Raw genomic sequence first — 44,345 nt, forward strand, 5'->3', positions numbered from 1 at the left:
GGAATTAAAAAATTAACTATACAGTCTTCGAAAATAAAAACATTGCTTTGGGAACCAAACATACTGATGTCTTAGGAGTTATATCGAATGAAATACAATAGAAAAAGTATTATCCTCATACTTATGGTTACTCTTTCAGCAGTAGGCATGAGTATTATAGACGGATATATTCAGCTGCCCTATCTCTACAAATCTATTTTTAAACTCGTTCTGTTTTCTCTTATTCCTATGGGTTATTTCTTTCGGTACAAAGAGGAACACAATCAGCTGAAAAAACTATTTGTTTTCAAGAAGTCAGATTTAAAAAGTGCTTTACTGTTGGGTATAGGCGTTTATATCGTAATCATGCTTGCCTATTTCGTTTTACAGAACTTTATTGATTTATCTTCCATCCGTGATTCGTTGACTACAGGGATAGGAGTCACTGCAGACAATTTCTTGCTGGTTGCTATTTACATCACGTTAGTCAATTCTTTACTGGAAGAATTTTTCTTTCGAGGCTTTGCATTTCTGATTTTGAAAGAAAACACTGGACGTCTCTTTGCTTATGTATTCAGCGCATGCCTCTTTGCTTTATATCATGTCGGGATGACTAGCGGCTGGTTTCATTGGGGTATTTTTTTGTTAGCTATGATCGGGTTGTTTGTAGGCGGGTGCATCTTTAATTATTTAAACGAAAAGTCTGAAAGCATATACCCTTCCTGGCTGGTACATATCTTTGCCAACCTCGCTATTAATACCGTGGGATTTATTTTGTTTGGCTTGATTTAAATAGTTTTTGAAGAAATATTTTTAAGAAGATACGCAAAAATGATCCTCTCGACGAGTTTTTAATGTACTCACCGACAGGATCATTTTTAATTTCATTAAAACTGAGACTAAATTATTTTGTGGCTAGTTCTTTGCTGCAAAATTAATTAACTGACCTTAATAATGCTTTTGAAACTATTCCGGGATATAGTAGTAATGAACATGTTGCTAAATCGTTTTTGAAACTACTTCTGTGCTAAAAAGTAAATAAATTCGTCGCAAAACCATTTTTGAGACCACTTCCGAACTTTTTTGAAAAGGAAATAGTCTCAAAACGTACTTAAACGATGCCCATGAAGTACTCAACAGCGATCGCAACAATAACGACCAGAGCCGATATTATAAACCCGTGTAACATTGGGGCGAAACCAGATTTTTTCATTTCGTTGAAGTTTGTATTGAGCCCGATCGAAGCGAGCGCTGCAATCATTAAAAATTTACTTAGTTCTTTTATGACACTTGTGATATTACTAGGAATAATTCCCAAACTGTTTATAATAGCCATTGCTACGAAACCTAAAATGAACCAGGGGAAAACAGAAGAGATATTAAATTTTTTCTCGACTTGTCCTTCAACTTCGGATAGAGAAGCTTCTTTTTGCTTAAGACGTGCGTTGATGACTCCAAAGCCTAAGACTACAGGAATAATCGCTAACGTACGTGTTAGCTTAACCATCGTAGCAAAATCTCCTGCCGATTCGCTGAAAGCATAACCGGCAGCGACGACGCTTGATGTGTCATTAACGGCAGTACCTGCCCAGAGTCCATATGCCATATCTGATAAACCCAACCAGTTCCCCATGATAGGGAACAAAACGATCATAACGATATCAAATAAAAAGGTGGCCGACATCGCGTAGGCAATATCCCTGTCTTTGGCTTCGATAACCGGCGCAACTGCGGCTATGGCTGATCCGCCACAAATCCCTGTCCCTGCTGAAATAAGATTGGATAGTTTCCAGTTCAAACCAAGAAGCTTACCAATGAAGTAACCCCCGCCAAAACAAGTCAGAAGTGTAAACAGCATCACAACTAGTGAGAGCTTGCCTACATTTAGAATCGTCCCTATACTCAGCGATGAACCGAGCAATATGATAGCTAGTTTCAATATTTTTTTTGAAGTAAATTTCAATCCAGGTGCAAGTGATGCGTTCGGTTTATAAAAACTGTTGATAATGATACCGATGAAAAGGGCAATGACGGATGCACCGATCAGGTGGATGGGAAGTGACTCTTCTATACCTTTTGCTACTGTGGCTATAATTAAAGCAAGCAAAATACCAGGCGCTAATATTTTTGTATCTTTTATTACACTCTTTTTCAACATAAAATCCTCCTATGAATTTCTACTATTGATTCTAGCAATGAAAGTTGATAAAATCTAATAATCAATACTTATTTATCGATAAGCATAACTTATCATAAGGAGACTCGCATGTTAGATTATAGAATATACACATTTTTGAAACTCTGTGATACGATGAATTATCATAGAACAGCAGAACAGCTCCATATGTCTCAACCTGCAGTCACACAACACATTCATTTTCTGGAAGATAAATACAAGACAAAACTTTTTATTTATGATGGTAAGAAGCTTAAGAAAACTACGGAAGCATTGAAACTGGAAACATACGCGCGAGCAGCAATGTACAATGAAGAGGTTTTTAGAAAGGAAATGAAAAATAATGAGCAGATAGAACTACGCATCGGTGCAACGAAAACAATTGGGGAGTACGTCATCACTGAACAAATCAAACAGTATCTAAACAAAGAGAATCATACATTATCCTTGATCATAGATAATACCGAACATCTCCTGCATTTGCTTGAACAGAACAAAATTAATTTTGCTTTAATAGAAGGATTTTTCAACAAAGAAAAATACAATTACAGTTTCTATAAAGAAGAAGACTTTGTGGGTGTATGCAGCAAGGATCACCCTTTTGCAAATAGAAAGATATCACTCGAAGAACTCTTTAAAGAAACACTCATCGTTAGAGAGAAAGGTTCAGGAACAAGAGAAATTTTTCTGCAAATACTCAATCAAAAAAATCATACACTGGAAAGTTTTGAAAAAACAATCAGCATCAGCAGCTTTAAAGTAATCAAGGAACTTATAGCTGCTCAGGGTTATGTAAGCTTTGCATATGAATCGATCGTTAAAAATGATAAAAATTTAGCATCATTTCATATTTCAGCTGAATCGTATAAACGAGAGTTTAATTATGTGTATTTAAAAAATACAAAAGCTATGAATTATATTTCTATGTTTCAAAACGACTTTCATCCATAATTGTCTCAGGGAATGCTCGTTGACCCTAAAAAATATAGTATAATTTTCGACCGAAGCATCTTATGACTGTGTTATACTGAGGCTAAACTGAACGAATCTTTTTTCAAAATCTATTGATGCTTCAGTTTTAGAAAGAAGGTTGAACAAAATGACTGGACACATACTTTTTTGGATGAGCGTTGCCACCTGGTTATTAATGGAAGCATACGTATTTTTTAAATTAAATCGGAATACATATAAGGAGAATACTGAGAAAAACAGCAAGTTACTTATTTTTATGTTTATACTTATGGGTATATTTGGTCCTGTTTTAATAGATCCCTCGATAATCACCTCTTTCTTGCAACCTTTTAATGGATTCAGATATGTCAGCATTCCATTGATCGTATTAGGTATTATTGTCAGGTACAGCGCTATTAGACAGTTGGGCACATCTTTCTCTGTTAATGTCGGTGTCCCAAAAGGTGCAGAACTTAAAAAAGATGGGCTTTATAAATATGTGAGACACCCATCTTACACGGGAGAATTCATCATGTTCCTTGGCGTTGCTGTTGCTATTTTTCATCCAGTGGGTTCGTTTTTTGCCTTCGTTTTTCCCTTGTCTGCTTTTTTATATCGGATTCATATGGAAGAACAAGTTCTGATTGACTCGTTCGGAAAAGACTATATAGATTATCAAAAGCAGACCAAAAAAATAATTCCTTATATTTATTGATTGTAATTGCAATTAAAATAATCGTTCATTAATAATAACAATGTTATGATAGGGTAGTATGTACCAATAAGATTATAAAGGGGACTCTTAGATTGAAATTAATTTCATGGAATATAGATTCATTAAATGCAACTTTGACGAGCGATTCGAATCGGGCAGTGATGTCCAGAGAAGTGATGCATAAGATCATCGCTCATGAGCCAGATGTTATAGCAATCCAGGAAACGAAACTGCCTCGGACCGGTCCAACTAAGAAGCATCAGCAAATCTTGAATGACTTGTTTTTGGATTATGATTACGCCTGGCGTGTTTCAGAAGAACCTGCCAGAAAGAGTTATGCGGGGACGATGTTTATATACAAAAAAAGTTTGGATCCTGCTGTCAGTTATCCAAAAATCGATGCGCCAGATACAATGGATAGTGAAGGACGCATAATGACACTTGAGTTTGACGATTTTATTGTTACTCAAGTCTATACGCCTAACTCTGGTTCAAAACTGGTCAGACTGAACGAACGGCAAGTATGGGATGAAAAATACGCTGCGTATTTAAAAGAATTGGATGCTAGAAAACCAGTACTCGCTACGGGGGATTTTAATGTGGCACACAAAGAAATCGACATTGCTCATCCAGACAGAAATCGCCGCTCTGCCGGATTCACAGATGAAGAACGTCTAGGATTCACAAAACTTTTAGGAAAAGGTTTCGTTGACACGTTCAGACATCTGCACGGCGATGTTACTGGACGCTATTCATGGTGGAATCAGCGCGCTAAAACGAGTAAAGTAAATAATTCAGGCTGGCGCATCGATTACTGGCTGGTTAGCAAAAGTCTCGCTGATAAAGTACAGCAGTCGGATATGCTGGATTCTGGAGCAAGACAGGATCACACACCTTTATTGCTAGAAATTGATTTGGGTGAGGAGTAAAAACTATAGAGAAAACGGTTATAGTAAACCGAAAAGAGCGAAATCACGAACATCAAAAAAATCATGACTTCGCTCTTTCTAATTAACACTTTACCAGTAGAGACCGATCATACCAGCTATTATTCCAATCAAAGCGCCGGCAATAACGTCTCTCGTGAAATGAACACCGCCGACTACTCGCAGAAAAGCCAGTATCAAGCCGGCTATAAATAAAAACAGTCCAAAAGGCTTAGTAATAAAGTAAACGGACGTCGCAATGACAAAGGCAGAAAAGACATGACGACTGGGAAATGACTTTCCTTTCGTCGTTTTTTTTATAATAGGAGGCTTGCCTGTCACTTCATAAGGACGCGGTGCATTGAAATGATTCCGAAACAAACTGACCATAATAAACGACAGAGCGGGTACGAACAGTACTCTCCAGAACCTTGTATCATCCTCGGTCAATAGGACAATAAGAACGATAGGGTAAACGGCATAGATGAGATAAGTAACGACTTTATTTAATTGATTGATTGTTTTTTCATTCATATAGACGTCATCCTAAAAAGATATTTTAATTATAAACAACATTTGTAATGACAGCTTTATGCAAGTTGCTATATTGTGCGGATCATACGACAGAGTTAAATATCCGTAACCGTTATGATGCAACTTAATTCAGGAAAATATTGATATATATCTATGGATATTATATAATTATGAGAACAAGAGCATTAGTTATGCAAGAGACCTTTACGGTATCAAATGAAAATTCCAATTCTGCCAAGTCTATACAAAAAAATACATATTTATACAAATTGTGTACAGCAACATATTCTTATAAAAAATCAGTAAGTTTTTCAAATTCATCCAAGGGATCATGGCTTTCAGAATATATTTTCAGGAACTCAGGTTTAGCGGCCTCGATTGCATCTTTTAAATTAGGGTCGAACTGTGTCCCCATACCTTTTTCTAGACGCCTAAATGCTTCTTTTACAGACAGTTCATTCCGATAAGCTCTTGTTGATGTCATGGCATCGAATGCATCTGCTACAGCCAGTATACGTGCTTCCAGCGGGATTGTCTCTTTTTTTGAACCTGTTGGATAACCACTTCCATCCCATCTTTCATGGTGATAAAGCACGCCATTTTTCAAACCTTTTAATCCCTCAACCTTTTCGACCATTTGTGCACCAAGAGATGTATGTGTTTTTATGATTTCATATTCTTTATTTGTCAATGATGACGACTTTGTCAAAAGGTCTTCAGGCATATTGATTTTTCCTATATCATGTAAAAGGCCGCTTAGTCTTAAATGCTTCAGCTTCCGTTCATGTTGATACTGGGGAAGTTGCCTAGCTAAAGCGACAGCGTATTGGCTGACCCGTTCACTGTGGCCAAATGTATATAAATCTTTTGCTTCCATCGCTACGATAAAGCTTTGTACGACTTGCTCCAAGGTGGTTTCCATGGAATGAATGACAGTGTTGACTTGCTTATTATAAAGCATATTCAATTTTGATAACAGAAGATAACTGAATGTTGCTACAACTATATATAAAAGAATGCGATTGGATATATCTATTGTATCGATAATATAAGATGAATTATCCGGGAAGCCTGTTCGTACAAAGACCATACTCAAAAGACCTAAGCCGGAATAAAATATAGATAAAAAAGGTTTGCCGTAAAGACTGGTAATTATCGGTATCAATAAAAAATAGCTCCAAGCCTCTGAGTAACCTGATCCAAAATACAAACTGATGATAACAAAAACAACAGAAAGTAAAACGATGTGCGTGTTTAATTTTGTTGAAGTGCGATTAAAACGGAATATCAGATAGATGATGGACAGCACTATGAAAATAAGTATCAATACACTGATGTCAGCCCGTGAGAAAGGAAGGTTAAACCAGCGGAAAATAAAGTTCCAGCCGATACTTAAAATGATATAGATCGATGAAATACTTATTATTTGATTATTTAAATTTTTATCATAGTCTTCAATTAATTGCTCCATGAGTTGTTCTTTTTCTTTCAGAGGCTCATTCATAGAATCTATCACCCTAACTTCATATTTGATATTCAATCAAACTATCCTATATGATTTTATCATTATTTTGTATAAATAACCATAATACTCTAATATTAATATGTTACCGCTTTAATGTTTATGAATAATTTTTAAAAGAGGATCAAGGAGCGTGTTATAATGGAAAATGAAAAAGATTACCAATTTAAAAAGGTATCTGGAATTGAAAGTACTCGCGCAGTTGCTTTACATCATGAGCGTTATCAAGAAGTAGGATTTTTGAAAAAGGATGATAAAGATCCATACATAGACCATTCGACATATTTCGTTGTAGAAACTGTTGAGAAAAAAGAAGTAGTTGGAGTCACACGGCTTATTTTTATGCCGTTAGACGAACTTCCTACTATGAAGCATTTTAATATTTTCGAAATTGAAAAATTAAAGTTGGCAGGATTGAAAAAAAATAAGTATGCTGAGATAAGTGCTTTTACTAAGATGCCTAAACATGATGTAGGGCTGGGTCTAATTCGGACTGTTTTAAATTACTCCTTACATAAAGGACTGACTCATTGGGTTTGCTGCATTGATGAGCGTGTTTACCGCTATATGCATCGTATTTTCAAATTCCCTTTTGAAATCATAGGCGAACCAAATGTTTATCTTGGTTCTAAAACAATCCCTTGTGTGTTGAATCTCTCAGAATGTCTGTCTATTTTAAAAGAAAAACGTCGGACATTGTATGATTATTTGATTCAAGATGAAGAAAAAATAATGGAGGTAATTCAATCATGATAAAAGAACAATTCAAACGAAATCTTGGGATCATGTCAGAAAAGGAAATAGAAAAACTTCATGAAACAACGGTCGCTATTGCGGGTTGTGGATGTATTGGAGGATTTTCAGCAGAACTTCTCGCACGTATAGGAGTAGGGAAATTGATTTTAGCTGATCCAGATACGTTTGATTATTCCAATATCAATAGGCAATGTGCAGCAACCCATCTGACTGTCGGTCAGCGAAAAGCGCAAGCGCTTAAAAATCATTTGCTGACGATCAATCCTGATATGGATATCGAATGCTACAATGAAGGGGTAACAGAAGCAAATGTCGAGACCTTTTTAGATGGTGCAGACTATGTCATTGATGCCATCGATTACTTTGCTTTTCCCGATTCCGTTGTTCTTCATAGAGAAGCGCGTAAGAAAAATTTATATATCGCTACTGCAGTTGCTTTAGGATTTGGCACGTCTGTCTTAACCTTCGATCCTAATGGAATGACGCTGGAGAAATATACAGGTATAACAGAAGACATAGCAATCAGTGAACTTAAAGGAAAAACATTTCCACCATCTGCCTATAGCCAAACGCTGCCAGATTATGTCACAGAGGAAAAAATAGCTGGATGGATAGAAAGTCGCTCGATTCCCACAATAAGTGTTGGACAAGCATTAGGACCGGGAGTTTTAGTTTCTAAATTGATTCTTCATTTGTTAGAGAGAAAGACACCGAAAATGGTTCCTGAATATTTCCAGCTTCAATTTGAATAACGGCTTATTTTAAATAAATTCCGCCCCCATACAAACACTGACTGAATGTGTTTGCAGGGGGCTTTTGATTAATTATTTCTAACTAGGCAAGAAATAAAAACTAAATCTAAGCGTAACCAATTTCCGTTTCAAACGTATATAGAGTGAAGGAGGGTAATGATGAAGCCTGATGCCACGGAAGAAGCGTATGAAAGATATCATAAAGAAATATATTTATATGCCTTGAGTCTTTGCCGCGATGAAACCTTGGCAGAGGACTTGGTCAGTGAAACGTTCTATAAGGGATTTATTGCATCGAATCGTTCAGAAGAAAACTTCAAATACTGGCTTTTCAGGGTGTTGAAAAATCATTTTATCGATTTGAAACGCAAGAACCATGAATCTCTGACACTCGACACGCACGATAAATTCATTCCGGATAAGTCTATGAAAGAACCGGCGAAAAACTATATACATAAAGACCGTAATCAACGTCTGTACAAACATTTGATGACATTGGAACCTGAAGTATACAGGGAGATATTGTATCTCTTTTATTATGGAAATCTAAACATCAGAGCTATTTCAAAGACGATCGGGCGGTCAGAAAGTCATACAAAAACCACTCTATATCGGGCACGAAAAAAACTGGGGAAAGCATTAAAGGAGGATCCTTATGAATTTTAAAGACGTGATGAAACGTTATAAAGAAGGAACAGCATCTAAAGAAGAAAAAGAGCTAGTCGAAAAGGAACTTGAGAAATACGCAACGATAGAGGAGTATTATGCGGAAGAACTTCCAGATGAGTTTATGAACAGTAGCGAAACAGATGAAGAAGAAAAGCTGAACACTGGCTCTGAAACGAAGAACATAAACAAGGTGGTTAATCGACGACTGAGAAAAGTGATACTCATTTCTGTATTGACTGTTATTTTACTTTATGTAGGAATATTTTACGGTTTATCAAGTATCGTTGATCAGTTCTACTTTGACCCGACCGAAGTTACACAGTCAGATGAAGAAGATTTCACTGAGACAGATTTCAATTTTGATATGGATGCGCTGATCAGCTTGAATATGCCCGGCTACGTTAATGGCTCATTCACAATCGAAGAATCCAAGGGCTTTGGAGTATATGAGACCGGCTATTTTCTGAAAAATTTATTTACACAAGATGATAAGCTGCATTTAGTAGATATCAAAAGAGGACAGCCTCAGAATTTTTACGGCAATGTCTTTGACAGCATCCCGCGTTTTAGCATTAATAACGGATTCAGCGATGTCTACAGTCCATATCCTGAAGAGGCAAGTGACCACTCAGTTGAAATCAAAGAAAAGTTCAAGCAGCGTTTTAACAACAAGACAGTAGAATATATGGAAGAATTGAATGATTTATCCTACGTTTCCATGACGATCGCTTTTAAAGAAGACTTAACGATGAAGGAATTGTATCAGTTGACGGAAGAACATCCAGAGCTAGACTTCAAATGGGCCGGTGTCCGGACAACAGAGCCAGGCACACGCTGGAGAGACGACCAACCCATGCATTTAATTGGCTTTGTTCCTGATATTAACGCTGAACCAAGTTCAGACATGGAGCCAGATCCCGAGAAGTATCCTCTCTTTAGTTTAAACGATGTTTGGATCGATGCATCAGGAGCCTCTGAAGACTTTTTCCCAGAAGCCTATAAAACGCACTTCACTTCACGGTTAAAGTGGTTAAAAGACCGGGAAGAATTTGTTGAAATATTTGATCACAATGCAGAAAAAACAGAATTTTATACAGATGCACTTAATTATGTTGAAGATAACGGAGTGGAGACATACGGCGTACTCGTATACGGTACTGCTGAGGCCTTTTCTGAAAGTATCGAAGAGATCCCCTATGACAGGCTAGTGATCGATGAAGTGGATTCATCCAAACCGAGTACGGGGATTTATTACGATTAAACATATTACAAGTAAAATTAATAGTGAAAGGTTGGAAAAATAATCCAACCTTTTACTATTTTCATTATCTTTTTAATCATTTCAGCTTAAAAACACACAAAGGATAATTTTAGGACACAGTTTCTTTCAATTCTGTTTTCTTTTCTAAGAAGATTATCAGTAAAGAGAAAACTGTATTAAAATAGATGTACTGAGAAAGAGAAGCTGGAGGAGATATAGATGGATAGTTTTGGATGGGCTTACATCGGATGCGGATCGATTGCACAGACCACTGCCAAAGAATTAATGCAGACAGATGACCAGAAGATTGTCGCAGTCTGGAACAGGACACGGTCAAAAGCTGAAGACTTTGTCGACAAATATGGTGGAGTCGTATACGATTCCGCTGAAGAAGCAATCAATGGCGCGGGTGTTGAAGGGGTCTATGTCAAAGTCAATGGAGACAAGCATGCAGAGTATACAAACTTGGCCATAAAAAATGGCAAGGCTGTATTATGTGAGAAGCCTTTTGCTATGAATAAAATAGTAACAAAAGAAGTCTTTGATTATGCAGAAGCTCAGGATGTATATGTATCTGAAGCGATGTGGACTTGGCACAATGATACCGCGCTGAAAGTCAAGGAATGGGTAAAATCAGGCGTGATCGGTAAACCCATTGCCGTGAATTGCACTTTCGCTGTCCCCTTGCTTGAAGAGTCAAGCAATCCCAGGTTGACAACGGCATCGATGCTTGGCGGTGCCTTGCTGGATTTAGGGGTATATACAGTCAGGTATTGCTACGAATTGTTTGGGTTGCCAGAAACCATTCACTGTGAAGGCGTCGTCAAAAAAGTTGACTACTCGGAAACTATTACCTTCCAATATTCTGATTACAAAGCACACTTGTTTATATCCATGACTGAAGACGCAGGGCACTATTTTGAAATAAAGGGGACACAAGGAACCATTTACGCACCTAATTTTCATGCTGCAAAACATGCCAACTTAAAAGTGGATGGTCGACAGGAAGTTTTTGAAACCAATGATTTACTGTACGCTAAACAATTTATTAATGTGGCTAAAGATATTCGTTTAGGCAGAAAAGAAAGCGAAAAAGTCACAGCTCAAAGCACGATCGACGTTATGGGTCTCCTTGATGAATGCAGAAGACAGATGGAATTAGTGTACCCGGAAGAAAAGAGATCAGATAAAAGGAAATGATATAATGTCATATGTTCTGTGTAACTATAGAAAAACAGACTGCCAATCTGATTAAAGTACTCTTCTGAACAAGAAGAAAGAAGGAGGATATTTTATGTGTACAACAATTGGATTTTCATATAATAATGGATATGTTTTTGGACGAACACTGGAAGTCGGAGCCACTCTTGATAACAAACTATTATTTATTCCCAAAAATATTGATGTAACCAAAACACCTGATAAAACTTACCAGTCCAAATACAGCATATTGGGCTCAGGATTTTTTAATATTCCTTCGTTTGGTGAGGGAATCAATGAAAAAGGGCTGATGGGGTCGAACAATTTATTCCCAGGGTATGCCAGTTTTAGTGATGAACCTATAAAAGGAATGATAAATACCACTACCTCTCAGGCTTTTGATTATCTCTTAACGCGTTGTGCAAATGTAAATGAAGTCAAGAAAGAAGCAGAGAACATCAACCTAGTAAAACAATTAAATGGTGATGAATCGGCCTCCAATCATTTCTTTTTCATGGATGAAAGTGGTGATAAAGTCGTTCTTGAACCAAAATCAGGTAAATTGATTGCATACACTAATCCTTTCGGCGTACTGACTAACGCCCCTGAATTTCACTGGCATCAAACTAATCTGAAAAATTATTTGAACTTGAAATCTGAAAACACGAAGGAAAGTCAATTCAATCAGCAAAAAGTAACTCAAACGGGTGTAGGCACAGGAATGCTTGGTCTTCCTGGGGACTTCACACCGCCGTCTCGTTTTATTCGTGCAGCTTATTACGTTTCAAATACGCCCAAAACTATGGAAAGAAACTCAGCATTGTTACAGGGTTTTCGCATTCTAGCCCATTTTGATATCCCTGAAGGTGCGATCATTTATAATGATAAAAAACAATCGCATCAAACACTATATACTTCTATGATGGATACACACAAACGCTCATTTCATATCAAAAACCGTTCAAATACATATATACACAATTTTTACCTTGAAGACTTCGTCAATGAAAATGAGATTACATTTATTGAACTTAAAAAAACAATGAAACTATGATTTCACTTTTTATCATCAGCTGCTTGTCTGTTTTTGAGAAATATAACAGTGATCTCACACAGCATATCGTTTGAGTCAGTTGATGTAAGCCTCATCGGTAAACTCAAAGCAAGTATCAATTGAATCAGTTGACGTAGTCCTCATATCGGTAAACTCAAGGCAAAAATCAATTGAGTCAGTTGACGTAGCCCTTACATTGGTAAACTCAAAGCAAATATCATTTGAGTCAGCTGAAGTAGCTATCACATCGGTAAACCCAAATCAAAAATCATTTGAGTTAGTTGAAGTAGTCGACACATCAGCAAGGTCACAGCAAGTAACGTCAGAGTTAACTGAAGTAGCTGTCATATCAGCTAACTCACAGGAAATAACCTCTGAGACAGCTGATGTAGTCCTCACATCGGTAAACTCAAAGCATAAATCGACTGAGTCAACAAATATAGATGATAAAAAGGCTTTAAATAAGTAAAATGGTCGATTCCTTCACAACAAGAGTTGACAAATCGATGATTAAAGTTAAAATAGTAAAAGCTAATACCTTAAATACGAATTATAATGAATACTGTTGATTTAATCAGAATATTGTCTTGATAGTGAAAGGATTTAATAAGTTATGAAAGAAAATTTTTGGAAAAGTTTACCGAAACCATTTTTCATTCTGGCGCCAATGGAAGACGTGACGAATGTCGTGTTCAGGCATGTAGTCGCAGAAGCCGGGAGACCTGATGTTTTTTTTACTGAATTTACAAACACGGTAAGTTATTGTCATCCTGAGGGACGAAATAGTGTACGCGGACGTTTGACTTTTACAGAAGACGAACAGCCTCTAGTCGCACATATTTGGGGCGACCAACCTGAGTACTTCCGCGAAATGAGTATCGGCATGGCGGAAGCAGGATTTAAAGGCATTGACATCAATATGGGCTGTCCTGTTCCCAATGTAGCTGGTAAAGGAAAAGGTTCCGGTCTTATTAACCGCCCTGAAGTGGCAGCTGAATTAATCGAAGCAGCGAAAGCCGGTGGACTCCCTGTCAGTGTGAAAACAAGACTAGGTTATACCAAGCTTGACGAATGGCGAGACTGGATCACACATCTATTGAAGCAGGATATTGTAAACCTGTCGATCCACCTGCGTACACGAAAAGAAATGAGCAAATATGATGCCCACTGGGAAATGATTCCAGATATTGTTAAAGTCAGAGACGAGATTGCTCCCGACACATTGATCACTATTAATGGCGATATTCCAGATCGACAAACAGGACTGGAACTTTATGAAAAATATGGGGTAGACGGTATTATGATTGGGCGCGGTGTGTTTACGAATCCATTTGCTTTTGAAGTGGAAGCCAAAGAACACAGCGCCGAAGAAATGCTTGATCTATTAAGACTACACTTGGATCTTTTTGACGAGTATGAATTTTCATCTGAAGTGCAGCAATCGTTTAAACCCCTGCGTCGATTCTTTAAAATTTATGTTCGTGGAATCCGTGGAGCGAGTGGTCTGAGAAGTGCCTTGATGGAAACCAAAACAACGGATGAGGTTCGAGAGTTACTGGATGCATTTGAAAAAGATCTTGAAATAGATACAGATGAAATCATAAGTGTTCCTGTGGATAAATAAATTAGTCGAAAAAGATGTCACTTACATTTAAGTGATGTCTTTTTTGGTTTTAAGTTTAAATTTTGTGAAGGATTTCAATCGATACATTTGTATTTTGTGATAAGCTTGTAAAGTGTATAGAATGACAAATCTAATGGACATTAAAAAGCGGAACTTGTGGTAGAGCATAGATCTTAACTGAAACACATTTAAAAGCAGAGAAGGAGGAGTCTTCATGGGTATTTTCATCGGTGTAGTATTCATACTCGTCGTAATGGTGACAGCTTATGAACGGATGACAGCTGGCAAAGAAGTCGCTAAGCCTGAAAGAAAAGTAAACAAGACTGTTTGGATTTTTATTATTGCACTCATTATAGGATTAATAGGCTGGTATGTATTCGGCTGGGGATTTTGATTTGATATGAGCGGTTATATTTATAACTGAGACCACTTACTAAAATAACCGATAAAGACCTAGCATCAAAAGGCGTATTGAGACTACTTTTTAAAGTAATTGACTAGAAACGAGTACTATATAGATAACTCAGATTAAAATATTTAGATTTTGTGACATTTTCGAGCTTATTAAAAAAATTCAAAAAGGAGAAGATTGTTACATGGTTGATGATCGTTTTTCTATCCGCTTTGCGGAACCTAATGATGTGACACTTATATTGGAATTAATCAAAGAACTTGCGGTATATGAAAAAATGCTGGACGAAGTTGTTGCGACAGAAGATGATATAAGGGAAAATGTGTTTGAGAAAAAAAGGGTCGAAGTGATTATTGGCGAGTATGACAGTGAAGCTGTTGCCTTTGCTCTGTTTTTTTCTAACTTCTCTACCTTCCTTGGTAAACCAGGTCTTTATTTAGAAGATTTATACATAAAACCGGAGATGAGAGGCAAAGGATTAGGCAAAAAACTATTCACGTTCTTAGCTAAGTTGACTCAAGAAAGAGATTTTAAACGCCTTGAATGGATGTGTCTGGACTGGAATGAATCGTCAATTGGCTTCTATAAAAAAATGGGAGCTGTGCCAATGAATGAGTGGACAACATATAGAATGCAGGATGAAGCACTTGAAGAACTGGCTAACCATTATTAAAATTTTAGTGAATCAATACAAGATATTAGGGGTGGAGGGTCTATGAAAGACATATTTCAAACATTAAAACATCATTACGGTTATGATTCCTTCAGACCTGGACAAAAAGAGCTGATCGAAGCCATTTTGAATGGTAAAGATGCACTAGGAGTTATGCCAACGGGTGGTGGAAAATCTGTATGCTACCAGATTCCTGCAATCATTATGGATGGATTGACCTTAGTTGTATCTCCCTTGATTTCGTTGATGAAAGATCAAGTGGATGCTCTACAGACGATGGGCATCAAAGCTGCTTATTTAAATAGTCAGCTCTCTTATACTGACCAGCGCGTAATTATGGAAGAAGCTAAAAGAGGAGAACTGGACTTACTATACGTCTCACCAGAGAGGCTTGGAAATCATCAATTCATGTCTTACGCCAGCAGCTGGAAACTTGACTTGATTGCTGTGGATGAAGCCCATTGTGTGTCTCAGTGGGGGCACGACTTTAGACCGAGTTATCAGCGCATTCCCGAATTAATGGAGGTGCTGCCTACACGACCAGTCTTTGCAGCTTTTACAGCGACCGCAACTAAAACGGTACAGAACGATATGATTGACCAGTTGCATATGAATAATCCTTTCAAGCACATCGCAAGTTTTGATCGGCCGAATTTATATTTTTCAGTCGTCAAGCCTAAAAAGAAAGCCAATCACTTGCTTTCTACCTTAGATAAGAAAGAATCGAGTATTATCTACTGCAATACAAGAAAAACTGTGGACAAAGTATATAAGTTACTGATAAAAAAAGGGTATCCGGCAACTTCTTACCATGCGGGCATTAGTACAGAAGAGAGAAGTCAAAATCAGGAAGCCTTTCTCTATGATAAGAAGCCAATAATGGTTGCAACCAATGCTTTTGGGATGGGTATAGACAAATCGAATGTCAGAAAAGTCATTCATTACAATATGCCACTGGACATGGAAAGTTACTATCAGGAAGCAGGTCGTGCTGGACGAGATGGGGCGCCTTCAGAAGCGATCCTTTTCTACTCAGCTCAAGATATCATTACTAACACGATGCTGATCGAACAAGGGAATTCACCCCATGCACGAAAGAACTTGAACACGATGATCAGTTACTGTAAAACAGGAAACTGTTTAAGAAAAACTATTTTAAAGTATTTTGATCAAGAAGTAGAGTGGAAAAAGTGTGAATACTGCTCAAACTGTGATGGTGAAACGGTTGTTACTGATATCACTGTAGAAAGCCAAAAGATATTATCGTGTATTTATAGGATGCGGCAATCATATGGAGCAGGATTAATAACAGATGTCCTTCGAGGAAAAGACAATAAGCGGATAAAGCAATTAGGATTCGATGAATTAAGTACTTACGGCTTGATGTCTGAATATACAGATGGCGATATCAAGGATATGATAGCGATCATGTTGAGTGAAGGGTACCTGAAGTTGAGTGGTGACAGTTATCCGATCATAAAATTTACACCGCAAACAAACGACTTACTTCAAGCTGAAGCGACATTGTCAATACGAAAAAAATTAAAACAAGAACCAGTCGCAAAACATAAAACCATAGAAAACATTGAAAACATTGAAAACTACGATGAGAAACTGTACGAGGAACTAAGAGTATTACGTAAAGAACTGGCTCAAGAAGATGGGAAACCGCCATTCATGGTCTTTACTGATCGGAGTCTTATCGATATGGCTGCCAAATATCCTTTGACGGAAGAAGGTTTTCTAGATATAAATGGCGTGGGTGACGTTAAACTGCAGGCATATGGAAAAGATTTTCTCACATTGATCAACGAATTTGTCAGTCATCGAGCGCTCGATGTGGAGACGCTGAAGAAAGAAAACATCACTACTGAAGAAGTAGTTAAGCCCGTAAAAAAAACTAAAGCGAGAAATTTCAACAACACAGTAGAAGAAACGGTCACTTATTATAAAGAAGGACAGACGATCGATGAAATAGCTGATTTGAGAAGCTTGTCTCCAGTAACCATAGTGAATCACTTATGTAAGTGGATCGAGCAAGGAGAAGAATTGGATGTATCCAGACTAGTCACTAATGAAGCCGATCAAAAAATCAGAAAAGCGATAGCCAAAGTAGGGACGGATTTTCTGAAGCCAATCAAAGAAGTTCTCGATGATTCAGTAACTTATGATGAAATCAAAATCGTTATCGCAAAAATAAAAGTTGAAGAATCTGAAAGGGCAAGGTTATAAATAAATACAAGGAACACTTTTTAGATGAAAGTTCAAATAATCGACTTTCAATACCTTCGCATGAAAAATCAAAGAACAAATTATTTAATCTGATCAATTATTTTCGCTATACTAAAAATGTAAAGATAAACTGATAAACAAATAAGGAGGAATTGAAATAATGAATCTAACAGACACTTATACGTTACCGAATGGAATCAAAATCCCTGTAATGGGTTATGGTACCTGGCAGGTAACAGATCCAAAAGAAGCTGTAGATGGCGTAGTCAATGCGGTAAAAGAAGGTTACCGTCATATCGATACAGCGCAAATGTACGGTAACGAAGAGTACATTGGTAAAGGAATCAAAGAGTGTGGCGTTCCGCGAGAAGAGTTATTTGTAACGAGCAAGCTGAATAACAGTAATCACGGCTATGAAAAAGCGAAAAAAACAATTCAAGAATCTTTAGATAGATTAGGTTTAGACTATCTAGACCTGTTTTTGATCCACTGGCCGGTCGTCAAAGACAACGGCGGAGACTGGCAGCAGGACAACATCGACACATGGCGAGCGCTTGAGGATATGTATGAAGAAGGAAAGCTTAAAGCCATTGGTGTAAGTAACTTTGGTATCCCTCATTTAGAAAATATAGTGGAAAATTCTCGTATCAAACCAATGGTCAATCAAATAAGACTGCATCCGGGCGTTCTGCAGGAGGATACAGTGGAAATGAGCCGTGATCAAAATATGGTCATTGAAGCATGGTCGCCTCTATCTCCTATGAAATATATGGAAGAAGATACAAAAGTGCAGGCAATGACGAGTGAGTACGGAAAATCGATTGCTCAAATTCTATTGAGATGGAGTCTGCAGCAGGGGTTTGTGGTGTTGACTAAATCCGTACATACGGATCGTATTAAAGAAAACGCTGATATATTCGATTTTGAACTCTCTGACGGAGACATGGCTTATTTAAACAGCCTGAAATTTGAGGACTTAAGCAAGCCGGAAGATCTAAAAGCACGCTGAATTTAAATAGTAATAAAGAACTTGGATTCTAATAAAGGCCTTTAATTGTTCCAATAAGTTAAAAGTGTTTACAAGATCAACAATAATGAAGCAAAACAAGTGGAGTTAAGTAATTTAAAATTAAAACTAAAATAAGGTTGCATTTAAGTACTCATGTGTTATACTGGTTTTAACATATTGTAAGAGACAACAAACGAACTGTGTAATGCATTCCGAATTGGCCTTTACGCAATAATGTAAATAATTTGTGCTGAATGGCACGAGGAGGAATTTTTAAAATGGAAACAGGTACAGTAAAATGGTTTAACGCAGAAAAAGGTTTTGGATTTATCGAACGTGAAGGCGGAGAAGACGTATTCGTACATTTCTCAGCAATCCAGGAAGATGGATTCAAATCTTTAGACGAAGGTCAAACAGTTAACTTCGACATCGAAGAAGGTAACCGTGGACTACAAGCAGCAAACGTTACTAAAGCTTAATTAACTTAAACTTTGTAAGAAAGGCAAGAATGTGATTAATTCATGTTCTTGTCTTTTTAATTTCATTAGATGTTATCTGACGCTTACATACCAATCAACTGTTAAACTTTAAAAAATAGGGTAGTTTTTCAAGAAATTGAATCGACGACCATAAAATTAAGCCCTAATACTTGAAATAATTTGAATAACTATTAAAATATAAATGTTAGACCTAATAGCACCAAAGATTTTTTGATCATGTGAAATAAATACAAAACGACTAAGGAGATATACAATATGAGTGAAAAAAAACAGACCGTTGTCATAGGTGCGGGCCCGGGCGGGTATACTGCGGCTATTCGAGCGGCACAGTTAGGTAAAAAAGTAACGATCATTGAGAAACAATACTTTGGAGGGACATGCTTGAATATTGGATGCATTCCTTCAAAGGCTCTTATAACAGCAGCACACCGTTTTCATGACGCAACTCATTCTGATACGTTCGGGATCACTGTAGATGATGTGAAAGTTGACTTGGACAAAACGCAGGACTGGAAAAACAATAAAGTCGTAAAAACACTGACTAATGGGGTTAAAGGTTTACTTAAAAAGAACAAAGTAGAGATTATAATGGGAACAGCTGCTTTTAAAGATGAAAAATCACTGACTGTTGAAACAGATAAAGGATCGATGGAGATTGAATTTGATGAAGTGATACTTGCGACAGGGACCAACCGTCTAGAACTGGAAGAAGTACCATTTGGTGACCGTGTTCTTGATACCACCGGAGGACTTAATATCAAAAAAGCGCCTCAGTCAATTATCATTATTGGAGGCGGCTATGTCGGCTCTCAACTTGCGGCAGCCTATAGTAATTTTGGTGTGCATGTAACGATCATTGAAAAAGAATCACATATGATGCCGTTTTTCGATAAAGATATGTCTAAGATCGTTGAGCAGAACTATCGTCATAAAGGCATGGATATTATTACCGATGCGGATATCAAGAGTTCCAAAACTACTGATAAAGATATTACGGTGACCTATGTAAAAGATGGAGAAGAAAAGACAGTCACAGCAGAAGTCGCGCTTGTATCGATCGGCAGAAAACCAAATACAGATAAGCTTAATCTGGAAGCTGCCGGAGTCGAATTGACAAGTGAAGGGTTTGTTGCAGTGTCAGACAACAAACAGACCACAGCTGAAGGCATTTATGCTATTGGTGATATTGTACCTGGAGTGACCTTAGCGAATAAAGCTTCTCACGAAGGAAAGCTAGTGGCGGGTATCATCGCCGGAGAAAATGTGGATACAAGTTATAAGCAGATCCCTATTTCTGTCTACACTGAACCCGCACTGTCAACAGCAGGGGTTTCGCTTGCTGAAGCAAAGGCTTCAAATGGTAAATATAAAGTAAGTAAGTTTTCTCTGGCAGGTAACGGTAGAGCTTTGTCACTCAATGAGACACAAGGTTTCGTTCGAATGATTACTGAACCTGAAAACCATAATACAATCGTTGGCGCTCAAATCGTTGGCGCGGGTGCAGCGGACATTATTCATGAATTGAGTTTGGCTATAGAACAGGAGATGAATGCGGAGGATATTTCACTGACTATTCACAGCCATCCTTCACTGGCGGAAACAATTATGGATACCGCTGAACTCGCATTAGATATGCCGATTCATATTTAAAAATATAAATAAGTAGCAGCCTGCAAGAATGTTCTTAGAAGAGCGTATCCTGCAGGCTGTTTTTGTATGAGCTAAAAGAATTTGAACGGGGACAAGAATTGTTAAAAAGATTAATTATTCATTTAAATCATGTTATAAGAATTATTATACATTTAAAAAGCTTTTTATGTATTAAATGATAATAAAATTGAATTTATTTTATCTGTGTGTTATTCTTTAACTCGAATACATTGGAGGTCAACACATGATAAATAAATTGAAGTTTGTGCTTTTGTCACTTTTTGGGTTTGTGTTTTTTCTAGTTCCTTTTACTATTGGAGGAGAAAGTAAAATCATGCTTTCTCATATTACCGATTTTGTCAAAAATAATATACTAGAAGAATTTCTTACCTTTACTGCAGCAAGTGCGTGGATCGTATTGATCGGCACTGTCGTCTTTATATTTTATACATCAAAAAGTAAAACACTGAATAATATGTTCAAAGCCTCAGTATTGAACGTCATATTTAGAATTACTGGTTCATTCCTTTACTTGATGGTGCTTAATGGATGGTTCAAACGTTTTGACTTTTCAAGCGTCATACTTGATCCAAATACTGGAGGACTCATGGCAGGTGCGGAAGGTTTATTGACTACGCTTTACATAACCTTTTTTGTTGGAATCCTGGCACTTCCTTTACTTACTCACTTTGGGATCGTTGAGTTTATAGGTGTCTTGCTTGGACCCGTAGTCGAAAAATTATTCAGGGTTCCCGGTTATTCGATGATCGATGCGATTGCTTCTTTTGTAGGAGATGGGACGATAGGGATCGTAGTTACGGATAGTCAGTATCAAAGAGGCTATTATAACAGGAGAGAAGCTTATATCATTGCAACAAGTTTTTCGGTTGTGGGCATTGCATTTGCAGCAGCAGTAGCTGAAGAATTGGGATTTGGAAGTATTTTTCCTATATTTTACGGTACAATATTATTTGCAACTCTGATTATTGCCTTTATAACCGCTCGTCTGCCGCTCAAGAAATTCAAGCCGACCTATTATGAAGGGAAAAAGCCTAAGACAGTAGATGTACCTGAAGATGAAACAGTAGTAGAATATGCGTATGATTCAGCTGTTGAACAAGCTAAGGACACAAAAGTATCACGTGCGTTTATTGAAGCACTGAAAAATATTATTCATATCTATATCGGTTTTTTGCCTATTATTATGGCAGTAGGAACGATTTCACTCATCATTGCAGAGTACACACCGTTTTTTGATATCATAAGCGCACCTCTCGTCCCTTTGTATGAACTCTTAGGGTATAGTAGTGATATTGCGGCACAGATGGCACCAGCATCGGTTGCCGGCTTTGCAGACATGTATTTGCCCGCTTTATTTATAAAAGGCGCTGCCAGTGAAGCTGCTCGTTTCTTTATCGGCGTACTAGCCTTTACACAACTAGTCTTTATGTCAGAAACCGGCATGATTCTGGTAGAAACAAAAATGGGACTAAATTTTTGGGATGTCATCAAAGTGTTTTTGTTTAGAACGATTATTTCTATCCCAATCCTATACGTCATTACAAATCTTTTAGCCACGCTAAATGTTTTGTCATTTTAATTGACTGTAAATAGAACCATATTAAATAAAAGGCGGACGGTTTTTTAAACCACCCGCCTTTTATTTAATTATAAATCGTAAGAAGATAAATAAGTCTTGTACTCAGCAATCAGTTTTTTGAAGTTACTTATACCACTGATCAGTTTTTCGATTTCTTCAGAATAACTGGAGATATTCGAACTGACTTCTTCTGTTGAAGCCGAATTTTCTACAGCAATAGCTGATAAGGACTCAATCGTTAAAAAGAGACCGCCGATTTTTTCTGATTGATCCTGTAATGTTTCGACGGAATCAAGCATTTTTTCTGCAATGTTTTCTATCTTTGTATAGGAGTGTTCTGTTTGGTTGATTGCTTGTTTGATCGAATGACTTTCCTGGTTGATTACATCATATTGATTAGTGAGGTTATCGACCATTGTATCTACATCAGTTAAAAAACTGAAAATATTATCTTTGATTTTATTCGCCGCTGTTTCAGACTGATTGGCCAATTTACCTACTTCCGCAGCTATAACAGAAAAACCTTTACCTTTTTCTCCAGCTTGAGCAGCTTCAATTGATGCATTTAAGGCCAGCAAGTTTGTCTGGTAAGCAATGTTTGTAACGAAGGTAGCAATTTCTTCTATTTCAGACCCTTTGCTTTTAAGCTCAATACTTTCGTTTTTAACATTCTCAAATTGTATCAAGAGTGATGAAAGACTATCGACTGTTCCGTTAAGAGCCTTAAAAGACGACTGTATCGTTTTTAAGGCTCCTTCAAGTTCATCTTTCCAGTGTCTAATTCTTTAGTAATAATAATTTTTTTCTGTTAACGCTTTTAATTCCTGGTCGATATCTTTTATCGGAGCGTTTAGAATCTTGAAACCCCCATAAAATGAGATTACTGTGAGTGGCGTCGAGGTAGACTTAATCAGCTTGCATTCACGTTCGTTAGAATTTATTTAAAAATCTTATAGCTAAAGGGAACAGATAGCTTGCTGGCGGGATGAATTTATTGACAAATGAACTTGGTATGATAGACTTATTTTAAACTGAAATGCTTTACATACGGAGGAATGACGTTGATAATAGCAATTATAACTCTTATTGTTTTGATTCTTTTAAATGGCTTTTTTGCCGCTTCTGAACTTGCTTTTGTCAACTTGAACGATAACAAAGTGAAACGCAGAGCAGATAACGGAGACAAAAAGGCTCAAAAATTATATAAACTTATTTCTAAACCCAGTCTATTTTTGAGTACGATCCAAATTGGGATCACTCTTGCCGGTTTTCTGTCGAGTGCTTTTGCTGCTGATTTTTTTGCCGGACCTATGGCAAACTTTCTATTTGATTTAGGTGTGCCGATTTCTTTGGGTGCATTGAACTCTATATCTGTCGTTGTTATTACAATCGTGTTATCCTACTTCACTTTAGTATTCGGCGAACTTGTTCCTAAACAGCTTGCCATGCAAAAGGCTGAAATGATTGCGAATGTTGCTGTTGGACCTGTTTCTTTACTGGCAAAAGTCAGTGCGCCGATCGTAAAATTTTTAAGTTTTTCCATCCGAGTGATATTTAAGTTGTTCAAAGCTGATCCAAATGCGGAAAACGAGGATGCAACAGAAGAAGACATCAGAATGCTTGTCGATCTGGGAAGAGAGCGGGGAACGATTCATCCTGTTGAGAGGATCATGATCGAAAATATCTTTGAGTTCAATGATACGATGGCTTCTAATATTTTAACGCATCGTACGGATATGATTGCATTGTCCACTGAGATGGACTTGGCCACTGTGCTCGATTATGTAAACAAATACCAGTTCACGCGCTTTCCTGTTTACGAAAATAACATCGATAATATCGTAGGTGTCTTACATGTCAAAGATCTCTTTCAGTACATGAAAAAAGCTGACAGTGAACCATTCTTAATGAAGGATGCGATGAGAGCACCGCATTTCGTACAGGACTCTCAGACAATAGATAAGTTGTTTGCTAAAATGCGTCAGGAAAAAACACATCTGGTCATTGTACTAGATGAATTTGGCGGGACCCAGGGAATGATTACAATCGAAGATGTCATTGAAGAAATTGTTGGAGAAATTACCAGTGAAAGTATAGAGCCTGATGTATCTGATGATGAAATCACTCAAATATCTGATAATCAGTACAAAGTTATCGGGACTTATCGTTTACGTGATCTGGAGCACATTTTAGATGTCAGCTTCCCTACAGATGATTTTGATACGGTAAGAGGTTTTTTGATTAATGAACTGGGACACGTACCAACTGAAAACCAGCCTGAAAAGGTGGAATACAAAAACTTGACCTTCCTTGTTGAAGGGCTTAATGATAAACCTGTTGAAACGGTTCTTATTACTATAAATAACGAAGCAAGGGAGAAAGAGACTAAGGAAAAGAAGTGAGTCTTTGCCGGCATCTTTTTTAAAGGAAAAATGAAATGGAGGACAGTGAAATATGGATGGAACCAAGCGATCAGATATTGAACCAGGTAAAAAAGTAACAGTTGTACAAAAGCAGGACCAGCGTTCAGGTAAACTGACTGAAGGAGTAGTCAAAGACATTTTAACAAATTCAAAGTCTCACCCTCATGGTATAAAAGTAAGATTAGAAAGCGGTATTGTTGGGCGGGTCAAAAAAGTTATTAATTAAACATTATGAAAAAGTATCTGTTGTCAGGAAACAGATGCTTTTTTTAGTATATAATTAGTGTCTACTGTCAAAAATAAATTAAATCAGGAGAAATATATGACCATACATTATGAAGTAACAGAAGAGGATTACATGAATTTTAATTTGCATTATATAGAAGATTCATCCTCCCAAAAAAAGAAATACTGGACTTTACGTATTTTGATTCCACTGATGTTTGCCAGTTTAATGTTTTTTATGGGGACGCTGCTTTTTAAACAGCCGATAATATACTGGCTTATAGCCTCTTTAGGTGTTTTAGGATTATGGATACTTTATTTTCCGCAGCAGTATAGGAATGTCATAAAAAAACAAAGAGGAAAACGTCAAACAAAAGAGGCTGACAATGGCATGCTCGGTGAAAAAAGTTTGACGATCGGTGAAAACACACTAACTGTGACAGCAAAAAGCTATCAAACAATAGTAAATTTAGAAGATATCAATTCAATTGAGCAGTACAGCGATATGATCATCATTTATTATAGCCGTCATTTCGTCATAATCATTCCTACCAGATATTTAACATGGGAAGAAAAAATAATCATTTCATCTTTAAATTGACGGTTCAAGACTCTGAAGGTAACTTTATGGCTTATTATTTCACTATTTGTAGATATGAGGCGTATACTAAAATATAGGATCAGAGATCAAATAAAACACTACTCAAATGGGTTTATTTAAAAAACAAATAGTCTCTATGGATTTGATTATTTATTTAAACAGGAGTATTATTTTTGTAGTCTTAAAATACACAGATGAGAGGGAGGATACAATGGTGAATTCTGTCATCGATCAGCTTTTTAAAATCGAACAAGCAGCAAAAGATATGCAAAGCAGTATTGATAAAAAAAAAGATAACTTAAGAAAAAAGTATCAAGAAAAAGAAAAAGCGTTTGATAGAGAAATCGATCAGGAAACGCAGCAACAGCTTAAAGAAATCCAGGAAAACCTGAATCAAAAAAATGCTGAAAATAGAAAAGAACAAAACAGACTTTATGAAGCGGAAATCGAACATCTTGAAAAAGATTATCGTCAGAAAAAAGAAGATATTGTAAAAGAAATCGTGGGACATATTCTAAAAGAGCGTGGTGACTGACTTGCTGAATGAATACACAGCTATAACAACAAAAATACGAGGTATGCATGGGAAATTACTGAAAAAGAAAGATTATATAGAGATTTCTCATCTCGACTCGATCAGAGCTTTTGTTTCATACTTAAAGCAAAGACCAGGATACAGTGATATTCTAAAAGATGTAGATGCGAATAAAGTTTATCGCAGTTATTTAGAAGGACTTTTAAACTCTTCAATTTATGAAGATTTTAACAAATTATATCACTTTGCAAACTTCAAACAACGCGATTTCTTGAAAATTTACGGCATCACTTATGAAGTGAATGTTCTGAAAAAGTTTTTAAGAAAAGCTTTTGATATTTCCGAAATTTATGAAGAAGTAAGTACTGAATATTTAGACTACCTTGATCGACATTCTCATTTAAACTTAAAAGCTCTTGAAAATGTGACGACTTTGACAGACTTTAGGGAAGCATTGAGAGGCAGCATGTATCATCAACCCATAAGGCAGTTGGATTCGTTGAAAAACCCATCCTTGTTCGATTATGAAACCGTCTTGGATACCTTTGCGTTCACAACTATTTGGCATGAAAAGAATAAAATACTAAAAAAAGATGAACAAAAAATATTTGAACAAATCTATGGTACTAAATTCGATTTACTGAATATTATCTTTATTTATAGATACAAACGTTATTACGACCTACCACCTGAGCAAATCAGTACGTTGCTGGTACCTGTCAACTACCGATTGAGCAATAATAAAATCCAGCAATTACTTTCGGCTGAAGATTTAGAAGCGTTCTGGCGTGTACTCAGAGAAACAAAATATGCTAAATATGTTGAAAATTTGGATAATGGTTTGGAACTGGAGAGTTTATACAAAGAACTTTTAGATAAGATCATCCAAAGTAATGCAAAAAAAGATCCTTATTCGATTGCTTCTATTTACAACTATCTGCATGAGAAGGAAGACGAAGTTGATCTTTTAACAACGATATTGGAGGCCATCCATTATGATAGAGGACCTCTTGAGATTCAGAAAATTATAGGCATGAAAGAATAATAACAAAATCAATGACGAAGGAGGATAAGAGTTTTGATAACCAAAATGAAATTCTTGACGATTTCAGGACCGAAAGATGACATCGATCGTATGGTAGATCGCTATCTTTCTAAATATGAAATTCATTTGGAGAATGCTTTGACAGAACTTTATGGAGCAAAAACTTTGCGGCCATATACTAGCTCCAGTCCTTATAATGACTACCTCGAACGTATCGATATGCTGCTGGAATATTTAAATGAAAAAGAAAGTGAGTTGCCGGAACAAAAAAGTAAAACTCCATTTGAAACGGTTCGTCACCTAATAAAACAGTTGGAAAATGATACAGGACCTTACCATGAAAAGATACAGCAATATACAAAACTGAAAAATAACAAACAAGAATCACTAGATTTGATAGAACCTTTTATCAACCTGGATTATCCTATTGAAAAAATCATTCACATGGAAAATATACGTTTTCGATTTGGGCGGTTTACTAACTCTAATTACTATAAGTTTAAGAAATATGTTTATGACATCACTCCATCCATATTTGCCGAAGGTGTGCAAGATGAAGAGTATACTTATGGTGTTTATTTCACCCCGCAAAAGAGTCTAGCTCGAGTCGATGCGATGTTCACGTCAATGAATTGGGAACGGATATTCATACCTGATGAATTTGAGGGTAAACCGAAAGACATTGCAAAACAGCTGAAAAAAGAATTAAAAGTACTTGAAAAACATATTGCTGATAATGAACGTATTATTAAAAAGCTGCTTTCTCCATACAAAAACGCTCTACTGAAAGCAAAACTTAGACTAAAGAATTTAAATCATAATTTTAACATTCGCAAGTATGCTGCTTTGACACATGATGAATTTGTTCAAAAGGAGACACGTTATCTTCTAAGAGGATGGCTCTCAGAAGAAGCAGCTGATCAGTTTGAGAGTGAAACAGAAGACGATCCTAACGTCATAGTTATTGTAGAGGATGAAGAAGACACAAAGGAACTAACACCACCAACAAAAATCCATAATTTCAGCATTTTCAGACCCTATGAGTTGTTTGTTAAAATGTATGGAATGCCAAACTACAGAGAATTTGATCCCACATTTTTAGTAGCGATCACATATTCGCTTCTGTTCGGAGCAATGTTTGGTGATATAGGCCAGGGAAGTGTGCTGGCTGTTGCTGGATTTTTACTATATAAGTTAAAAGGTATTGACTTAGGCGGTATAGTAGCGTTGGCTGGTGTATTCTCCACTATTTTCGGGTTTTTATATGGAAGCTTTTTTGGTTTTGAAGATATTATAGAACCACTCTGGCTTGAACCCATGTCCGCCATGACAGAATTACCTTTTATCGGGACGATCAATACTGTATTTGTAGCAGCGATTGCATTCGGAATGTTTATGATAATAACGACATTGATACTAAGTATTGTCATCAAATGGAAAAATAATAAGAGCGGTTTGGCCTTATTTGATCGTAATGGAGTAGCCGGTTTAGTCTTTTACCTCTCACTTGTTACAGTTATACTCATTTTCATGAGCGGTAATCCGCTCCCGGCAGTAATCATCATGATCGTGATGTTTGGCCTGCCATTACTACTAATAGCTTTTGAAGAACCTATTATCGATAAATTGGAGCACCATCAATCAGAAACTGAAAGCAGTGCAGGTATGTTTATCGTTCAAGCTTTCTTTGAACTTTTTGAAGTGCTATTGAGTTATTTTTCCAATACGATATCCTTCGTCCGCGTCGGAGCTTTTGCAGTCAGTCACGCTGCAATGATGCAAGTCGTACTTATGCTTGCTGGAGCTGCTGAAGGCGGCAATATAAACTGGATCGTCATCATACTTGGGAATCTTTTCGTTGCTGGCCTAGAGGGACTCGTAGTCGGCATCCAAGTATTGCGATTAGAATTTTACGAAATATTCAGTCACTTTTATAAAGGTGACGGCAAACCATTTATCAGCATACTTCAATAATTTTATAAGGATGAAAATTATAACAAAACGTATAAAAATTTGAAAGCGAGGAATTAACACATGAGCACTATCATTAAAATTACATTGATCACAACTTTCGTATTAGGATTTGTTTTACCTTATGCCTACTACTTTTCTGGAAAGAAATCGCGGAGCCGTTTTAAAAAATCACTTGCAGTGAATGTGTTTTCAGTTTTCAGCGGTATAATCATCGCTACGATTCTGGCTTATAATCCGGATTTTTTAGTGTTTGGTTCTGAATTAACTGAAACACCTGCAGCTGCTGAAGCGGCAAGCAGTGGATTAGCAACAGGATTAGGATATATTGCTGCTGCCTTGGTTACAGGTTTATCATGTATCGGTGGCGGTGTCGCTGTGGCCAGTACAGCCTCTGCTGCTCTAGGCGCTATCAGTGAAGATAATTCGATCTTCGGTCGTTCTCTTATCTTCGTTGGCTTAGCTGAAGGGGTAGCCCTTTACGGATTGATTATTTCATTCATGATTTTAGGTCAGTTGTAATATGAAAATGTTTTGTATCAGTGATAACATCAATACCACTACTGGAATGAGACTGGCCGGCGTAGAAGGTATTGTGGTTCACGAAAAAGAAGAGGTAAAAAATGCCTTGGAAAAAGCGGTAGAGGACAAAGAAAATGCGATCATTTTACTGACAGAAAAATTAGCAGAGGATTTTCCTGAAATCGTATCTGATATAAGACTTAACAATCAGGAGACATTATTGGTGGAAATACCAGACCGGCATGGTACCGGCAGACGATCAGACTTTATTACGTCTTATATTAACGAAGCAATCGGAGTGAAAATATAATGAGTGAGGTGATTAGATGGATATAGAAGAAAAAGTCGATATTTTTCGTGAAATGACTCTGGAAACTACTGATAAAAAAGTAACAGAAGAGCTGACATCTTTTGAAAACTCATTAAAGGAAACATTTGAAGAACATAAAAAAGAAAAACGAAATAAAGCTAAAATAGAATTGGAAGCTGAAGCAGATAATCTGAGAAAAGAAAATAACAAGCATTTAGCTCAGCTTCAATTGAAACAGCAAAGAGACGTGCATAAAAAACAGCAGCAATTAAAAGAGGAAGTATTTACTCAAGCAAGGAAACAGATCGAGGAATACATGTTGACCGAAGACTATATAGGGCTGTTAAGAAAACAAATGCAACATGCTTTAGACTTTGCTAAAGGAGAAGAGATAACTTTATATATTGATCCGATCGATGAGAATAAAAAAGACCTATTGGAAGAACAAATAAATCATCCGGTTACTGTCTCTGAACGTCCATTTATTGGCGGGAGCAGAGGAGTTATCCACTCAAGAAAGTTATTGATCGATAATTCTTTTCTAAAAAGATTTGAAGAAGTAGAGTCGAACTTCTCTTTTATCAAAGCAGAGGAGGAGAATGATAAGTGAAACAGTTAGGAACGATCTATGGAATCAATGGCCCTATTGTATATGTCAAAGGTAGAACACTTTTTCAAATGTCAGAGAAAGTATTTGTAGGAAAAGAAAAACTAATTGGAGAAGTAATTTCTTTAGATAATGACCGTACAACGATTCAAGTTTATGAAGAGACATCCGGAATGAAACCGGGAGAACCGGTGTATTCTACAGGTAGTCCAGTCAGTGTGATGTTGGGGCCAGGTATTCTTAATAATATTTTTGATGGCATCGAAAGGCCTTTAAAGAAAATAGCCGAAATCTCTGGTGAATACATACACAGAGGCGCTGATGTCAAGCTCTTAGACACTGAAAAAAAATGGCCCGTTCATGTTATGGTTGAGGTGGGTCAGGAAGTGATCGGAGGAACGATCATTGCTGAAGTACCTGAAACAAAAACGATCCTGCATAAATCTATGATTCCACCAAATATTGAAGGTCGTGTGGTGGAAGTTGTCGAAGATGGCGAATACAACATCACTGAACCTATTGTAAAAGTTAAGCAGCTTGATGAATCAATTGTTGAAATAAAACTGGCACAGGAATGGCCGATCAGAAACCCACGACCAACCAGAAGCCGTTTTGAAAGCTCGATCCCCCTCGTCACGGGGCAGCGCGTCGTGGATTCGCTTTTCCCTATTGCAAAAGGCGGAACCGCAGCTATTCCAGGTGGATTTGGTACAGGAAAAACAATGATGCAACACCAGATCGCTAAATATTCTGATGCAGATATCATTATTTATATTGGCTGCGGCGAACGAGGTAATGAAATGACTGAGGTTCTGGAAGACTTTTCTGAGTTGATCGATCCAAAATCAGGCAACTCGTTAATGGAACGCACTTCACTGATAGCTAATACGTCTAATATGCCGGTTGCTGCCCGCGAAGCGTCGATTTATACGGGAACCACCCTTGCAGAATACTATCGGGATATGGGTTACGACGTAGCAATAATGGCTGATTCAACTTCCCGCTGGGCAGAAGCCTTACGAGAATTGTCGGGTCGACTGGAAGAAATGCCTGCTGAGGAAGGCTTCCCAGCTTATCTGGCAAGTCGGATTGCAACCTTTTACGAACGAGCGGGATTGATGCAGAACTTCAATGATACTGAAGGTTCCGTATCTATTATTGGTGCTGTATCTCCTCAAGGCGGAGACTTCTCAGAACCTGTTACACAAAATACGAAGCGTTTCGTACGATGTTTTTGGGGACTGGATAAAGCTTTAGCACACGAACGTCATTATCCTGCGGTAAACTGGTTAGATAGTTACAGTGAATATGTCGGGGATTTAGCTGCCTGGTATAGAGACAACGTTTCACCGGATTTCGTGGATAACAGACGTCAAATAGTCGAAATACTTCATCAGGAGAGTTCGTTGATGGATGTTGTAAAATTGATTGGTAGTGATGTGTTGCCGGATGATCAGAAATTGACGATCGAAATCGGTCGAGTCATTCGACTCGGTTTCCTGCAGCAAAATGCCTTTCACCCTGAAGATACGTCGGTTCCACTTTTGAAACAGGAAAAAATGATGGAAATCATTTTGTACTTGCGTAAACGCTGTAAATCCCTGATTTCACATGGCATGCCGATGTCATTACTCAAACGTGAGGATATTTTCACTAAAATCATTGCGATAAAATACGATGTTCCTAATGATAAACTGGAAATGTTTGATCAATACAAAAAAGATATCGATAAATTTTACACTAAAATCATGGACAAAAATGCCTAAGGAGGGATTATATGTCAATTGAATACTTAGGACTCGACTCAATTAACGGCCCTCTTGTTGTACTTGAAGGTGTGCAGGATGCTGCCTATGATGAAATCGTAGAGTTCTCCGTTCAAAGAACAGAACAAAAGCTCGGCAGGATAATAGAGGTTTACGAAGATAAAGCCATTATACAAGTTTTCGAAGATACGACAAATATGTCCCTTGAAAACACACACACGAAATTAACGGGTCATTCAATGGAATTACCTCTCGCTCCAGAAATGCTCGGTCGAACCTTTGACGGTATTGGCCGACCCATAGATGGATTAGGGGAATTAAACTATATCAGTAAAAGAGATATCAATGGGGATCCACTAAACCCGGTTAGACGGGAATTTCCGAGAAACTTTATTCAAACCGGACTTTCAGCAATCGATGCATTGACTACCCTGATACGTGGACAGAAACTCCCTATATTTTCAGGAAATGGTTTACCGCATGACAAATTGGCTGCGCAGATCGTCCGTCAGGCAAATCTGGGTAAGGAAAATAATGAGGATTTCGGGATCGTTTTTGCAGCTATGGGTGTCAAACATGACGTCGCTGATTTCTTCCGTCGTACTTTTGAAGAAAGTGGCGTCATCGATCACGTTACTATGTTTCTGAATTTAGCAGATGATCCAGTGGTAGAACGTCTGATCACTCCTAAAGTAGCGTTGACCGCCGCTGAATTCCTGGCTTATGATTTAGGGAAACATATTTTAGTTATATTAACTGACATGACCTCTTATTGTGAAGCCTTACGTGAAGTGTCTTCGTCCAAACAAGAAATCCCTTCACGAAAAGGGTATCCAGGCTACTTGTACAGTGATTTGGCGTCTATGTACGAACGTGCCGGAATCGTTGACGGCAAGCCTGGATCAGTGACTCAAATACCGATTTTGACCATGCCTAATGATGACATCACTCATCCTATTCCAGATTTGACCGGTTATATTACTGAAGGGCAAATCGTTCTTGATAGAACGCTGGCAGGAAAATCTGTTTATCCTCCAATCAATATCCTGCCTTCTCTTTCTCGATTGATGAAAGGCGGAATTGGTGAAAAATATACGCGAGAAGACCATCAAGCCGTAGCGGATCAATTATTTGCTTCCTATTCAAAAGTAAATGATGCACGCTCTCTAGCTTCTGTTATTGGTGAAGATGAACTTTCAGATACAGACAAAAGGTATTTATCATTTGGTGAAAAAATGGAGAATACCTTTATTGGACAGGAAATCGATGAAAATCGAACAATAATTGAAACATTAGATCTTGCCTGGGATATGCTTCATATTCTCCCTCGCGAAGAGTTGAACCGTATTGATACTAAACTTCTGGATAAGTACTTTGATGAGGATAGGTGAGTTAGATGGCTGACGATACTACCCCTACAAAAGGAAATTTAATGCAGATAACGAAATCCCTTGAATTATCTAAACAAGGCTATAGTTTAATGGATCGTAAAAGAGTCATATTGGTAAACGAAATAATGTCTCTTGTTGACAAAGCGAACGACATACAGAAAAAAATTGATGAGACCTTTCGTGAGGCTTATGCAGCATTAGAAAAAGCAAATATAGAATCAGGCATTCACTATGTTCAGGAAATCTCTGCTACAGTACCAATAGAAGAGTCCATTAATGTAAAAGTACGCAGTATAATGGGAACTGAAATACCTAAAGTGGAGTTCGATAAAAATAAAACAAAACCGGCCTATGCTTTTTATAGTACAAGCACTTCTTTAGATGAAGCGCGTTTAGCCTTTGAGAAGGTAAAAGAACTCACTATAAAACTATCGGAAATCGAAAATTCAGCTTATAGATTGGCCAATAATATCAAAAAAACACAGAAACGGGCAAATGCATTAGAGAATATTTCAATACCACGATTGAAAGCTGCTAAAAAAGAAATCGAGAATGCCTTGGAAGAAAAAGAAAGAGAAGAGTTTACTCGATTGAAAGTAGTGAAAGAAAATATCAAAGATAAAAAGTTTTAATAGTATCTGACAGTAAATCACTGGGTTAATTAAAGCAAACTTATACAAGAATCTTATACTAATGAACAAAATAAGATTAAAAGTGTATTAAAAGATATATTGGAGGAATTAAAAAATCAAATAACTGAAGAGGTATCTGTGAGAGGGAAGCAGATACTTTTTTAGTGTAAAATGACTATGTCGCAGTAACTATTATTTTAATGCGAAGCAACCATTAATTAGAAAGCAACAATGGAAAATAACACCAACCAGTCTGAGATATAGAAAGAGCTGGTTTTATAAAGATAGCCAAGTCGTTTTACGATATGTGATACCGTTTAGTCCTTCTGGAACGACTGACCATAATAATAGAGTTGATCAGGTACTAACTTCATTAAAAAAAGGGAGTGTATATGAAGTTGAAAAATAAAAAATCAGCATGGAAAAAATGGCTTTTAGGAATCGGGATCTTTTTAATCTTGCTTATTGTTTCTGCCATTTTATACCTGAGGTTCAATACTTATCAAGCAATGCCAGAAGCGACTGTCCTGCTTGAAGATGAAGCGGTCAGTCATGAGGAAGACTGGATCAGCATTACACCTGAGAACGTGTCTGATCAAATCGTCCTTTACCCAGGGGGGTTGGTAGAAACAGCTGCCTATTTACCTTTAGCCAAAGATTTAAGTAGCGAAGGTTATCAAGTTTTTATACCGGACATGCCGCTGAATTTAGCCATACTGAATACAGATATCATTGATGAAATAAAAGAGGCTAATCCATCTGACAAGAACTGGTGGCTGGCAGGCCATTCATTAGGCGGAGCCAGTGCAGCTATTTATGCAGATGATCAGGATGAGGAAGTTAAGGGGTTGATTCTGCTGGCTGCCTATCCGAGCGATGAGACTGATTTGTCAGAATCATCTTTAAATGTGCTATCGATCACAGGCTCAAAGGATGGGATCATGGATACTGAGCAGTTTGTCGAGACAAAAGAGTTATTACCTGAAGAAACAACTTATGTAGAAATTGCTGGAGGCAACCACTCAAACTTTGGAAGCTATGGTTTCCAGGAAGGTGATAAGAAAAGTGACTTGACTAGGGAAGAACAGCAAGGCCAGATCGTACAGTTGATCAGTGACTTTATACTCAACCAAAATCCGTGAAGTTTACTTTAAAAAGTGCTGACTCATGAGATGGAAGCTTTCTGGGTTGGCCATATTTCGTGATATAGAGGGAACTCATGAAGAGAGCCTCTGTCGAGTTTGCTATATCCTACGATATAATACGAACTCACGAGACAGAAATAGCTTCAGTTCACGATATCCTTCGATATAACGCGAACTCACGAGGTAGGAGTCAGGCGAGTATGGGTTATCCTACGATATAATGCGAACTCACGAGGTGGGAGTCAGGTGAGTCCGGGTTATCACGCGATATAACGCGAACTCACGAGGTGGAAGTCAGATGAGTCGGGGTTATCATACGATATAATGCGAACTCGAGAAACAGAAATGGCTTCAGTTCAGCATACTGCTCGTTAAACTGCGTACTGGAAAGCTCAGAAGCTGTTGAGTAAGACCATGATGCTCATAAAAGTACAGATTCACGAGAATGATAGTTAGTTAATCAATTCTTGATCACAGAAAGAGCAGACTCATATGTGAAAGCGAAATAGTTAAGTGTTTTAGTGAAGAAAAATTCTTGAAATACTTTTTTCCGTATGTTTGCTGCATCAATTAATCTCTAAAAGCATTTAGCATACATTAAATAGAGATGGACGGCTGACGAACCAAGTGTTAAAGTAATAAAAAAAGAACATATTGAACAGTCTATTTCCAAAATATGTTAAGATATAGTTGGATCAATCTTTTTTAAGCAGATAATTAAGGAGAGTAATGAATGTCTATGAAAAAAGTGATAATGAAAACAGGAATAATAGCAAGTGTATTGTTATTCGGTGCGTGTGCTGAATCGCAGGTAAGAGATGATACTGAGCCAGCAACAGAGTCTGAGCAATCCGAGGATTTAATTCAAGATGAGAACTCTGCTGCTGATGAGAGCCAGAACGAAAAAAATGATGATCAAGATGAGGATGCTGAAGGAAGCAGTCGGGCAGAAGAAGAATCCGATGAAGCAAATAAAGAGGAAATAGAGAAACTTAAAGAAGAAATAAAAAATCCTTCCAGTACAGCTGTATTGGCAAACAAAAAATATAGTTTACCTGAAGCCTTTATCCCAGAAAATCTGGTAACTGTCGATGTTCCGACAGTTCTGCCTAATCCCGAAATAAAACAGATGAGAGGAACGGCAGCCGACGCTCTGAAAGATATGTTTGAAGCAGCAGAAAAAGAAGGAATCATACTATATGCACGTTCTGGCTATCGCTCTTACGACACTCAAGTACAACTTTTCAAAAACTATGCGTCTAAACACGGTGAAGAAGCAGCAAATAAATACAGTGCGAGACCAGGAGAGAGCGAACACCAGACTGGTCTGGTAATGGATGTAACAAGTGAGAGCGTAAATTTACAAATCACATCTGATTTCGGTGAGACAGAAGAAGGTCAATGGGTTAAAGAGAATGCCCATGAGTATGGATTTATCATAAGGTACCCTGAAGGGAAATCTGATATCACTGGTTACATTTATGAACCCTGGCATCTGCGTTATTTAGGCAAAGAACTCGCATCAGAGGTTTATGAAAGCGGCTTGACTTATGAAAAGTACTTAGTGGAGAGGGGTTTGAACATTGAAATCCAATAAACACAAAAACAATAAAAGAATCGGGCTTATTATCGCATTCAGTCTTTTAGTCCTCTTACTGGTTGGTTCTGTCGTATTTATTTTTGCAGATCCGCTTGGCAATGATAAAGCATCAACTGATAAGCCAGAAACAACAGAAAATGCCGGTAAAGAACAGACAAATGAAAATGATACCATCAAAGAAGATGAAGAAAATACTGAGAAGCAAGAAGGTGTTGAGGACTCTTTCATCGACATTCAAATTTCTGCTGTCGGCGATGTGATGGCGCATACGAACCAAATCGTAGCAGCACGAAATAACCCGGAAGGTGTGTATAATTTCAACTCTGTTTTTGAAAAAGTTAAACCTCATATTGAAAAAGCAGATTTAGCACTTGCCAACCTTGAAACAACTCTGGCTGGTGATTCAAGAGAATACAGCGGCTATCCGCTCTTTAATGCGCCGGATGCACTGGCCGATGCACTGGTATATGCTGGCTTTGATACGATCGTAACAGCCAATAATCACAGTCTGGATACACGGGCAGAAGGTTTGAGAAGAACTGCCGAAGTGATTGAAGAAAAAGGATTGGATGCTGTAGGAACGTATAAATCTGCAGAGGCAGCAAATGAACGTTTCTTGATTAAAGATGTAAAAGGGATAAAAGTTGCAATCATTGGCTACACAGAACATTTAAACGGATTGGATTCGCAGTACTCCACAGAAGAAGTCGGCTCATTAGTTAATAAGATTGATAAAGAACAGATGATCACAGATATAGAAAACATTAAAAAACAAGAGCCGGATCTTATTGTCGCCTACATGCATTGGGGAAATGAATATACACGAGAGCCAAATACAGTGCAAAAAGATAATGCTGAACTACTGGCTGGCCAGGGTGTAGATATCATTTTTGGTAGCCATCCTCATGTGATTCACGAAGCTGAGTTTATTGAAGTAGAAGGAAATAAAGCATTCGTTACCTATTCGATGGGGAATTTTGTGTCAAACCAGCGAAGAGAAACACTTGGAGAGGGTATGGAACCAACAGAAGACGGAGTTATTGTAAATGTAGATGTTCAGAAGAATGAACAAACTGGGGAAATAACGATCGAAAACGTCGAGTTCATCCCGACTTGGGTCTACCGTTATAGTGATACTGGTGGGGCACCTTATACGTACAAGATACTGCCTGTCGAAGAGGCACTGGATGATGAAGTAATCCCTGGCGATATCAAAGAACGATTGAAGAATTCTTTAGAAGAAACAACGGAAAGGATCAATATGTCTTCTTCTGAAATAAAAGAATGAGTTATGTGAAAACTAGTGAAAAGAATATTGAAAATGCAGGTGAGGTTTATTTTACTATATAATGAAGTTAAATTAAGTATTCTAGCAGTTATTATAGGAATGAATCTATATGCCTTTCTTTTATTTAATCTTGACAAACGACGAGCTGTTAGAGGAAGCTATCGTATTTCAGAGAAACAGTTACTCACTAGTGCGTTTCTGTTTGGAGGGATCGGTGCGTGGCTCGGTATGGTGATCTTTAAGCATAAAACCAGACACTTATTATTTCGGTTAAGTCTTCCACTGGCAATGCTTCTAACAAGCTTCACTGTCTATGGGATAGTTATATTATAAAACACAAAAAGGTTCAGCCTGAGAATATACAGACTGAATCTTTTTTTATCATTTATTTATTTTAGATTTAATTAACTTTTTTTAAAATTTACTTAAGTCAATAAATTCATCTTCCAGTGGGTTGGACTGAGGTTTTCCAAATAAATAACCTTGAAATAAATCATAGCCGAGTTCTTTCAGCCAGTAAAAGTCTTCAATATCCTCTATTCCTTCAGCCAGGCATGTGGCGCCGTGACTTTTCGCTTCTTTCAGAAAGCGTTGTGCCAGCTGCTGTTTTTCAAAAGAACGAGCGACACCTTGCGAAACAGTCATGTCGAGCTTTACATAAGGCGGTTTTACAGCATCAAGGAAGGCCAGGGTATTAAAACCGGATCCCACATCGTCCAGGGCATAGCTGAAACCATTCTTTTTATAGTATTCCAGTATTGCTTTCAGATGATCGACGTCATCCACTTCCTCTGTTTCCACTACTTCAAAAACGAAACGGTTACTGTCGATATCCAGACTTTTAGCCAGAGCAGTTGTTTTTCTCAGACAGTATTCAGGTGAATAAATCGCGGTCGGAATAAAATTGATAAAGATTTTCTGAGAATCGTATAAGCGGGTGCTCTGTTTGACCCCCTGCATCCGGCACAACCGATCCAGGGCAAATAATTTTCCTCGTACTTTAGCTGCTGGAAATACCTTGTCTGGAAAAATGACTGTGTTGTCGTTCTCGTAAAAACGAGCCAGCATTTCATAGCCGTAAATTTTTCCAGCGTGAGTGATGATCGGCTGAAAATACATCGTCACATTTTCGTTCCTGATCAGTTCATCTATCCAGGATGTACTGCGATAATCATCGTAATTATCTAACGGCATCCAACCCTGGTAGGGATGCTTGAAAGTGACTTCGTTACTAAGATTCATCGCTCTTAAAAAATCAACTAGACTATTGCTTTCTGATTCAGTGATATGTAAAATACACTCTTCCCATTTGTAAGTTTTGTCTTGATTAGTAAATTCCGTTATTATAATATGCTTTAATTCCTGTGGGACTTTAAACAACAATTTATCTGTTTCAACTACAGAACAATTTGGACAGTTCATCTTTCATCTCCTTTTAAATTATTTTAACATTAAAAAAAGGAAAAAGGTACAAAAAAGACGCCAAGTCAGTTATCTTGGTGTCTTTTTAAAAGTAAGTATTCAGCTTCTAAGGTTTATTCCTGCCTGTTATCATATTCCAAATGAATACTAACAGAGCAATCACCAAGAGCACATGGACTACGGCTCCACCAATTTCGAATATTAGCCCCAGAATCCAAAAAAGAATAAGTAATCCAATCAGTGTCCATAACATTATGAAAAACCTCCTCATTTTTATTAAGTTAATTATATCAAAAGTTTTTAATATATATGAATAATATGCCTCACTTATCAGTTCTTAAAAGTCGTCTGAACCGCCATAGAATGTTAAACTAAAAGTAAGAATAAAATGAGAGAGAGGCGAAATGATGGATATAGGGTATGCATGTATTACAAAAGGTGGTCCTGAGTTAAAATATAAAACATGTCGAAAGAAAAATGCCACAAAAGAAAAGCTGATGTCATTGATCGAACACAACTTAAAAACACTGGAAGCAATGATAGAATTCAATCATCAGCAAAAAATTAAGCTGTTCAGAATAAGTTCGGACATCATTCCTTTCGGTTCGGATTTCAAGGTGAATGACTTGGACTGGCCGGCGCTCTTTGAATCTTACTTTACTAACATAGGAGAAAAAATCAGACAGTACAATATACGGGTTTCCATGCATCCCGGGCAATATACTGTATTGAATTCGCCCCGGCAAGAGGTTGTTGAGCGTGCTATCGACGATTTAAAATATCACACATTGTTTTTAGATTCACTGGGAGTTGGTCAGGAGAGTAAGATCATTTTACATGTCGGTGGCGTCTATAACAACAAGCTTAAAGCCATGGATCGCTTTATAGACGTTTATAAGCAGCTGGATGAGTCGATCAAGAAACGATTGATCATAGAGAACGATGATGTTTCTTACACGATCAAAGACGTTCTAGCTTTAAGCAGTCGGATCGGTGCTCCTGTAGTTTATGACAATCTTCATTATCATTTAAATAATGATGGTGATATTCGGTCAGATGCTTATTGGATAAATAAAGCCAAACAAACGTGGGACAAAAAGGATGGTCGACCTAAAGTCCATTATTCACAGCAGCAGATCAATGGGCGCGAAGGTTCGCATTCAGAGTATATCCGAATTGATGAATTTATGAGATATTACGACAACATCAAATCGTGTAATGTAGATATTATGCTTGAAGTAAAGGACAAAAATTTGTCTGCGAAAAAAATCCAATTAGCGTTATCAGAAAATCCAAAGATAAAGGATCTGGAAGAAGAGTGGGCGAGATATAAATACACAGTCCTGGAACGGTCTCCCGTTATTTATGAAGAAATAAGAGAGCTTCTGAAAGACAAAACTTCGTATCCGGTGATTGAATTTTATGAATTCATAGAAGCAGCGCTTGAGCAGGATATCGAAATCAATAAAGCGATAAATAGTCTGGACCATGTATGGGGCTATTTAAACGACCGGGCGACGTCTAAAGAAAGTCAGCGTTATCAGTCGTATAAATCGGCGCTGAAAGACCAGCCTGATAAGCTGTCCAATGCCAAGCGTTTTTTATCCAAACTGGCGGTCAAGTATCAGATAGATTATCTCAATCGTTCTCTGTATTTTGAATATTAAACCTTAGGAGGATCACTATGACTAGTAAAAAAAGATTAGGCATCATTTATAGTATCGTTTTTTTACTTATGCTGGCAGTAAACTATCTGACAGCAACAAATGTCGGGAGCATCGCCGATGAAAACCCGGCGATCATCCAACCGGCGGGATATGTATTTTCTATATGGGGAGTTATTTATTTACTGTTGTTTATTTGGATCATTCGCCTATTTTTCATAAAAAATGATACTGAACAGTTGCTTGAACGCCTGCATTATTGGCCAGTTGTTAATTTCGTCTTGAACGGCGCCTGGATATTTACTTTTACAGAAAGACTCTACTTTCTGTCGACTGTCGTTATTGTAGCCTTGCTTGTTACTTTGTTTGTTATTTATAAAAAGTTATCGCACCCGTCTGTCTTCTGGTTCGACCGTTTGCCTTTCTCGATTTACTTTGGATGGGGAACAGTAGCAACGATCGTAAATATTGTTACATGGGTCAAGAAAAACGGCATAGAAGAAGTCCTGGGATTCAATGAATATCAGTGGACGCTGGCCTTGCTGATCATTGCTACGGGCATAGCCGTCTTTGTCTCTCTCCTGCACACTGACTGGCTGTATCCTCTTGTCTTTGCCTGGGCATATGTCGGTATTATTATAAGAAATGACTATGATCTTTTCTGGCTGACGGTCATCTGTGGTGTGAGTATCCTTGTCCATGCAGGGGTATCCATGTATACAGGTTACAAACGTATCAAAAATTAACCGAAAACAAACCTTCACTGAGAGCATAGGTCCTTTAACCTGTGACTCACTCAAAGTGGAGGTTTTTGCATACATAAAAAATGATATAATAATAAAATAAATAACGGATAATCGATCTTGCCCTGAAAGATTTTTTGTTGAATAGACACATCAATGGAGAGTGATAATATGAAAAAATTTTTGAAATATCTCGGAATAAGCGTACTTGTGATCTTGTCAGGATGGCTGATATTATTTTTGCTTCCGCTACCCACAAACAGTAAATATGCATATTTTGAAGAAAAAGAACGCCCTTTAGTTATTGCACATAGGGGTGGAAGAGCACTAGCTCCAGAAAATACGATGGCCGCTTTTAAAAATGCCTCACAGCTCGGTGTTGATGTACTGGAATACGATGTGCATCTGACTGCTGATGGACACTTGGTGGTTATCCATGATGAAACGGTGGACCGTACGACAAACGGATCCGGCCGTATCAATGACATGACTTTGGAAGAAGTGAAGGCACTCGATGCAGGCTATCATTTCCAAGATAAAAAAGGTAATTATTCTTTCAGAGGGTCTGATGTAAAGATTCCGACCGTCAAAGAAGTTTTCAGAGAGTTTAAAAATGAAAAACATTTGATTGAATTAAAAGATACGAATGATCCAGAACTGCACGAAAAACTGATCAAAAAAATGTGGAATCTTATAGATGAATTTCAAATGAAGGATAATGTGCTGATTGCAAGCTTCGATGACACGATCAACCAGCGATTTGAGGAAATATCGAACAAAGACGTGCCAGTAGGAGCTGGAGAAGAGGAAACACGGCGTTTTGTCATGATGCACAAAGCTTTTTTAAACGGCATTTACAAACCTAAAGCAACAGCCTTCCAATTGCCGACAGAACAAGAGGATTATGACCTGGCAGACTGGAAGTTGATACGAGGAGCAAATAAGCGTAATATGCATGTATATTATTGGACAATCAATAATGAAAAGACAATGAAAAAATTGATAGACCTCGGAGCGAATGGGATTATAACTGATAATCCGCGCTTATTATTAAAAGTAATATCGAAGTATGAAAGCTAAAACAATCCAACTGTTATAAAACGATGTAAAGAGGATGATCAGTTATTTGATCATCCTCTTTACATTTGTTCACGATTAAATTGACCCATCAAATTATCAGGTTCTACATGCACATCAGTATGCATGACATCAAATTCTTCGTAGAGTAATTTTTCTATCCTTTCAGTGATATCATGACTTTCTTGCACAGTCATTTTCCCATCGACGAGAATAGTCACATCGACATACGTATTTGCACCATACATTCTGGCTTTGATCGATGATACTTTTTCCACCTTATCAAGAGTAAGTATTCTGGTTTTGTACGAATGAAGATGTTTATCTTTAAAACCATCAGACAAGGAAAAAGTACTTTCTCTAAAAACATCGATCCCTGTTTTTACAATGATAACAGCAACTATTGCAGCCATAATGTTATCCAGCCACACCCAACCTATTGATGAACCAATAATCGTGACCGCGGTAGCTGAACTTGTCAGACTGTCTGCAAGGTTATCGCGTGCTACAGCTTTCAATCCATCACTTTTCACTTTTTTTGCCAAGTTTAAATTGTAACGGTAAAGTATGAACAAAACTAGAGAACTGAATAGAGCAACGACTGAAGCAAATTTATTTGGCTCAACAAGCTCATTTTGTAATAGTCTTAGAATACTATTTTGAAATATCTGAAAACCTACAAATAACATAATAAATGAAGTGATCAGACTCGCAATCGGTTCTGCTTTCCAATGTCCGTATGGATGGTTTTTATCTGCAGGTTTTCTGGCTGTTCTTAGACCTAAAAGAACAGTCACCGATGAAAGCACATCGGTTAAATTGTTCAGGCCATCCGCTGATAGTGAAGATGAATCCATAAAGAAACCTGCAGTAAATTTTGATAGTGCTAAAATTAAATAAACACTGATTGAAATTTTTGCGCCTTGCTCAGCGATTTTTACACGCTGTATTTGATTATTCAAATTATCCCTACCTTTTTATATGTTGGTCGATAAAGAGTAATACATATGATTCTATAAAATAAGCAAATGAAAAGCAATGAAAAAGTGTTATCATTAAAAGAGGATGGCTGATTGTAAATGCTGATCTGACACGTACAAATACTCGCTCGTTCTTTGCAGAGTGGCTATAAGATAGTATACTATAAATATGTATAAAAGAATAATTATAATAAATAACACTT

Annotated in this window: 44 protein-coding genes; 37 read left to right on the forward strand and 7 right to left on the reverse strand. The window is 37.4% G+C overall.

The genetic code is table 11. The annotated features are described in order from the left end of the window. Positions 1-87: 87 nt before the first annotated feature. Positions 88-771, forward strand: a complete 684-nt coding sequence (locus AKA01nite_RS06285) for a CPBP family intramembrane glutamic endopeptidase (RefSeq protein WP_146924473.1) — start codon at positions 88-90, stop codon at positions 769-771. Positions 772-1,090: 319 nt separating this feature from the next. Here AKA01nite_RS06285 and AKA01nite_RS06290 read toward each other — a convergent pair whose 3' ends face one another. Continuing rightward, on the reverse strand, positions 1,091-2,137 hold the full coding sequence (locus AKA01nite_RS06290; protein WP_146924475.1) for a YeiH family protein: 1,047 nt from the start codon (positions 2,135-2,137) through the stop codon (positions 1,091-1,093). A gap of 108 nt (positions 2,138-2,245) precedes the next feature. Between AKA01nite_RS06290 and AKA01nite_RS06295 the strand changes: the two genes are divergently transcribed. The 3 genes from AKA01nite_RS06295 (at position 2,246) to AKA01nite_RS06305 (ending at position 4,750) form a co-directional block, all read left to right on the forward strand. Further along, positions 2,246-3,106, forward strand: coding sequence for a LysR family transcriptional regulator (locus tag AKA01nite_RS06295; protein WP_146924476.1), 861 nt, complete (start codon positions 2,246-2,248; stop codon positions 3,104-3,106). A gap of 148 nt (positions 3,107-3,254) precedes the next feature. After that, positions 3,255-3,821: a methyltransferase family protein gene (locus AKA01nite_RS06300; protein ID WP_146924477.1), complete on the forward strand. Its 567-nt coding sequence runs from the start codon at positions 3,255-3,257 to the stop codon at positions 3,819-3,821. A 92-nt stretch (positions 3,822-3,913) separates the two neighbouring features. Next, a complete protein-coding gene (locus AKA01nite_RS06305) occupies positions 3,914-4,750 on the forward strand; it encodes an exodeoxyribonuclease III (protein ID WP_146924478.1) in 837 nt (278 codons plus the stop codon). A gap of 90 nt (positions 4,751-4,840) precedes the next feature. On the opposite strand, the gene AKA01nite_RS06310 is transcribed toward AKA01nite_RS06305, so the two are convergent. Next, a complete protein-coding gene (locus AKA01nite_RS06310; RefSeq protein WP_146924479.1) occupies positions 4,841-5,281 on the reverse strand; it encodes a phosphatase PAP2 family protein in 441 nt (146 codons plus the stop codon). 289 nt (positions 5,282-5,570) lie between these two features. Further along, complete coding sequence (locus AKA01nite_RS06315; RefSeq protein WP_222592491.1) at positions 5,571-6,821, reverse strand: HD-GYP domain-containing protein; 1,251 nt, start codon at positions 6,819-6,821, stop codon at positions 5,571-5,573. A 123-nt stretch (positions 6,822-6,944) separates the two neighbouring features. Between AKA01nite_RS06315 and AKA01nite_RS06320 the strand changes: the two genes are divergently transcribed. From AKA01nite_RS06320 to AKA01nite_RS06385, 14 genes are all read left to right on the forward strand, one after another. After that, entirely contained in the window at positions 6,945-7,556 is a 612-nt protein-coding gene (locus AKA01nite_RS06320; RefSeq protein WP_146924481.1) for an N-acyl amino acid synthase FeeM domain-containing protein, read from the forward strand. Further along, positions 7,553-8,311, forward strand: a complete 759-nt coding sequence (locus AKA01nite_RS06325) for a ThiF family adenylyltransferase (protein ID WP_146924482.1) — start codon at positions 7,553-7,555, stop codon at positions 8,309-8,311. The genes AKA01nite_RS06320 and AKA01nite_RS06325 overlap by 4 nt, the downstream gene beginning before the upstream one ends. Before the next feature lie 156 nt (positions 8,312-8,467). Next, positions 8,468-8,977, forward strand: a complete 510-nt coding sequence (locus tag AKA01nite_RS06330; protein ID WP_146924483.1) for an RNA polymerase sigma factor — start codon at positions 8,468-8,470, stop codon at positions 8,975-8,977. Further along, positions 8,967-10,241: an anti sigma factor C-terminal domain-containing protein gene (locus AKA01nite_RS06335; RefSeq protein WP_146924484.1), complete on the forward strand. Its 1,275-nt coding sequence runs from the start codon at positions 8,967-8,969 to the stop codon at positions 10,239-10,241. Before AKA01nite_RS06330 ends, AKA01nite_RS06335 begins: the two co-directional genes overlap by 11 nt. A 219-nt stretch (positions 10,242-10,460) precedes the next feature. After that, entirely contained in the window at positions 10,461-11,441 is a 981-nt protein-coding gene (locus AKA01nite_RS06340) for a Gfo/Idh/MocA family protein (protein WP_146924485.1), read from the forward strand. 94 nt (positions 11,442-11,535) lie between these two features. Further along, positions 11,536-12,495 carry a linear amide C-N hydrolase gene (locus AKA01nite_RS06345; protein WP_146924486.1) on the forward strand — a complete coding sequence of 320 codons (960 nt, stop codon included), beginning with the start codon at positions 11,536-11,538 and terminating at the stop codon, positions 12,493-12,495. A 613-nt stretch (positions 12,496-13,108) separates the two neighbouring features. Continuing rightward, the gene (locus AKA01nite_RS06350) at positions 13,109-14,119 is read left to right on the forward strand and encodes a tRNA dihydrouridine synthase (protein ID WP_146924487.1); all 1,011 of its coding nucleotides are present in this window, start codon (positions 13,109-13,111) and stop codon (positions 14,117-14,119) included. Between the two features lie 214 nt (positions 14,120-14,333). Then, positions 14,334-14,513, forward strand: a complete 180-nt coding sequence (locus AKA01nite_RS06355; protein WP_146924488.1) for a hypothetical protein — start codon at positions 14,334-14,336, stop codon at positions 14,511-14,513. A gap of 202 nt (positions 14,514-14,715) precedes the next feature. Next, positions 14,716-15,204, forward strand: a complete 489-nt coding sequence (locus AKA01nite_RS06360) for a GNAT family N-acetyltransferase (RefSeq protein WP_146924489.1) — start codon at positions 14,716-14,718, stop codon at positions 15,202-15,204. A gap of 42 nt (positions 15,205-15,246) precedes the next feature. Beyond that, the gene (recQ, locus tag AKA01nite_RS06365) at positions 15,247-17,436 is read left to right on the forward strand and encodes a DNA helicase RecQ (protein ID WP_146924490.1); all 2,190 of its coding nucleotides are present in this window, start codon (positions 15,247-15,249) and stop codon (positions 17,434-17,436) included. A 160-nt stretch (positions 17,437-17,596) separates the two neighbouring features. Further along, positions 17,597-18,445 (forward strand): aldo/keto reductase, encoded by an 849-nt coding sequence (locus tag AKA01nite_RS06370; protein WP_146924491.1) that lies wholly within the window; start codon positions 17,597-17,599, stop codon positions 18,443-18,445. 278 nt (positions 18,446-18,723) lie between these two features. After that, positions 18,724-18,924: a cold-shock protein gene (locus AKA01nite_RS06375; protein WP_091487949.1), complete on the forward strand. Its 201-nt coding sequence runs from the start codon at positions 18,724-18,726 to the stop codon at positions 18,922-18,924. A 276-nt stretch (positions 18,925-19,200) separates the two neighbouring features. Then, positions 19,201-20,595 (forward strand): dihydrolipoyl dehydrogenase, encoded by a 1,395-nt coding sequence (lpdA, locus tag AKA01nite_RS06380; protein WP_146924492.1) that lies wholly within the window; start codon positions 19,201-19,203, stop codon positions 20,593-20,595. A gap of 244 nt (positions 20,596-20,839) precedes the next feature. Continuing rightward, positions 20,840-22,195: a YjiH family protein gene (locus AKA01nite_RS06385; protein ID WP_146924493.1), complete on the forward strand. Its 1,356-nt coding sequence runs from the start codon at positions 20,840-20,842 to the stop codon at positions 22,193-22,195. 68 nt (positions 22,196-22,263) lie between these two features. Here AKA01nite_RS06385 and AKA01nite_RS06390 read toward each other — a convergent pair whose 3' ends face one another. Beyond that, positions 22,264-22,881 carry a methyl-accepting chemotaxis protein gene (locus AKA01nite_RS06390; protein WP_186805122.1) on the reverse strand — a complete coding sequence of 206 codons (618 nt, stop codon included), beginning with the start codon at positions 22,879-22,881 and terminating at the stop codon, positions 22,264-22,266. Between the two features lie 375 nt (positions 22,882-23,256). On the opposite strand from AKA01nite_RS06390, the gene AKA01nite_RS06395 reads away from it, so the two are divergent. The 16 genes from AKA01nite_RS06395 to AKA01nite_RS06470 all read left to right on the forward strand — a co-directional run bounded on the left by AKA01nite_RS06395 (position 23,257) and on the right by AKA01nite_RS06470 (position 38,589). Continuing rightward, positions 23,257-24,597 (forward strand): hemolysin family protein, encoded by a 1,341-nt coding sequence (locus AKA01nite_RS06395; RefSeq protein ID WP_146924495.1) that lies wholly within the window; start codon positions 23,257-23,259, stop codon positions 24,595-24,597. Between the two features lie 52 nt (positions 24,598-24,649). Next, a complete protein-coding gene (locus AKA01nite_RS06400) occupies positions 24,650-24,844 on the forward strand; it encodes a YwbE family protein (protein ID WP_146924496.1) in 195 nt (64 codons plus the stop codon). Between the two features lie 96 nt (positions 24,845-24,940). Next, positions 24,941-25,444: a YcxB family protein gene (locus AKA01nite_RS06405; protein WP_146924497.1), complete on the forward strand. Its 504-nt coding sequence runs from the start codon at positions 24,941-24,943 to the stop codon at positions 25,442-25,444. A gap of 211 nt (positions 25,445-25,655) precedes the next feature. After that, positions 25,656-25,979 (forward strand): hypothetical protein, encoded by a 324-nt coding sequence (locus AKA01nite_RS06410; RefSeq protein ID WP_146924498.1) that lies wholly within the window; start codon positions 25,656-25,658, stop codon positions 25,977-25,979. 1 nt (position 25,980) lies between these two features. Next, positions 25,981-27,024 (forward strand): V0D/AC39 family V-type ATPase subunit, encoded by a 1,044-nt coding sequence (locus tag AKA01nite_RS06415; protein ID WP_146924499.1) that lies wholly within the window; start codon positions 25,981-25,983, stop codon positions 27,022-27,024. Positions 27,025-27,057: 33 nt separating this feature from the next. Next, positions 27,058-28,998 (forward strand): V-type ATP synthase subunit I, encoded by a 1,941-nt coding sequence (locus AKA01nite_RS06420; RefSeq protein WP_146924500.1) that lies wholly within the window; start codon positions 27,058-27,060, stop codon positions 28,996-28,998. A gap of 60 nt (positions 28,999-29,058) precedes the next feature. Beyond that, the gene (locus tag AKA01nite_RS06425; protein ID WP_146924501.1) at positions 29,059-29,517 is read left to right on the forward strand and encodes an ATP synthase subunit C; all 459 of its coding nucleotides are present in this window, start codon (positions 29,059-29,061) and stop codon (positions 29,515-29,517) included. A 1-nt stretch (position 29,518) separates the two neighbouring features. Next, a complete protein-coding gene (locus AKA01nite_RS06430; protein ID WP_146924502.1) occupies positions 29,519-29,827 on the forward strand; it encodes a V-type ATP synthase subunit F in 309 nt (102 codons plus the stop codon). Between the two features lie 16 nt (positions 29,828-29,843). Beyond that, positions 29,844-30,437 (forward strand): OmpH family outer membrane protein, encoded by a 594-nt coding sequence (locus AKA01nite_RS06435; protein WP_146924503.1) that lies wholly within the window; start codon positions 29,844-29,846, stop codon positions 30,435-30,437. Beyond that, a complete protein-coding gene (locus tag AKA01nite_RS06440) occupies positions 30,434-32,200 on the forward strand; it encodes a V-type ATP synthase subunit A (RefSeq protein WP_146924504.1) in 1,767 nt (588 codons plus the stop codon). The genes AKA01nite_RS06435 and AKA01nite_RS06440 overlap by 4 nt, the downstream gene beginning before the upstream one ends. A gap of 11 nt (positions 32,201-32,211) precedes the next feature. Beyond that, positions 32,212-33,591: a V-type ATP synthase subunit B gene (locus tag AKA01nite_RS06445; protein WP_146924505.1), complete on the forward strand. Its 1,380-nt coding sequence runs from the start codon at positions 32,212-32,214 to the stop codon at positions 33,589-33,591. 5 nt (positions 33,592-33,596) lie between these two features. Continuing rightward, positions 33,597-34,223 (forward strand): V-type ATP synthase subunit D, encoded by a 627-nt coding sequence (locus tag AKA01nite_RS06450; protein ID WP_146924506.1) that lies wholly within the window; start codon positions 33,597-33,599, stop codon positions 34,221-34,223. Positions 34,224-34,621: 398 nt separating this feature from the next. Next, complete coding sequence (locus tag AKA01nite_RS06455; RefSeq protein WP_186805123.1) at positions 34,622-35,365, forward strand: alpha/beta fold hydrolase; 744 nt, start codon at positions 34,622-34,624, stop codon at positions 35,363-35,365. A 736-nt stretch (positions 35,366-36,101) separates the two neighbouring features. Continuing rightward, entirely contained in the window at positions 36,102-36,965 is an 864-nt protein-coding gene (locus tag AKA01nite_RS06460; RefSeq protein WP_146924508.1) for a M15 family metallopeptidase, read from the forward strand. Continuing rightward, on the forward strand, positions 36,952-38,256 hold the full coding sequence (locus tag AKA01nite_RS06465; RefSeq protein WP_146924509.1) for a CapA family protein: 1,305 nt from the start codon (positions 36,952-36,954) through the stop codon (positions 38,254-38,256). The genes AKA01nite_RS06460 and AKA01nite_RS06465 overlap by 14 nt, the downstream gene beginning before the upstream one ends. Before the next feature lie 15 nt (positions 38,257-38,271). Next, complete coding sequence (locus AKA01nite_RS06470; protein WP_222592492.1) at positions 38,272-38,589, forward strand: DUF1294 domain-containing protein; 318 nt, start codon at positions 38,272-38,274, stop codon at positions 38,587-38,589. An 81-nt stretch (positions 38,590-38,670) separates the two neighbouring features. On the opposite strand, the gene AKA01nite_RS06475 is transcribed toward AKA01nite_RS06470, so the two are convergent. Then, positions 38,671-39,678, reverse strand: a complete 1,008-nt coding sequence (locus AKA01nite_RS06475; protein WP_146924510.1) for an EAL domain-containing protein — start codon at positions 39,676-39,678, stop codon at positions 38,671-38,673. Between the two features lie 106 nt (positions 39,679-39,784). Beyond that, the gene (locus AKA01nite_RS09475; RefSeq protein ID WP_371860865.1) at positions 39,785-39,949 is read right to left on the reverse strand and encodes a lmo0937 family membrane protein; all 165 of its coding nucleotides are present in this window, start codon (positions 39,947-39,949) and stop codon (positions 39,785-39,787) included. A 136-nt stretch (positions 39,950-40,085) separates the two neighbouring features. On the opposite strand from AKA01nite_RS09475, the gene uvsE reads away from it, so the two are divergent. The 3 genes from uvsE (at position 40,086) to AKA01nite_RS06495 (ending at position 43,165) form a co-directional block, all read left to right on the forward strand. Then, positions 40,086-41,345: a UV DNA damage repair endonuclease UvsE gene (gene uvsE / locus AKA01nite_RS06485; protein WP_146924512.1), complete on the forward strand. Its 1,260-nt coding sequence runs from the start codon at positions 40,086-40,088 to the stop codon at positions 41,343-41,345. A 17-nt stretch (positions 41,346-41,362) separates the two neighbouring features. Beyond that, positions 41,363-42,088 carry a TspO/MBR family protein gene (locus AKA01nite_RS06490; RefSeq protein WP_146924513.1) on the forward strand — a complete coding sequence of 242 codons (726 nt, stop codon included), beginning with the start codon at positions 41,363-41,365 and terminating at the stop codon, positions 42,086-42,088. Positions 42,089-42,256: 168 nt separating this feature from the next. Further along, positions 42,257-43,165: a glycerophosphodiester phosphodiesterase family protein gene (locus AKA01nite_RS06495; RefSeq protein WP_186805124.1), complete on the forward strand. Its 909-nt coding sequence runs from the start codon at positions 42,257-42,259 to the stop codon at positions 43,163-43,165. Between the two features lie 59 nt (positions 43,166-43,224). Here the strand turns inward: AKA01nite_RS06495 and AKA01nite_RS06500 are convergent, their stop codons facing one another. After that, a complete protein-coding gene (locus AKA01nite_RS06500; RefSeq protein ID WP_146924515.1) occupies positions 43,225-44,124 on the reverse strand; it encodes a cation diffusion facilitator family transporter in 900 nt (299 codons plus the stop codon). Positions 44,125-44,345 lie beyond the last annotated feature (221 nt).

It is taken from the genome of Alkalibacterium kapii (assembly GCF_007988865.1).
Classification (GTDB): domain Bacteria; phylum Bacillota; class Bacilli; order Lactobacillales; family Carnobacteriaceae_A; genus Alkalibacterium; species Alkalibacterium kapii.

What these genes read in the sequence shown, in the direction of transcription:
- AKA01nite_RS06285 (WP_146924473.1), top strand. Translation starts at nt 88, where the DNA reads ATGAAATACAATAGAAAAAGTATTATCCTCATACTTATGGTTACTCTT.
- AKA01nite_RS06460 (WP_146924508.1), top strand. Translation starts at nt 36,102, where the DNA reads ATGTCTATGAAAAAAGTGATAATGAAAACAGGAATAATAGCAAGTGTA.
- AKA01nite_RS06350 (WP_146924487.1), top strand. Translation starts at nt 13,109, where the DNA reads ATGAAAGAAAATTTTTGGAAAAGTTTACCGAAACCATTTTTCATTCTG.
- lpdA (WP_146924492.1), top strand. Translation starts at nt 19,201, where the DNA reads ATGAGTGAAAAAAAACAGACCGTTGTCATAGGTGCGGGCCCGGGCGGG.
- AKA01nite_RS06475 (WP_146924510.1), bottom strand. Translation starts at nt 39,678, where the DNA reads ATGAACTGTCCAAATTGTTCTGTAGTTGAAACAGATAAATTGTTGTTT.
- AKA01nite_RS06400 (WP_146924496.1), top strand. Translation starts at nt 24,650, where the DNA reads ATGGATGGAACCAAGCGATCAGATATTGAACCAGGTAAAAAAGTAACA.
- AKA01nite_RS06310 (WP_146924479.1), bottom strand. Translation starts at nt 5,281, where the DNA reads ATGAATGAAAAAACAATCAATCAATTAAATAAAGTCGTTACTTATCTC.
- uvsE (WP_146924512.1), top strand. Translation starts at nt 40,086, where the DNA reads ATGGATATAGGGTATGCATGTATTACAAAAGGTGGTCCTGAGTTAAAA.
- AKA01nite_RS06495 (WP_186805124.1), top strand. Translation starts at nt 42,257, where the DNA reads ATGAAAAAATTTTTGAAATATCTCGGAATAAGCGTACTTGTGATCTTG.
- AKA01nite_RS06410 (WP_146924498.1), top strand. Translation starts at nt 25,656, where the DNA reads ATGGTGAATTCTGTCATCGATCAGCTTTTTAAAATCGAACAAGCAGCA.
- AKA01nite_RS06375 (WP_091487949.1), top strand. Translation starts at nt 18,724, where the DNA reads ATGGAAACAGGTACAGTAAAATGGTTTAACGCAGAAAAAGGTTTTGGA.
- AKA01nite_RS06490 (WP_146924513.1), top strand. Translation starts at nt 41,363, where the DNA reads ATGACTAGTAAAAAAAGATTAGGCATCATTTATAGTATCGTTTTTTTA.
- AKA01nite_RS06370 (WP_146924491.1), top strand. Translation starts at nt 17,597, where the DNA reads ATGAATCTAACAGACACTTATACGTTACCGAATGGAATCAAAATCCCT.
- AKA01nite_RS06385 (WP_146924493.1), top strand. Translation starts at nt 20,840, where the DNA reads ATGATAAATAAATTGAAGTTTGTGCTTTTGTCACTTTTTGGGTTTGTG.
- AKA01nite_RS06295 (WP_146924476.1), top strand. Translation starts at nt 2,246, where the DNA reads ATGTTAGATTATAGAATATACACATTTTTGAAACTCTGTGATACGATG.
- AKA01nite_RS06290 (WP_146924475.1), bottom strand. Translation starts at nt 2,137, where the DNA reads ATGTTGAAAAAGAGTGTAATAAAAGATACAAAAATATTAGCGCCTGGT.
- AKA01nite_RS06345 (WP_146924486.1), top strand. Translation starts at nt 11,536, where the DNA reads ATGTGTACAACAATTGGATTTTCATATAATAATGGATATGTTTTTGGA.
- AKA01nite_RS06430 (WP_146924502.1), top strand. Translation starts at nt 29,519, where the DNA reads ATGAAAATGTTTTGTATCAGTGATAACATCAATACCACTACTGGAATG.
- AKA01nite_RS06360 (WP_146924489.1), top strand. Translation starts at nt 14,716, where the DNA reads ATGGTTGATGATCGTTTTTCTATCCGCTTTGCGGAACCTAATGATGTG.
- AKA01nite_RS06335 (WP_146924484.1), top strand. Translation starts at nt 8,967, where the DNA reads ATGAATTTTAAAGACGTGATGAAACGTTATAAAGAAGGAACAGCATCT.
- AKA01nite_RS06340 (WP_146924485.1), top strand. Translation starts at nt 10,461, where the DNA reads ATGGATAGTTTTGGATGGGCTTACATCGGATGCGGATCGATTGCACAG.
- AKA01nite_RS06405 (WP_146924497.1), top strand. Translation starts at nt 24,941, where the DNA reads ATGACCATACATTATGAAGTAACAGAAGAGGATTACATGAATTTTAAT.
- AKA01nite_RS09475 (WP_371860865.1), bottom strand. Translation starts at nt 39,949, where the DNA reads ATGAGGAGGTTTTTCATAATGTTATGGACACTGATTGGATTACTTATT.
- AKA01nite_RS06450 (WP_146924506.1), top strand. Translation starts at nt 33,597, where the DNA reads ATGGCTGACGATACTACCCCTACAAAAGGAAATTTAATGCAGATAACG.
- AKA01nite_RS06320 (WP_146924481.1), top strand. Translation starts at nt 6,945, where the DNA reads ATGGAAAATGAAAAAGATTACCAATTTAAAAAGGTATCTGGAATTGAA.
- AKA01nite_RS06325 (WP_146924482.1), top strand. Translation starts at nt 7,553, where the DNA reads ATGATAAAAGAACAATTCAAACGAAATCTTGGGATCATGTCAGAAAAG.
- AKA01nite_RS06445 (WP_146924505.1), top strand. Translation starts at nt 32,212, where the DNA reads ATGTCAATTGAATACTTAGGACTCGACTCAATTAACGGCCCTCTTGTT.
- AKA01nite_RS06355 (WP_146924488.1), top strand. Translation starts at nt 14,334, where the DNA reads ATGGGTATTTTCATCGGTGTAGTATTCATACTCGTCGTAATGGTGACA.
- AKA01nite_RS06425 (WP_146924501.1), top strand. Translation starts at nt 29,059, where the DNA reads ATGAGCACTATCATTAAAATTACATTGATCACAACTTTCGTATTAGGA.
- AKA01nite_RS06330 (WP_146924483.1), top strand. Translation starts at nt 8,468, where the DNA reads ATGATGAAGCCTGATGCCACGGAAGAAGCGTATGAAAGATATCATAAA.
- recQ (WP_146924490.1), top strand. Translation starts at nt 15,247, where the DNA reads ATGAAAGACATATTTCAAACATTAAAACATCATTACGGTTATGATTCC.
- AKA01nite_RS06300 (WP_146924477.1), top strand. Translation starts at nt 3,255, where the DNA reads ATGACTGGACACATACTTTTTTGGATGAGCGTTGCCACCTGGTTATTA.
- AKA01nite_RS06435 (WP_146924503.1), top strand. Translation starts at nt 29,844, where the DNA reads ATGGATATAGAAGAAAAAGTCGATATTTTTCGTGAAATGACTCTGGAA.